Origin of the sequence: Tepidiphilus margaritifer DSM 15129 (assembly GCF_000425565.1) — a bacterium.
Lineage (GTDB): Bacteria > Pseudomonadota > Gammaproteobacteria > Burkholderiales > Rhodocyclaceae > Tepidiphilus > Tepidiphilus margaritifer.
Genome location: NZ_AUDR01000015.1, coordinates 56,333 through 113,139 on the forward strand (window position 1 = coordinate 56,333; position 56,807 = coordinate 113,139).

The 56,807-nt window shown below is 65.4% G+C and carries 50 protein-coding genes and 1 tRNA gene (2 of these 51 running past the window's edge); 11 read left to right on the plus strand and 40 right to left on the minus strand.

What is annotated here, in order from left to right; genetic code table 11:
- The 6 genes from uppS to H607_RS0104435 form a co-directional block, all read right to left on the minus strand.
- Positions 1-187: the 5' portion of a polyprenyl diphosphate synthase gene (gene uppS, locus H607_RS0104410; RefSeq protein ID WP_037989583.1), read on the minus strand. 545 nt of this gene lie to the left of the window's left edge; only the first 187 of its 732 coding nucleotides appear in the window; it begins with the start codon at positions 185-187; its stop codon lies beyond the left edge, outside the window.
- A gap of 71 nt (positions 188-258) precedes the next feature.
- The gene (gene frr / locus H607_RS0104415; RefSeq protein ID WP_028874431.1) at positions 259-819 is read right to left on the minus strand and encodes a ribosome recycling factor; all 561 of its coding nucleotides are present in this window, start codon (positions 817-819) and stop codon (positions 259-261) included.
- Between the two features lie 9 nt (positions 820-828).
- On the minus strand, positions 829-1,545 hold the full coding sequence (gene pyrH, locus H607_RS0104420) for a UMP kinase (protein ID WP_028874432.1): 717 nt from the start codon (positions 1,543-1,545) through the stop codon (positions 829-831).
- 15 nt (positions 1,546-1,560) lie between these two features.
- Positions 1,561-2,451 (minus strand): translation elongation factor Ts, encoded by an 891-nt coding sequence (gene tsf, locus H607_RS0104425; RefSeq protein ID WP_028874433.1) that lies wholly within the window; start codon positions 2,449-2,451, stop codon positions 1,561-1,563.
- A gap of 71 nt (positions 2,452-2,522) precedes the next feature.
- Positions 2,523-3,305 carry a 30S ribosomal protein S2 gene (gene rpsB / locus H607_RS0104430; protein WP_028874434.1) on the minus strand — a complete coding sequence of 261 codons (783 nt, stop codon included), beginning with the start codon at positions 3,303-3,305 and terminating at the stop codon, positions 2,523-2,525.
- A 167-nt stretch (positions 3,306-3,472) separates the two neighbouring features.
- Positions 3,473-4,711, minus strand: a complete 1,239-nt coding sequence (locus tag H607_RS0104435) for an aspartate kinase (protein WP_028874435.1) — start codon at positions 4,709-4,711, stop codon at positions 3,473-3,475.
- A gap of 248 nt (positions 4,712-4,959) precedes the next feature.
- Between H607_RS0104435 and H607_RS11710 the strand changes: the two genes are divergently transcribed.
- The 3 genes from H607_RS11710 (at position 4,960) to H607_RS11715 (ending at position 6,859) form a co-directional block, all read left to right on the plus strand.
- A complete protein-coding gene (locus tag H607_RS11710) occupies positions 4,960-5,298 on the plus strand; it encodes a helix-turn-helix domain-containing protein (RefSeq protein ID WP_051240653.1) in 339 nt (112 codons plus the stop codon).
- A 95-nt stretch (positions 5,299-5,393) separates the two neighbouring features.
- Positions 5,394-5,837: a 6-carboxytetrahydropterin synthase QueD gene (gene queD, locus H607_RS0104445; RefSeq protein ID WP_028874436.1), complete on the plus strand. Its 444-nt coding sequence runs from the start codon at positions 5,394-5,396 to the stop codon at positions 5,835-5,837.
- A gap of 62 nt (positions 5,838-5,899) precedes the next feature.
- Complete coding sequence (locus tag H607_RS11715) at positions 5,900-6,859, plus strand: HDOD domain-containing protein (RefSeq protein WP_051240654.1); 960 nt, start codon at positions 5,900-5,902, stop codon at positions 6,857-6,859.
- Between the two features lie 4 nt (positions 6,860-6,863).
- On the opposite strand, the gene H607_RS0104455 is transcribed toward H607_RS11715, so the two are convergent.
- The 8 genes from H607_RS0104455 to H607_RS0104490 form a co-directional block, all read right to left on the minus strand.
- Complete coding sequence (locus tag H607_RS0104455) at positions 6,864-8,783, minus strand: ATP-binding cassette domain-containing protein (RefSeq protein ID WP_028874437.1); 1,920 nt, start codon at positions 8,781-8,783, stop codon at positions 6,864-6,866.
- Positions 8,784-8,804: 21 nt separating this feature from the next.
- Positions 8,805-8,876, minus strand: a tRNA-Arg gene (locus H607_RS0104460).
- Positions 8,877-8,886: 10 nt separating this feature from the next.
- Complete coding sequence (rimO, locus tag H607_RS0104465) at positions 8,887-10,215, minus strand: 30S ribosomal protein S12 methylthiotransferase RimO (RefSeq protein WP_028874438.1); 1,329 nt, start codon at positions 10,213-10,215, stop codon at positions 8,887-8,889.
- Positions 10,205-10,801, minus strand: a complete 597-nt coding sequence (phaR, locus tag H607_RS0104470; protein WP_028874439.1) for a polyhydroxyalkanoate synthesis repressor PhaR — start codon at positions 10,799-10,801, stop codon at positions 10,205-10,207. Before phaR ends, rimO begins: the two co-directional genes overlap by 11 nt.
- Before the next feature lie 167 nt (positions 10,802-10,968).
- Complete coding sequence (gene phbB, locus H607_RS0104475) at positions 10,969-11,712, minus strand: acetoacetyl-CoA reductase (RefSeq protein ID WP_037989590.1); 744 nt, start codon at positions 11,710-11,712, stop codon at positions 10,969-10,971.
- Positions 11,713-11,756: 44 nt separating this feature from the next.
- Positions 11,757-13,460 (minus strand): PHA/PHB synthase family protein, encoded by a 1,704-nt coding sequence (locus H607_RS11720; RefSeq protein WP_051240655.1) that lies wholly within the window; start codon positions 13,458-13,460, stop codon positions 11,757-11,759.
- Positions 13,461-13,533: 73 nt separating this feature from the next.
- Positions 13,534-14,268, minus strand: a complete 735-nt coding sequence (gene pgeF, locus H607_RS0104485) for a peptidoglycan editing factor PgeF (protein WP_028874441.1) — start codon at positions 14,266-14,268, stop codon at positions 13,534-13,536.
- Positions 14,265-15,239, minus strand: coding sequence for an RluA family pseudouridine synthase (locus H607_RS0104490; protein ID WP_083961953.1), 975 nt, complete (start codon positions 15,237-15,239; stop codon positions 14,265-14,267). The genes pgeF and H607_RS0104490 overlap by 4 nt, the downstream gene beginning before the upstream one ends.
- Here H607_RS0104490 and H607_RS0104495 point away from each other — a divergent pair.
- From H607_RS0104495 to H607_RS0104510, 4 genes are all read left to right on the plus strand, one after another.
- Positions 15,238-16,059, plus strand: coding sequence for an outer membrane protein assembly factor BamD (locus tag H607_RS0104495; RefSeq protein ID WP_169393588.1), 822 nt, complete (start codon positions 15,238-15,240; stop codon positions 16,057-16,059). The genes H607_RS0104490 and H607_RS0104495 overlap by 2 nt on opposite strands.
- A gap of 115 nt (positions 16,060-16,174) precedes the next feature.
- Complete coding sequence (locus tag H607_RS0104500; RefSeq protein WP_028874444.1) at positions 16,175-17,095, plus strand: branched-chain amino acid transaminase; 921 nt, start codon at positions 16,175-16,177, stop codon at positions 17,093-17,095.
- Positions 17,096-17,106: 11 nt separating this feature from the next.
- Positions 17,107-17,322, plus strand: a complete 216-nt coding sequence (locus tag H607_RS0104505) for a zinc-finger domain-containing protein (RefSeq protein ID WP_051240657.1) — start codon at positions 17,107-17,109, stop codon at positions 17,320-17,322.
- 22 nt (positions 17,323-17,344) lie between these two features.
- Complete coding sequence (locus H607_RS0104510; RefSeq protein ID WP_028874446.1) at positions 17,345-18,721, plus strand: phosphomannomutase/phosphoglucomutase; 1,377 nt, start codon at positions 17,345-17,347, stop codon at positions 18,719-18,721.
- Between the two features lie 51 nt (positions 18,722-18,772).
- On the opposite strand, the gene alaS is transcribed toward H607_RS0104510, so the two are convergent.
- The 6 genes from alaS to H607_RS0104540 form a co-directional block, all read right to left on the minus strand.
- Positions 18,773-21,400 carry an alanine--tRNA ligase gene (gene alaS, locus H607_RS0104515; protein ID WP_028874447.1) on the minus strand — a complete coding sequence of 876 codons (2,628 nt, stop codon included), beginning with the start codon at positions 21,398-21,400 and terminating at the stop codon, positions 18,773-18,775.
- A 65-nt stretch (positions 21,401-21,465) separates the two neighbouring features.
- Positions 21,466-23,463 (minus strand): VC_2705 family sodium/solute symporter, encoded by a 1,998-nt coding sequence (locus H607_RS0104520; RefSeq protein WP_028874448.1) that lies wholly within the window; start codon positions 23,461-23,463, stop codon positions 21,466-21,468.
- Positions 23,464-23,476: 13 nt separating this feature from the next.
- On the minus strand, positions 23,477-25,642 hold the full coding sequence (locus H607_RS0104525; RefSeq protein ID WP_028874449.1) for a 3'-5' exonuclease: 2,166 nt from the start codon (positions 25,640-25,642) through the stop codon (positions 23,477-23,479).
- Positions 25,642-26,019: a response regulator transcription factor gene (locus H607_RS0104530; RefSeq protein ID WP_028874450.1), complete on the minus strand. Its 378-nt coding sequence runs from the start codon at positions 26,017-26,019 to the stop codon at positions 25,642-25,644. The genes H607_RS0104525 and H607_RS0104530 overlap by 1 nt, the downstream gene beginning before the upstream one ends.
- A 33-nt stretch (positions 26,020-26,052) precedes the next feature.
- Positions 26,053-27,501: a beta-barrel assembly-enhancing protease gene (locus H607_RS0104535; RefSeq protein WP_028874451.1), complete on the minus strand. Its 1,449-nt coding sequence runs from the start codon at positions 27,499-27,501 to the stop codon at positions 26,053-26,055.
- Between the two features lie 31 nt (positions 27,502-27,532).
- Positions 27,533-28,564: an NAD-dependent epimerase gene (locus H607_RS0104540; RefSeq protein WP_028874452.1), complete on the minus strand. Its 1,032-nt coding sequence runs from the start codon at positions 28,562-28,564 to the stop codon at positions 27,533-27,535.
- Positions 28,565-28,641: 77 nt separating this feature from the next.
- Between H607_RS0104540 and aat the strand changes: the two genes are divergently transcribed.
- Genes aat through H607_RS11730 form a run of 3 tightly spaced genes read left to right on the plus strand, consistent with a single transcriptional unit; the run spans position 28,642 to position 31,168 of the window.
- Positions 28,642-29,376 carry a leucyl/phenylalanyl-tRNA--protein transferase gene (gene aat / locus H607_RS11725; RefSeq protein ID WP_083961936.1) on the plus strand — a complete coding sequence of 245 codons (735 nt, stop codon included), beginning with the start codon at positions 28,642-28,644 and terminating at the stop codon, positions 29,374-29,376.
- The gene (locus tag H607_RS0104550; RefSeq protein WP_028874453.1) at positions 29,373-30,122 is read left to right on the plus strand and encodes an arginyltransferase; all 750 of its coding nucleotides are present in this window, start codon (positions 29,373-29,375) and stop codon (positions 30,120-30,122) included. The genes aat and H607_RS0104550 overlap by 4 nt, the downstream gene beginning before the upstream one ends.
- Entirely contained in the window at positions 30,119-31,168 is a 1,050-nt protein-coding gene (locus H607_RS11730) for a quinone-dependent dihydroorotate dehydrogenase (protein ID WP_245563168.1), read from the plus strand. The genes H607_RS0104550 and H607_RS11730 overlap by 4 nt, the downstream gene beginning before the upstream one ends.
- On the opposite strand, the gene motD is transcribed toward H607_RS11730, so the two are convergent.
- The 8 genes from motD to clpB all read right to left on the minus strand — a co-directional run bounded on the left by motD (position 31,110) and on the right by clpB (position 42,126).
- A complete protein-coding gene (motD, locus tag H607_RS0104560) occupies positions 31,110-31,988 on the minus strand; it encodes a flagellar motor protein MotD (protein WP_028874454.1) in 879 nt (292 codons plus the stop codon). The genes H607_RS11730 and motD overlap by 59 nt on opposite strands.
- A 13-nt stretch (positions 31,989-32,001) precedes the next feature.
- Positions 32,002-32,778 carry a flagellar motor protein gene (locus tag H607_RS11735; protein ID WP_051240659.1) on the minus strand — a complete coding sequence of 259 codons (777 nt, stop codon included), beginning with the start codon at positions 32,776-32,778 and terminating at the stop codon, positions 32,002-32,004.
- Positions 32,778-33,584, minus strand: a complete 807-nt coding sequence (locus H607_RS11740; protein WP_051240660.1) for an RNA polymerase sigma factor FliA — start codon at positions 33,582-33,584, stop codon at positions 32,778-32,780. The genes H607_RS11735 and H607_RS11740 overlap by 1 nt, the downstream gene beginning before the upstream one ends.
- Before the next feature lie 116 nt (positions 33,585-33,700).
- Positions 33,701-34,486, minus strand: a complete 786-nt coding sequence (locus tag H607_RS12855) for a MinD/ParA family ATP-binding protein (protein WP_051240661.1) — start codon at positions 34,484-34,486, stop codon at positions 33,701-33,703.
- A 13-nt stretch (positions 34,487-34,499) separates the two neighbouring features.
- Positions 34,500-35,951, minus strand: coding sequence for a flagellar biosynthesis GTPase FlhF (flhF, locus tag H607_RS0104580; protein WP_028874455.1), 1,452 nt, complete (start codon positions 35,949-35,951; stop codon positions 34,500-34,502).
- Positions 35,952-36,081: 130 nt separating this feature from the next.
- On the minus strand, positions 36,082-38,190 hold the full coding sequence (flhA, locus tag H607_RS0104585) for a flagellar biosynthesis protein FlhA (protein WP_037989591.1): 2,109 nt from the start codon (positions 38,188-38,190) through the stop codon (positions 36,082-36,084).
- Between the two features lie 30 nt (positions 38,191-38,220).
- Positions 38,221-39,384 (minus strand): flagellar biosynthesis protein FlhB, encoded by a 1,164-nt coding sequence (gene flhB, locus H607_RS0104590; protein WP_028874457.1) that lies wholly within the window; start codon positions 39,382-39,384, stop codon positions 38,221-38,223.
- Positions 39,385-39,546: 162 nt separating this feature from the next.
- Positions 39,547-42,126 carry an ATP-dependent chaperone ClpB gene (clpB, locus tag H607_RS0104595; protein ID WP_028874458.1) on the minus strand — a complete coding sequence of 860 codons (2,580 nt, stop codon included), beginning with the start codon at positions 42,124-42,126 and terminating at the stop codon, positions 39,547-39,549.
- Positions 42,127-42,339: 213 nt separating this feature from the next.
- Here clpB and H607_RS11750 point away from each other — a divergent pair, with 213 nt between their 5' ends.
- Positions 42,340-42,867, plus strand: a complete 528-nt coding sequence (locus H607_RS11750; RefSeq protein WP_051240662.1) for a phasin family protein — start codon at positions 42,340-42,342, stop codon at positions 42,865-42,867.
- Between the two features lie 29 nt (positions 42,868-42,896).
- On the opposite strand, the gene H607_RS0104605 is transcribed toward H607_RS11750, so the two are convergent.
- The 12 genes in view from H607_RS0104605 to sdhA are tightly spaced (at most 55 nt apart) and all read right to left on the minus strand, a layout consistent with a single transcriptional unit that may run on beyond the window.
- On the minus strand, positions 42,897-43,334 hold the full coding sequence (locus H607_RS0104605) for a molybdenum cofactor biosynthesis protein MoaE (protein WP_028874459.1): 438 nt from the start codon (positions 43,332-43,334) through the stop codon (positions 42,897-42,899).
- Between the two features lie 4 nt (positions 43,335-43,338).
- Positions 43,339-43,593, minus strand: a complete 255-nt coding sequence (moaD, locus tag H607_RS0104610) for a molybdopterin converting factor subunit 1 (RefSeq protein WP_028874460.1) — start codon at positions 43,591-43,593, stop codon at positions 43,339-43,341.
- Positions 43,594-43,618: 25 nt separating this feature from the next.
- Positions 43,619-44,824, minus strand: a complete 1,206-nt coding sequence (locus H607_RS0104615) for a molybdopterin molybdotransferase MoeA (protein ID WP_028874461.1) — start codon at positions 44,822-44,824, stop codon at positions 43,619-43,621.
- A gap of 22 nt (positions 44,825-44,846) precedes the next feature.
- A complete protein-coding gene (gene yoaA / locus H607_RS11755) occupies positions 44,847-46,853 on the minus strand; it encodes a DNA repair helicase YoaA (protein ID WP_051240663.1) in 2,007 nt (668 codons plus the stop codon).
- A gap of 11 nt (positions 46,854-46,864) precedes the next feature.
- Positions 46,865-48,022 (minus strand): cell division protein ZapE, encoded by a 1,158-nt coding sequence (zapE, locus tag H607_RS0104625; protein WP_028874462.1) that lies wholly within the window; start codon positions 48,020-48,022, stop codon positions 46,865-46,867.
- Positions 48,022-49,443, minus strand: coding sequence for a dihydrolipoyl dehydrogenase (gene lpdA / locus H607_RS0104630; protein WP_028874463.1), 1,422 nt, complete (start codon positions 49,441-49,443; stop codon positions 48,022-48,024). Before lpdA ends, zapE begins: the two co-directional genes overlap by 1 nt.
- 55 nt (positions 49,444-49,498) lie before the next feature.
- On the minus strand, positions 49,499-50,701 hold the full coding sequence (odhB, locus tag H607_RS0104635; RefSeq protein WP_028874464.1) for a 2-oxoglutarate dehydrogenase complex dihydrolipoyllysine-residue succinyltransferase: 1,203 nt from the start codon (positions 50,699-50,701) through the stop codon (positions 49,499-49,501).
- Positions 50,702-50,735: 34 nt separating this feature from the next.
- Positions 50,736-53,570: a 2-oxoglutarate dehydrogenase E1 component gene (locus H607_RS0104640; protein ID WP_028874465.1), complete on the minus strand. Its 2,835-nt coding sequence runs from the start codon at positions 53,568-53,570 to the stop codon at positions 50,736-50,738.
- A 48-nt stretch (positions 53,571-53,618) separates the two neighbouring features.
- Positions 53,619-54,914, minus strand: coding sequence for a citrate synthase (gene gltA, locus H607_RS0104645; RefSeq protein ID WP_028874466.1), 1,296 nt, complete (start codon positions 54,912-54,914; stop codon positions 53,619-53,621).
- Complete coding sequence (locus H607_RS11760) at positions 54,911-55,219, minus strand: FAD assembly factor SdhE (protein ID WP_083961937.1); 309 nt, start codon at positions 55,217-55,219, stop codon at positions 54,911-54,913. Before H607_RS11760 ends, gltA begins: the two co-directional genes overlap by 4 nt.
- Positions 55,216-55,923 (minus strand): succinate dehydrogenase iron-sulfur subunit, encoded by a 708-nt coding sequence (locus H607_RS0104655; protein WP_028874467.1) that lies wholly within the window; start codon positions 55,921-55,923, stop codon positions 55,216-55,218. The genes H607_RS11760 and H607_RS0104655 overlap by 4 nt, the downstream gene beginning before the upstream one ends.
- An 18-nt stretch (positions 55,924-55,941) precedes the next feature.
- Positions 55,942-56,807 carry the 3' end of a succinate dehydrogenase flavoprotein subunit gene (gene sdhA, locus H607_RS0104660; protein ID WP_028874468.1) on the minus strand. 928 nt of this gene lie beyond the right edge of the window, so 866 of the gene's 1,794 nt are visible here — the last part of the coding sequence; the start codon falls outside the window, past its right edge — the gene reads right to left on this strand; its stop codon occupies positions 55,942-55,944.

The window sequence follows — 56,807 nt, forward strand, 5'->3', positions numbered from 1 at the left end:
TGAAGGCAAAGAGGGTGAGGTGCTCCACGCCCAGCTCGGCACAATGGCGCACCACACGGCGCACCGCCTCCACGCCCTGACGGTGCCCTTCCATACGAGGCAGACCGCGCAGCTTGGCCCAGCGGCCGTTGCCGTCCATGATGATGGCAATGTGCCGCGGAATCGGGCGCACCTCGGGGATGCCCATCGTCGATGTCAGGGGAAGTTCGGCCACGGTACCTCGCGCAGCCCCGCCGGATGCTGCGACGGGGGGTCGGATCAGATCTGCAGCAGTTCCTGCTCTTTTTTCTCGACGAGTTTGTCGATCTCGCCGATGTAGCGGTCGGTGAGCTTCTGGATGTCGTCCTCGGCGCGGCGTGCCTCATCCTCGCTGATCGTTTTCTTTTTCAGGGCTTCCTTGATTTCATGGTTTACGTCGCGGCGCACGTTGCGCACCGCCACGCGTGCCTGTTCCCCTTCGTGCCGCACGAGCTTGCCCAGCTCGCGCCGGCGCTCTTCGGTGAGTGGCGGCATGGGCACGCGCAGGATCTCGCCCATGTTCGAAGGGTTGAGCCCGAGGTCACTCTCGCGGATCGCTTTCTCGATCTTGGAGAGCATGTTCTTTTCCCAGGGCTGCACGCCAATGGTACGCGCATCGATCAGGGTGACGTTGGCCACCTGAGGCACCGGCACCATGGAACCATAGTATTCCACCATGACGTGATCGAGCAGCCCCGTGTGGGCGCGGCCGGTGCGGATCTTGGCGAGATCGACCTTGAGCACCTCGATCGCTTTCGCCATGCGCTGCTCGGCGTCCTTCTTGAGTTCAGCGACGTTCATCTCGACTCCTTACGAATGCACGAGCGTGCCCTCGTCCTCGCCCATGACGACGCGGCGCAAGGCCCCCGGCTTGAAGATCGAAAACACGTTGATCGGCAGCTTGATGTCGCGACACAAAGCAAAAGCGGTGGCATCCATCACGGCGAGATTGCGCCCGATCGCCTCATCGAAGCTGATGCGATGATAGCGCTTGGCGTTCGGATCCTTTTGCGGATCGGCGGTATAGACGCCGTCGACCTTGGTCGCCTTCAACACGATCTGCGCCCCGATTTCGGCACCGCGCAGCGCCGCCGCCGTGTCGGTGGTGAAAAAAGGGTTACCCGTACCGGCAGCGAAGATGACGATGCGGCCTTCTTCGAGATGGCGGATGGCGCGGGCGCGGATATAGGGCTCGACCACCTGCTCGATGCGCAGCGCCGAGAGCACGCGCGACTCCACCTCGTGCCGGCGGAAGGCGTCCGAGAGCGCCATCGCGTTCATCACCGTGGCGAGCATGCCGATGTAATCGGCGGTCGCCCGGTCCATGCCGCTCGCCGCCCCTTGGATGCCACGAAAAATGTTGCCCCCTCCGATCACGATCCCGATCTGCACTCCCAGAGAGGCGACTTCGGCAATCTCGCTCACGATGCGTTCGACGACCTTCTCGTTGATGCCGTAAGGGTCGTCGCCCATCAGGGCCTCGCCCGAGAGCTTGAGCAGGATGCGGCGATAGGCGGGGGTAGACATGGGAAAACCTCGTCTTCAGGACTTGGCCGCGGCTGCCGCCTGCGCCGCTACTTCGGCGGCGAAGTCGGTCTGTTTCTTCTCGATGCCTTCGCCCACGACGAAGAGCGCGAAGGACGCGACCCTGGCGTTGCGCTGTTTCAGGAGCGCCTCGACGCTGACCTTGTCGTCCTTGACGAAACCTTGGCCGAGCAGGGTCACCTCTTTGAGGTACTTCTGCACTGCGCCCTCGGCGATCTTGTCGAGGATCGCCTCGGGTTTGCCCGATTCGATCGCCTTCTGCCGCGCGATGCGCCGTTCGGTTTCGATGAGCTCGGCCGGTACCTGATCGGCCGAAAGGGCCTTGGGCTTGCAGGCAGCGATGTGCATGGCCAGGTCCTTGCCCAGCGCCTCGTCGCCCCCTACGAGATCGAGGAGCACGCCGATCTTGGCGCCGCCGTGCACGTAGGAGTAGACCTTGCCCTGCGCCTCGATGCGGACGAAACGGCGGATGGTGATGTTCTCGCCGATCTTGCCCACGAGTTCGGTGCGCACCTGCTCGACCGGCTTGCCATCGAGCTCGAGCTGAGAGAGCGCCGCCACGTCGGCCGGGTTGCGCTCGGCCACCAGTTGCGCCAGGCGGTTGGCAAAGGCGATGAATTCGTCGTTTTTCGCCACGAAGTCGGTCTCGCAATTGACTTCGACCATGGCCGCGAGCTTGGCATCGGGCGACACCCAGATCGCGACGATCCCCTCGGCGGCTACGCGGCTCGCAGCTTTGCTCGCTTTGTTGCCGAGCTTGACACGCAGGATCTCTTCGGCGCGTGCCATGTCGCCGCCGGCCTCCGCGAGCGCTTTCTTGCACTCCATCATCGGCGCATCGGTGCGCTCGCGCAGCTCTTTGACCATGCTTGCGGTAATTTCAGCCATCATGCGTCCTCACGAAAGATTGTCGGGCAGGCACACCCCCGTGCGCCCACCCCATGCACACTGCCTCTGCCTTATTCAGCCGCCGGCGCTTCACCTTCCTCGGAGGCAACCTCACCTTCAGCGCCTTCGACTTCGACGAACTCGTCGGAAGCTGCAGCCACCACTTCCTGCAGCGCCATGGCCTTGCCCTCGAGCACGGCATCGGCGACCGCCCGGGCGTAGAGACGGACGGCGCGAGCCGAGTCGTCGTTGCCCGGAATCACGTAATCGATCCCGTCAGGGCTATGGTTGGTATCGACCACCGCCACGATCGGAATGCCCAGCTTGTTGGCCTCGGCCACGGCGATCTTGTGGTGGCCCACGTCGATGACGAAGAGCGCATCGGGCAAGCGTTCCATCTCCTTGATGCCGCCCAGACTGCGCTCGAGCTTGTCGAGCTCGCGCTGCAGACCCAGCGCTTCACGCTTGGGCAGCTGCTGCGCCGAACCGTCGGCAAACGCCGCTTCGAGCTCCTTGAGCCGGGCGATGGACTGGCGCACCGTCTTGAAATTGGTGAGCATGCCGCCGAGCCAGCGCTCGTTGACGAAAGGCATGCCGCAACGCTGAGCCTCCTCGGCGATGATGTCACGCGCTTGACGCTTGGTGGCGACGAAGAGGATCGTACCGCCCTTGGCCGAGAGCCGACGTACGAATTCGACCGCTTCGCGCAGCTTCGCCAGCGTCTTCTCGAGGTTGATGATGTGGATCTTGTTGCGCTCCCCATAGATGTAGGGGGCCATTTTGGGATGCCAGAAACGGGTTTGGTGCCCGAAGTGCACGCCGGCCTCGAGCATTTGACGCATCGTGACGTTCATGAAGACTCCAATGGATAAGGGTTGAACCTCCGCCCGCGACCCACCGTGCACAAACACGGACCCTCGTCGCTTGCGGGCGTGTGGAATGGCCTGCCGCGTACGGCAGGCCCGGCATTATACCGGACGGAAAGACCGTCCGTCAAAAAAGGATCAGCGCACCCGCCGGATCAGGCAATGTCCGCCTCGGACTGATCGAGCCCGAAGGCCTTGTGCAACGCGCGCACGGCGAGCTCGAGGTATTTCTCGTCGATCAGCACCGAAATCTTGATCTCGGAGGTCGAGATCATTTGAATGTTGATCCCCTCTTCGGCGAGCGTGCGGAACATCTTGGCCGCCACGCCGGGATGCGAACGCATCCCGACCCCCACTAGCGACACTTTGCACACCGACTTGTCGCCGATCACCTGACGCGCCCCGAGATCATTCTTCACCCGCTCGAGGATCTCCATCACTTTCTTGAGATCGTTCTTCGCCACGGTGAAGCTGAAGTCGGTGGTGCCGTCATACCCGACGTTTTGCACGATCATATCGACGTCGATATTAGCATCGGCCACCGGCCCCAGGATCTGGTAGGCAACCCCCGGCTTGTCGGGCACGCCGAGCAGCGTCACCTTGGCCTCGTCGCGCTGAAAGGCGATGCCGGAAATGATCGGCTGTTCCATGTTCGTTTCTTCCTCGACCGTGATCAACGTCCCTTCTCCCTCTTCCTCGAAACTGGAAAGCACCCGCAACTTGACCTTGTATTTTCCGGCGAATTCCACCGAGCGGATCTGCAGCACCTTGGAACCGAGACTGGCCATCTCGAGCATTTCTTCGAAAGTGATGCGCTCGAGCCGCCGTGCCTCGGGCACGATGCGCGGATCGGTGGTGTAGACCCCATCGACGTCGGTGTAGATCTGGCACTCATCGGCCTTCAACGCCGCCGCGAGCGCCACGGCGGTGGTATCGGAGCCGCCGCGCCCGAGCGTGGTGACGTTGCCTTCGCCATCCACGCCCTGAAAGCCGGCCACGACCACGACCTTGCCTTCGGCCAGATCGGCGAGCATCCGCTCCGGCTCGATCTCCAGGATGCGCGCCTTGGTGAAGGCGCTATCGGTATGGATGGGCACCTGCCAACCGGTATAGCTCTTGGCCGGGATGCCGAGCGACTGTAGGGCGATCGCGGTGAGCCCGATCGTCACCTGCTCGCCGGTGGCGAGCACCACGTCCACCTCGCGCGGATCGGGCGATTCGGACAGCGCCTGGGTGAGCGCCACGAGCCGGTTGGTCTCGCCGCTCATCGCCGAGACCACCACGACCACCTGATGCCCTTGCTGGCGATATTTCGCCACCCGGCGCGCGACGTTTTGGATGCGTTCCGGCGAACCCACGGAAGTTCCGCCGTATTTCTGCACGATGAGCGCCATCTTCCCCTCGGAAACGACCTGAAACTTCGAATTCTATCAACGATCGAGCGTTCACGCCATGCGACGAATACCTCACAACCTTCTGTTACGGCACGTTCGCAGCGATGATAAAGAGCGATACAAAAAATTCGTTTTCGCTATCGAAAAATGGTTGTCTTACAAGTTGCCTCGTTATATGATTATGCCTCGCTCAGGCACGACATGAGCGATGCATGATCTCCTATCCACGAGTAATGGAGCGAACCTCGATGAAAAACCTCACTGGCGGCGACATCCGCGAATTGCGCAAGAAACTCGGCCTCAACCAATCCCAATTCTGGTCCAAGCTCGGCGTCACCCAGAGCGGCGGTTCGCGCTACGAGAGCGGGCGCAACATTCCCCGTCCCGTGCAAGCGCTGCTGCGCCTGGTCCACGTCGAGCAGATCGACGTGAACAGGATCAAGCGGGAAGATTGGGAAGTCGCACAATACCTCAAGGCGACCGATGCCGAGCGCTTCAAAGAGCTCAAAAAAGAAGCGCGCGCCTGGCTGAAAAACCAGGGAAAGACCTCTGCCCCCGTCGAAGAAGTCGAAACGGTGGAAGACTGAGCCACTCGGCTCGGCCGCGATCGACGGGATCACGGCAACCGCCGCGACCTTGCGCCTCGCAAGCCGCGGCGGTTTTTTTCCGCTAGAATCCCCCCATGCAGATCACCCGCCGCTTCGAATTCGACGCCGGGCACCGCATCCCCAATCATGCTAGCCGTTGCCGCCATTTACACGGCCATCGCTATGCGCTCGAAGTCACGCTCACCGGTGAGACCATCGCCGAAGCCGGACGCAGCGACGAGGGAATGGTGCTCGATTTCTCCGCCCTCAAGACGCTCGTGCACGAGACGGTGGTCGATCCCTGGGATCACGCCTTCCTCGTGCATCGCAACGACGCCGTGGTGCGTTCGATTCTCGAGCACATTCCCGGACACCGGACGGTCGTGCTCGATGCCGTTCCCACCGCCGAAAACCTCGCTCGCATCGCGTTCATGCTCCTCGCGCCTCGCTTTCAGGCCGCCTACGGCGAGCGGCTGCGGCTGCGCCGGGTGCGCCTCTACGAGACGCCCAACTGTTGGGCGGATTATCCCGACGATTGAAGTCACTTGGCAAAGGTCCCGTCGCTGGGGATAATCGGGGCATTCCCGGCCGGAGAAAGGCGATGGAACGACTCGAACACCCGCTACCGGATGCGGCCGCCTGGATCCGCTTCTTCGCCGAGCGCGCCGACAAGGTCCCCATCCTCAGGCATACCAAGCGCCGCCTCGAGGAACTGCGCCCCACCGCGGAAACGCTCAATGCCCATGTCCTCTCTCAGGTCGTACTGCAAGACCCGCTGCTCACGCTGCGCCTGATGGTGACACTGCAAAAACGCCGCCCTCCCGACCTGCGCACGCGCGAGCTCACCACCATCGACCGCATCCTCCTCATGCTGGGCATCCGCGCCTTCTACGCCGAATGCGACCGCATGGCGCTGGTGGAAGAAGAACTCGCCGACCTGCCCGACGAGCTCACCATGCTGCTGCGGCTCATCGCCCGGCTGCGGCGCGCGGCGCGTTTCGCCCGTGAATGGGCGCTGCTGCGCCGCGACATCGAAGTCTCGGAAGTGGTGGTCGCGGCGCTGTTGCACGACATCACCGAAGTCCTGATGTGGCTCTACGCGCCCCGGCTCATGTCGCTGCTCATCCGCCTGCGCCGCACCTACCCTGCCATTCCGCTCGAGCAGCTGCAGCGCAAGGTGTTCAACGCCACCGAAGTCGAGATCCGCAACGGCCTCATCGACGCGCTGGAACTACCCGAGATCCTGAAAAAGCTGCTCGACGACCACCACCTGGAGAATCCGCGCACGCGCACGGTATGGCTCGCCACGCGGCTTGCGCGCCACCTCGCCCACGGCTGGAACGATCCGCGCATCCCGGCCGACCTCGACGCCATCCAGGAACTGGTGCACGTCAATCGCGAGATCCTGCTCAAGCAGCTCGGCGCGCCGGAAGAGGCGATGGCGCGGCTACTCTCCCCTACCGGCGAGATCGCGCCGCCTGCTCAAACGGGCAGCGAGGTGGCAGCCGGCGCTTCGGCCGCCGGATCGGCGGACATGGCCGGTCCTTCCGGCGGCGAATGAACGCTCACCCCTCGCCCGCGGCGAGCGCTTCCAGCTCCGACCAGCGTTCGAGCAAGGTTTCGATCTCTTCCTCCACCGCCGTGAGCCGCGCCTTCAGGCCGGCCACTTCCTGCGCCCGCTCGCTGTAGAGACTCGGATCGGCGAGCACCTCGGCGAGCGCCGCCTGCTCCGCTTCCAAGGCTTCGATCCTCTGCGGCAGCGCCTCCAGCTCCTGGCGTTCGCGATACGACAGCCGCCGCGGCCGGGAAGACCGGGGTTCCTCCGCTGCGGCGATCTTGGCTTTGACGGGCGCCTTGGTCGGACCCGTCGCCGCGGATGCCGACGCGGCCTCTCCCTTCAGCCGCAGCCAGTCGCTGTAGCCGCCGACGCACTCTTCCCAGCGCCCGTCACCGGTCGAGGCGATCACCTGCGTGACCACGTTGTCGAGGAAGCGCCGGTCGTGGCTCACCAGCAGCAAGGTTCCCGGATAGGCGAGAAGCCGCTCCTCCAGGAGTTCCAGCGTGTCGAGATCGAGGTCGTTGGTCGGTTCGTCGAGCACCAGCAGGTTGGCCGGCTGGGCGAAGAGGCGCGCGAGCAACAGCCGGTTGCGCTCCCCGCCCGAGAGCGTCTTCACCGGCGAACGCGCCCGCTGCGGCGAGAAGAGGAAGTCTTCGAGGTAACCGACGACGTGGCGCCGCTGGCCGGCGATCTCCACCGTATCCGAACCGGGGCTGACGACGTCGATCAGCCGCGCCTCGGGATCGAGCTGGGCGCGCATCTGATCGAAATAGGCGACGTTGCGGCGCGTGCCGTGACGCACCAGCCCCGCGTCGGGTTCGATCTCGCCCAGAATGAGTTTGAGCAAAGTCGTCTTGCCCGCGCCATTGGGACCGATGAGGCCGATGCGATCGCCCCGCAGGATGGTGGTGGAAAAATCGCGCACCACCGTCTTCTCGCCCCAGGATTTCGTCACCCCCACGAGTTCGGCCACCAGTCGTCCGCTCTGCTCCCCTGCATCGAGCTGCAGACGCACCCGCCCCAGCCGCTCGCGGCGCGCCTCGCGTTCTTCGCGCAGGCGCTCCAGCCGCCGCACCCTACCCTCGTTGCGCGTACGCCGCGCCTCCACCCCTTTGCGGATCCAGGCCTCTTCCTGGGCGTGGAACTTGTCGAAACGCGCCTGTTCCTGAGCCTCGGCCGCGAGTTGCTCGGCCTTGCGCCGTTCGTACTCGGCGAACGACCCGGGAAAGCTCGCCAGCCGCCCCCGATCGAGTTCGACGATGCGGGTGGCGACCCGATCGACCAGAGCCCGGTCGTGCGTCACCAGCACGACACTGCCGCGAAAGGTGAGCAGCATCTGCTCCAGCCGCTCGATCGCGGCGATGTCGAGGTGGTTGGTCGGCTCGTCGAGCAGCAGCACTTCCGGCTCGGCCACCAGGGCGCGGGCAAGCGCCACGCGTTTCACCCCGCCGCCCGAAAGCGCCGCGATGCGCGCCTCGGCCTCCAGCCCCAGCGCCGCGAGCGCGGCGTCGATGCGGTGCTGCCATTGCCAGCCGCCTTCCCGCTCCAGCCGATGCTGGACGGCGTCGAGTTCAGCCAGGAGTGTCGGCTCGGGTGAAGTCGCCACCAGGCGCGACAGCTCCTGGAAACGACGCAGCAGCCCGGCCGCCTCGCCCAGCCCCTCGGTGAGCACCTCGGCCACCGTGGCCTGCGGCGGGAAGTCCGCTTCCTGCGGCACGTAGGCCAGACGCAGACCCGGCTGTCGCCACACGAGCCCGTCGTCGAGCGGCTGCTCGCCCGCGAGCACGCGCAGCAGGCTGGATTTGCCCGCACCGTTGCGCCCGATCAGCACCACCCGCTCACCCTCGTCGAGCTGAAAGGACGCGGCGTCGAGTAGGGGAACGTGACCAAACGCGAGATGGGCGTCGTCGAGACGGAGCACTGGCATGACAAAAACCTTGAAAGGGAGTCCCCCCGCCAGGAATCGAACCTGGATCTAGCGCTTAGGAGGCGCTCGTTCTATCCATTGAACTACGGGGAGACGGAATGATTCAGCGCGAGGGCACTTCCGCGTAGAGGTCGTGCACGTCGCAGTCGGTGACGAGGACCTCGGCGAATTCGCCCGGCTGCAAGTCCTCGCCGTTGGGGATGATGACGAGGCCATCGATCTCGGGCGCATCGGCACTGGAGCGCGCGAGCGCCCCCTCTTCGTCGACCTCTTCCACCAGCACCGTGATCCGGCGCCCGATCCAGCGCTCCAGCCGCTGGGTGGAGATGTCCTCCTGCCACTGCAGCAGGCGCACGCGCCGCTCTTCGCGCACTTCCTCGGGTACGGCATTGGGCAGTGCATTGGCTGCTGCGCCCTCGACGGGGGAATAGGCGAAGGCGCCGACGCGGTCGAGCTGCGCTTCTTCGAGAAATTGCAGTAGCAGGTCGAAATCTTCCTCGGTTTCGCCGGGAAAGCCGGTGATGAAGGTCGAGCGGATCGTCAGGTCGGGACAGATCTCGCGCCAACGGCGGATGCGCTCGAGCACGCGTTCGGTCGCCGCCGGCCGCTGCATCGCCTTGAGGATGCGGGGGCTGGCGTGCTGGAACGGGACGTCGAGATACGGCAGGATCCTGCCCTCGGCCATGAGCGGGATGAGCTCGTCCACGCTCGGATAGGGATAGACGTAGTGCAGCCGGATCCACACACCGAGCTCTCCCAGCAGACGGGCGAGCTCGGTGAGACGCTGGCGCACCGGCCGGCCGTCGACGAAACCCGTACGGTACTTGAGATCGACCCCGTAGGCGGCGGTGTCCTGCGACACGACGAGGATTTCCTTGACGCCAGAGTCCACCAGCGCTTCGGCCTCGGCCATGATCTCGTGGATGGGACGACTGACGAGATCGCCGCGCAGAGAGGGGATGATGCAGAACGTACAGCGGTGGTTGCAGCCCTCGGAGATCTTCAGATAAGCGTAGTGCGGCGGGGTGAGCCGCAGACCCTGCGGGGGGACGAGATCGGTGAACGGATCGTGCGGCTTGGGCAGATGGCGGTGCACCAGATCGAGCACTTCGCCGTCGGCATGGGGGCCGGTGATCGCCAGCACCTGAGGGAATTCTTCGAGGATGCGCTGCGGCCGGGCGCCCAAGCAGCCGGTGACGATGACCTTGCCATTCTCCGCCAGCGCTTCACCGATCGCCTGCAGCGATTCTTCCACGGCCGCGTCGATGAAACCGCAGGTATTGACGATGACGAGATCCGCCCCCTCGTAGTCGGAGCTGAGCGCATACCCCTCGGCGCGCAGGCGGGTGAGGATGCGTTCGCTGTCGACAGTGGCCTTGGGGCAGCCCAGGCTGACCATGCCCACTCGGGGAGCAGAAAAATCACGGTTCATGGGGATTGGTCGCCGAACTTGAATCGTGTTCCGTAGCGTCCGATTGTGGGCGAAAAGTGGGGAACATGGCGCCGAACAGACCGCGCGTTTGATGCTCCGCCTGTTGCTGCATCTGGGTGAGGAGCTGGCGCGATTGTTCGAGATAGGCGTTCATCATGGACTGTAGCGCTGGCGTCTGCAAAGAGAGAAACTGCGCCATCCAGTCGGTGCCGAGCGGCGCGTTGTCGCCGTAGAGCGAGCGCAGCTGCTCTTGGAACTTGTTCTGCATCTCGACGAAGGCCGCGATGCTGTTTTCCAGATAGCGCCCCATCAGGTTTTGCGATGCCTGACCGTAGAAACGGATGATCTGCGCGAGCAGCTCCGAAGAAAAAAGGGGCTGGCCGCAGGCCTCTTCCTCTAGGATGATCTGCAGCAGCACGCTGCGCGTGAGATCTTCCCCCGTCTTCGCGTCGACGATACGGAAAGGCTCGTGCGAGAGCACGAGATTCTTCACGTCACCCATCGTAATGTAGGTGCTACTGGTGGTATCGTACAAACGGCGATTGGGGTACTTCTTGATCAGGCGGATTTGCTGCGCATCGGTCATTGCCGATCTTTCCCACAAGGAGGTGGCGATGAAGCATTATACCGTAGCAAAAGGCAGAGGTTCCCCGCGGCCGAAAAATGCAAGGTCTGCAGGGTGGCGCCAACAAGGCGTCGTCCCTGCAGACCCCAGGGTCATAGCCCCTCTTCCGATGAGAGAGACGCCGATCCTCAGTACATATGTTGTCCGCCATTGATGGCAATGTTCGCTCCCGTCATGTAGGCGGCCTCCTCGGAGGCGATGTAGGCCACCAGCCCGGCGATTTCCTCGGGCTTGCCCAGACGCCCCATGGGGATCTGCGGCAGGATCTTGGATTCCAGGATCTCTTGCGGAATGGCGAGCACCATCTTGGTACCGATGTAGCCCGGCGAGACGGTATTGACGGTGACGCCATAGCGCGCCACTTCGAGCGCCAGCGACTTGGTGAAACCGTGCATCCCGGCCTTGGCCGCGGCATAGTTGGTTTGACCGAAGGCGCCTTTCTGGCCGTTGACCGAAGAGATGTTGATGATGCGCCCCCACTTGCGCTCGACCATGCCGTCGATGACCTGCTTGGTCATATTGAAGACGCTGTCGAGGTTGGTGCGCAGCACCGCGTCCCAGTCGGCCTTGGTCATCTTGCGCAAGGTCATGTCGCGGGTGATACCGGCGTTATTGACGAGCACGTCCACCGGGCCGACTTCCTGCACGATTTTCTCGACGCACGCCTTGCAGGAGTCGAAGTCGGCGACATCCACCGGATAGGCGGCGAAGTCGAACCCCTTGGCCTTCATGTCGGCGAGCCACTGCGGCGCGTTCTTGTTGTTGAGCGAATGCGTGGTGACGACGCGATAGCCCAGCTGGGCGAGCTTGATGCAGATCGCCTCGCCGAGCCCCCCCATGCCTCCTGTGACCAATGCGATGCGAGTCGTCATTTCCCTTCTCCTCTTCTTCGATGGCGCCGCTTGCGGCGGCAGGGTTACACAACGGGTTCGCGCACGAGTGGCAACGCCGGCTCTTTCACGTAGTGGCCCGGGGCCGGCTCGATCGGGCGGTAGCGATCGTTGCCCAGGGCGGTGCGTGCCGGCACGAGCTTGCCCTTGTACGATTCCAGCCAGCGTGCCCAGTCCCGCCACCAGCTGCCGGGCTGCTCCTGCGCCGCGGACAACCACGCTTCGGGCTCCTCGGGCAGGGATTCGTTGGTCCAGTAACTGCGGCGATTCTTGCTTGCCGGGTTGATGGCGCCGGCGATGTGGCCGCTCGCCCCGAGCACGAAACGGCGCGGGCCGCCGAGCAAGTGTTGCGAGAGATAAGCGCCGCGCCAGGGCACGATGTGGTCTTCGCGTGCCGCCATCACGTAGGCCGGCATGTCGAGGCGGGTGAGGCTCACCGGCTGGCCGAGCATCGTCAATTTGTTGGGTACGCGCAGATTGTTCTCGAGATACATGTTGCGCAGGTAGTAGGTGACGAACGGCCCGGGCAGGTTGGTGCTGTCGCTGTTCCAGTAGAGTAGATCGAAGGGTTTGGGCGCCTCACCCTTGAGATAGTTGTTGACCACGTAATTCCAGACGAGGTCGTTGGCGCGCAGCGCCGAGAAGGTATTGGCCAGTTCCGAGCCCAGCATCAATCCGCCCTTGCCGATCGCCGCCTCGCGCGCGGTGACACTCGCTTCGTCCACCAGGCAGCCCAGCTCGCCACTCTCGGCAAAATCGAGCAGGGTCGTCATGAGCGTGAGACTGCGCACGGGCGTCTCGCCGCGGGCACGCGCCACCGCCAAGGCACAGGAGAGGATCGTACCGCCGACGCAAAACCCCAACGCGTTGGGATCGGACACGCCGGTGACCTCGCGCACGATCTGTAGCGCCTGCAGCGGCCCCAGTTCCAGGTAATCGTCCCAGCCGTAGTGCGCCTCGGTGAGGCCGGGATTTTTCCACGAGATCAGGAAGACGGTGTGCCCCTGCTCCAGGGCGAAACGCACGAGGGAATTTTCCGGCTGAAGGTCGAGGATGTAGAACTTGTTGATGTTGGGCGGAACGATGAGGAGCGGACGCTCGCCCACTTTCTCCGTGAGCGGCGCGTATTGGATGAGCTGCATGAGGGGATTTTCGGCGATCACCGCACCCGGCGTGACCGCGAGATTGCGCCCGACCTCGAAGGCGGACTCGTCGGTCATCGAGATGCGACCCTTGTGCAGGTCTTCGAGGAGGTTGGCGATGCCGCGGCGAATGCTCTCGCCCTGCGTTTCGAGCGCCTGGCGGATGAATTCCGGATTGGTGGCGGCGAAGTTCGACGGGGCGAGCGCATCGACGATCTGGCGCACGAGGAAACGCGCCCGCGCCTTGGTCTTGCCGTCGGGAAAGTCGCTCTCTTCCACCCAGCGGGTGAGCATCTGCGCGTTGATCCAGTAGGCCTGGCGCAGATAGTCGAAAATGGGGCTCTCCTGCCACGCGGGCGAGGAGAAACGCTTGTCGCTGCGCACCTGGGGCACCACCGGCTCGGCGGCTTCGCCCGGCTGGCGGTGCAGCAGCCGATCCCACAGCTGGGCGTGCTGGGCGAGCCACTGCTGCTGCCACTGCCGCAGCTTGTCCGGGTCACGCGCCATGAGCTGCCAAGATTGCTGCCACCATTGCAGGGGATGCCCCGGAGGTAGCGGGGCGCCGGGGGGGTTGGGGAAAGACGTCATTTTTTCTCCTCGATCGAATTCATTGTGGCACGAAAGGTTCATGACGACAATCATGCACTGCAGCATGCGTCATTTACCCTGAGGTGCGCCAGAGGCACAAAGCGAAGCGGCCGGTACTCCCTCCTTCCCGGCGGTAGGAATAGAACGCCTTTTCATGAAAAGTACATATACCACTCGACCTGACCGCGGCCGCCCCCGCGGCGAGCAGCTTCGCCCGGGCGATGCCGGCCAGATCGGCATACCAGTGCGCCACGTCGCGGCCGGGGGTGAAAAATCGGGCAAGCGACGGGGTCTGGTCGACAAAAGCTCGACGCACCTCCTCCCCTACCTCGTAGTGCGCCGCGCCGATTCCCGGTCCGATCCAGGCAACGAAACTTCGGCGCGGGAAATGCGCCGCCACCGCTTCCAGCACCCCGCCGGCGAGCCCGCGCCAGCCGGCATGCGCCACCGCCACCCGGGTACCGTCGCAAGCGGCAAAGGCCACCGGCAGGCAATCAGCCACCAGCACGGCCAGCGGCACGCAGGATTTCGTGGTGACTGCCGCATCGGCCCGTGGTGGCATTTCCTCCCTGGCTTCGCGATCGACATCGAAGACGCGCGTCCCATGCACCTGGTCGAGCCACAACGGCATGGCGGGAAGGAGGCGAGCAAGGCGCAGGCGGTTCTCCGCCACCGCCGTCGGATCGTCCCCCACGTGCGTGGCCAGGTTGAACGTGGCATACGGCTGCCGGCTCACCCCGCCCTCGCGGTCGGTGAGCCGCAGCACCACGTTGCGCGGCGCTTCCGGCCAGTGGATGAGGCGGATCATCGCTTCTCTCCCCGCAAGGTCTCGAGCAGCCGGGTCATGTCCTCGGGCAGGGGCGATTCCCAATGGCATGGCTCGCCGCTTGCGGGATGCACGAGCGAGAGGCAGCGGGCATGTAGCGCTTGGCGGGAAAAACGCGCCGCCACCGCTCGTGGGGCGTAGAGAGGGTCTCCCAAGAGAGGGAAGCCGAGATGAGCCAGATGCACTCGGATCTGGTGCGTGCGTCCGGTTTCCAAGCGGCACTCGACGAGCGTGGCATCGGCAAAGACTTCCAGCGGGCGATAATGGGTCACCGCGGGCTTGCCCTGTGGCACGACCGCCATGCGGGTGCGCGCGCGCGGATGCCGTCCGATCGGCGCGTCCACCGTGCCGGATCGCCCGAGGCGCCCCGCCACCACCGCCCAATATTCGCGGTGTACGGTGCGCGCCTGCAGCTGGCGCACCAGGGCGGTCTGCGCTTCCAGCGTGCGGGCCACCACCATGAGGCCGCTCGTGTCCTTGTCGAGCCGATGCACGATACCGGCGCGCGGCACCGCGGCCAGGCCGGAATCGAGCGCGAGTAGTCCGTTGAGCAAGGTCCCCTCGAGATTTCCCGCTCCGGGATGAACCACCAGACCCGCCGGCTTGTCAATGACGAAAATCGATTCATCGGCATGAAGGAGAGACAATGGCATCGTTTGCGCTCGTGGCGTTTCTCCGGGCACGAAAGGTGGCAGATTCAACGTCAGGCGTTCGCCCCCTGCCAACCGGCGGCGCACCGAGTCGGCGGGCATTCCGTCTACGGTCAGCCAGCCGGCCTCGATCCATGCCTGCAGACGCGAACGCGAATGCTCCGGCCACAGCACCGCGGCGACGCGATCGAGCCGCTCGCCCGCGAGCGCGACCGGCACGAAGCGCATCTCTTCTTCGACCGTGATCGCGTCATCGTCGTCCCCATCCCATTCCGCCTTATAATCGGTCACCGAGTCACTCATGCCCCGATCGTCATCTACCATGATCCTGCGTTCGCTCACCGCGCTCTTCCTCGCCCTTTCGCTCACGCTCACCGGCTGCAGCCTCATCCCCGAAAAAGAGGATGAAACCCGCGGCTGGAATGCGCAAAAGCTCTATTCCGAAGCCAAGGATGCCCTGAACGACGGAAATTATCAACGGGCCGTCGAACTCTACGAAAAACTCGAAGCGCGCTATCCCTTCGGGCGTTATGCGCAGCAGGCGCAGATCGAGACGGCCTACGCCCACTACAAGGCGGGTGAAGCCGAAGAGGCGATCGCCGCCGCCGACCGTTTCATCCGGCTGCACCCGAATCACCCCAACGTCGATTACATGTACTACCTCAAGGGGCTGGCGACCTTCAACGAAGATCTCGGCCTGCTCGGGACGATCTCCAACCAGGATCTCTCTGAACGTGATCCCAAGGGGATGCGCGAATCCTACGAGACGTTCCGCGAGCTCGTCGAGCGCTTCCCCGACAGCAAGTACGCCGACGACGCGCGCCAGCGCATGGTCTATCTCACCAACGCCATGGCCCGCTACGAAGTACACGTGGCCGACTACTATCTGCGCCGTGGCGCCTATCTCGCCGCCGCCAACCGGGCCAAGGCGGTACTCGAAGAGTTTCCCGATTCTCCCGCGCAGGAAGACGCGCTGTGGATCCTCATCCAGGCCTACGACAAGCTCGGCCTGCAGGATCTACGCGCCGACGCCGAACGGGTGATGCGCCAGAATTTCCCGCAATCGGCGTATTTCCACGGGGGCAAGAAAGGCCCGGACAAGCCTTGGTGGCAGCTGTGGTGAGTTTCCCTTACTGGGGTTTTCCCTAGGCGACGGGGCCCTACCCTGCCGGCGCTTTGCGCTACAATCTGCCGTTACACGGCGCAAGCGCCGAGCCCATCCACCCGAGGAGAACCCCATGTCGATGTCCGATCGCGACGGCTTCATCTGGTACGACGGCAAGCTCGTGCCCTGGCGTGAAGCCACCACCCACGTGCTCACCCATTCGCTGCACTATGGCCTCGCCGTGTTCGAAGGCTTGCGCGCCTATGCCACCGAGCGCGGCACGGCGATCTTTCGCCTGCGCGAGCACACCCAAAGGCTCCTCAATTCGGCCAAGATCTACATGATGCCGATTCCCTGGCCGCTCGAGGAACTCATGGAAGCGCAGAAAGAGGTGGTGCGCGCGAACAACCTCGAATCCTGCTACATCCGCCCCATCGCCTTCTACGGCTCGGAGAAGATGGGGGTCTCGCCCAAGGGCGCCAAGGTGCACGTGGCCATCGCCGCCTGGCCCTGGGGCGCCTATCTGGGCGAAGACGGCCTGGAACGCGGCATCCGCATCAAAACCGCCTCCTTCCAGCGCCAGCACGTCAACGTGACCATGCCGCGCGCCAAGCTCTCCAGCACCTACGCCAATTCCATCCTCGCCAACATGGAAGCCACCAGCCAAGGGTACGACGAGGCGCTCCTGCTCGACACCCAAGGGTTCGTCGCCGAAGGCGCCGGGGAAAACCTCTTCGTGGTCAAGGACGGAGTGTTGTACGAGCCCGAGATCGCCGCGGCGCTCACGGGCATCACCCGCGACACGGTGATCCGCATCGCCGAGGAACTCGGCATCCCCTTCGTGTCGCGCAGGCTCACGCGCGACGACATCTACATCGCCGACGAAGCCTTCTTCAGCGGCACCGCCGCCGAGATCACGCCGATCCGCGAACTCGACGACCGTGTCATCGGCGAAGGCAAGCGCGGTCCCATCACTGCCCGCATCCAGCAGCGTTTCTTCGACATCGTCTCCGGCCGCGCGCCCGAGTACGATCACTGGCTCGCCTATCTCTGAGGAGCACCCCGATGAGTACCTCCAATCCACTCGAGACCGTGCGCACGGAGCGCGAGCTCACCGTGCGTGCCGAGGATCTGCCGCTGCACTGCCCGCTTCCCGGTGAGCCGGTCAATCTGCTGCACCCGCGGGTCTTCCTTGACCCCACGGCCGAGGGTGAAGCCGTCTGCCCCTACTGCAGCCGGCGCTTCCGCTTCGAAGGCCCCTTACCCAAACACCACCACTGATCCCTTTTGCGAGCCCCCTGCGATGACGCTTCCCGACGCCAGCCTCTTCAAAGCCTACGACATCCGCGGCATCGTCGATGAGACCCTCACCGAAGACGTCGCCCGCGCCATCGGCCGAGCCATCGGCAGTGAGGCGCGCCGACGCGGCGTGGAGGCGATCGTGGTCGGGCGCGACGGGCGCTTGTCCGGCCCGCGGCTCGCCGCAGCGCTCGCCGAAGGGATTCTCGCCTCGGGGGTGGACGTCATCGACATCGGCGCCGTTCCCACCCCGGTCACCTATTTCGCCGCCGAGCATCTCGGCACGCGCTCCTGCGTCTCGGTCACCGGCAGCCACAATCCGCCCCAGTACAACGGGTTCAAGATGGTGCTCGCCGGCGAGACCCTCTACGGACCGCTCATCCAGGATCTGCGTCGGCGTCTGGCCGAAGGCGACCTGGAAAGCGGCGCTGGGCAACTGCGCCGGGCCGACGTGCGCGAAGCCTACTTCACGCGCATCACCTCCGACGTCAAACTCGCCCGCCCCATGAAGGTCGCGGTCGACTGCGGCAACGGCGTAGCCGGGGCCTTCGCCCCCGAGCTCCTCGAACGGCTCGGCTGCCGGGTCGATGCGCTCTTTTGTGAAGTCGACGGCACTTTCCCCAACCACCACCCCGATCCATCCAAACCCGAAAACCTGCGCGACCTCGTCGAGCGCGTCGCCGCCACCGACGCCGAGCTGGGGCTCGCCTTCGACGGCGACGGAGACCGGCTGGGCGTGGTCACCAAACACGGCAAGATCATCTTCCCCGATCGGCAGATGATGCTCTTTGCCGCCGACGTGCTCTCGCGCCATCCCGGCGCCCAGATCCTCTTCGATGTCAAATGCTCACGCAAACTCGCCGAAGTCATTCGGACACACGGCGGCGTGCCGCTCATGTGGAAGACTGGGCACGCCCTCATCAAGGCGAAACTGCGCGAGACGGGGGCGCCGCTCGCCGGCGAGATGAGCGGCCACGTCTTCTTCAAGGATCGCTGGTACGGCTTCGACGACGGGCTCTATGCCGCCGCGCGCCTGCTGGAGATCCTCTCGCGGCACGACGATCCGAGCGCCGTGCTCGAGGCGCTGCCCGACAGCATCGCCACGCCCGAGCTCAATGTCAAAATGAAAGAAGGCGAGCCGTTTGCCCTCATCGAACGGCTGCAAGGCTATCGCGGTTTCACCGGTGCGCGCGAGATCATTACCATCGACGGCGTGCGCGTCGAATACCCCGACGGATTCGGGCTCGCGCGCGCCTCCAACACCACCCCGGTGGTGGTGCTGCGCTTCGAGGCCGACACGCCCGCAGCGCTCGCCCGCATCCAGGAAGACTTCCGCCGCGCGCTTACGAGCGTGTGGCCGGGGATCGAGCTGCCGTTTTGAACGATCACAGCAAAGCGTCGCCGTAGCCACCGACCGGCGACGCTTCTGCGATCATCCCTGCAGCCGCTCCAGCGCCCACGCCTTGCCCTGCCCGAGCGCCTCGTCGAGCTTGGCCGGGTCGCCGCCGCCGGCTTGGGCGAGTTCGGGGCGACCGCCGCCGCGCGCACCCATCGCCTCGGCCGCGGCCTTGACCCAGTCACCGGCCTTGAGGCGGGCGCTGAGCTCCTTGCTCACCGCGGCGAGCACCACGGCCTTGCCTTCGACTACGGCCCCGAGCAACACCGCGGTCTTGGGCAGGCGGGAACGCAGCGCGTCGGCGAGTTCGCGCAGCGCCTCGGGCGAGTCGGCCTCCACCCGGCGCACGAGCAGTTTCGCCTCACCCGCGGTCTCCGCGGCGGCGGCAAGCGCTGCCGCCTCGGCCTGGGCGAGCCGCTGCACGAGCCGCGCGCGTTCGCGCGCCGCCTCGCGCGTCTGCTCGAGCAAGGCCTCCACGCGGGACGGCACTTCCTCGCGCGCCACCTTGAGCGTCTGGGCGAGCCGCTCCAGCGTACGATCCACGCCTTGCACCCAGCGCAGGGCCACTTCGCCTGCGACCGCCTCGATGCGGCGCACGCCGGCGGCGATCGCGCTCTCGGCCACGATCTTCACCAGGCCGATGTCGCCGGTGCGCGCCACGTGCGTGCCGCCGCACAGCTCCTTGGAGCTGCCGATGGTGAGCACCCGCACCGTTTCGCCGTATTTCTCGCCGAAGAGCATCACCGCCCCGCTCGCCTTGGCCGCTTCGAGGGGCATTACCTCGGCATGCGTGGGGACGTTGGCGAGCACCTCGCGATTGACGAGCCATTCGATGCGCTCGATCTCTTCCTGAGTGAGCGGCTGATGGTGCGCAAAATCGAAGCGCAGACGGTCGGCATCGACGAGCGAGCCTTTCTGCTCGACGTGCGTCCCCAGCACCTCACGCAAGGCTTTGTGCAAGAGGTGCGTGGCGGAGTGGTGCCGTGCCGTGGCGGCGCGAGCCTCGGCATCGACCTGGGCGCGCACGCGCTGCCCCAGCGTGAGCCGCCCCGTACGCACCACGCCGTAATGGCCGAACACCTCGGCCTGGATCTTCTGCGTATCCTCGACGGAGAAGATCCCGTCCGGAGCGCGCAGCTCGCCGCGATCACCCGCCTGGCCGCCCGATTCGGCGTAGAACGGCGTGCGATCGAGCACCACCACGCCCTCCTCGCCCTCGGTGAGTTCATTGACCGGCGTGCCGTTGCAATAGAGCGCCACGATCTGCCCGTCGTCTTCCAAGGTCTCGTAGCCCTCGAAGCGCGTCGTCGGCCCTTCGTATTCGAGCACCGCCTGCATCTTGAATTTGCCCGCGGCGCGCGCCATGGCCTTTTGCCGCGCCATGGCCGCGTCGAACCCGGCTACGTCTACGGTGAAGCCGCGCTCGCGCAGCACGTCGGCGGTCAGATCCAGCGGGAAACCGTAAGTGTCGTGCAGCTTGAAGGCGATTTCGCCGTCGAGCTCACTCTGGCCGTTGGCCTGCATCTGCGCGATCACCGCTTCCAGCAGCGACATGCCGTGCTCGATGGTACCGAAAAAGCGTTCCTCCTCCTGCCTCAGCGTCGCTTCGATCACCGCTTGACGCGCCACGAGCTCGGGGTAAGCCTCGCCCATCTCGGCCACCAGCGCCGGCACCAGTCGGTAGAAGAAAGGCGCGCGCACGCCGAGTTTCCAGCCGTGGCGGATGGCGCGGCGGATGATGCGGCGCAGCACGTAGCCTCGTCCCTCGTTGCCGGGAATGACCCCGTCGGCAATGAGGAAGGAAGCGGCACGGATGTGGTCGGCCAGCACCTTGAGGCTGGGCTGATCGCGGTCGGCGCAGCCCGTGAGTTCCATGGCCGCGGTGATGAGCCGCTGGAAGAGGTCGATCTCGTAGTTCGAGTGCACGCCCTGCAGCACCGCGGCGATGCGCTCCAGCCCCATGCCGGTGTCGACGCTGGGCTTGGGCAAGGGATGCATCTCGCCCTGCTCGTCGCGGTTGTACTGCATGAACACGAGGTTCCAGATCTCGATGTAGCGATCCCCGTCCTCGTCGGGCGATCCCGGCGGGCCACCCGGCACTTCGGGGCCGTGATCGTAGAAGATTTCGGTGCACGGTCCGCAGGGACCGGTGTCGCCCATCATCCAGAAATTATCGGAAGCGTAGCGCGCCCCCTTGTTGTCGCCGATGCGGACGATGCGCTCGCGCGGCACGCCGATCTCCTCGGCCCAGATGCGCCAGGCTTCGTCGTCTTCGGCATACACCGTCACCCACAGCCGCTCGGGCGGCAGCTTGAAAACCTCGGTGAGCAGCTCCCAAGCGTAGGCGATGGCCTCACGCTTGAAGTAGTCACCGAAGCTGAAATTGCCCAGCATCTCGAAGAAGGTGTGGTGCCGCGCGGTATAGCCGACGTTTTCCAGGTCGTTGTGCTTGCCCCCGGCGCGCACGCATTTCTGCGCCGTGGTGGCACGCTTGTAGGGACGCTCCTCCAGACCGAGAAAAACGTTCTTGAACTGGTTCATGCCAGCGTTGGTGAAGAGCAGCGTCGGGTCACCCTGAGGCACGAGCGAGCTGGAGGGCACGATCGTGTGCCCCTTGCTCGCGAAGAAGTCGAGGAAGGTTTTGCGGATGTCGGAAGTTTTCATGGGATGGGCGTCGAATGGGGCGAAAAAGCGAACCATTTAGTTTAGCCGAAAAGCACCCCCCTTGTTCAGGAGGGGCGGCGCAGGAAATCCACCAGGGCACGTTGCCGCGCGCTCGGTGCCGGCCCGGCGAGGCTCACCACGACGTGCGTCGCTAGCCCCACGAGCACGCCGAAAATGCCGCAGGCCACCGGCTGGATGCCGAAGAGCTGCAGGTCGGCTCTGCCACCGAAAGACTCGTGCGTAAGGAAGTAATAAGCAAGACTTGCCGCCAGCCCCGTCACCATCGCCGCCAGGGCTCCGGCAGGAGCCGCCTGGCGCCAGAAGATGCCCAGGATCAGCGTCGGAAAGAGAAGCGAGGCGGCGAGCGAAAACGCCAGGCCCACCAGCAGCAGGATGCTGTCGAAGCGCAGCGTCGCCACCCAGGCGGAAATCACGGCCACGAGCAACAGCAAGGTCTTGCTGACGATGAGCCGGCGCTGGGTGCTCGCCTGCGGCGCGAAGCGGCGATAGTAGAGATCGTGTCCCAGGGCGTTGGAGATGGTCAGGAGCAGCCCGTCGGCGGTGGAGAGCGCCGCCGCCAGACCGCCGGCGGCCACGAGCCCGACGAAGAAGGCGGGCAAGCCGCCCATCTCCGGCAGGGCCAGGACGATGCCGTCGGGATCGAGCGCGAGTTCGGCCAGCTGCAGCTTGCCGTCGCCGTTGATGTCTTCGAAGGAAACGAGGCCGACGCGATACCAGGACACGAGCCAAGCCGGCAGTTCGTCGAAAGAGCGGCCCACGACGTGCTGCAGCACCTCGATCTTGGCCAACATGGCGTAGATCGGCGCGCCCAGATAGAGGAGCGCCACGAAGAAGAGCGTCCAGGCGGTGGACTTGCGCGCCTCCGACACGGTGGGCGTGGTGTAGTAGCGCATCAGGATGTGCGGCAGCGCCGCCGTGCCGCACATCAGCACGAAGAGCAGGGCGAGGAAGTTGATCCGGGCATGCTGGCGCGCCTCGGGCGTCGCACCGTGCCAGGCCCGACTGAAATCGCGCGGTGGCCGGGCCTGGGCGAGCGCCGCATCGCGCAGATGCCGCCAATGGGCGCGTGCCGCTTCCGGCGTCGTCGGCAAGGCCTGGCGCTGGTGCTCCAGCTGATAGATACGCCGCGGATCGCCGCCCTCCTGCCGCAAGCGGGCGAGCTCACGCTCGAGTGTCTCGCGCTCCTCGGCGAGCGAGGCGGGCAGCGCGTCGATCTTGCGCTGATATTGCTCGGCCCGGGCCCGGTAGAGCGCACGGGCGAGCTGCTCGTCGGGGCGGTCTCGCCGTTCGGCCACGCCCTGCGCCACCGTCTGCACCATCTCGCCCATCGCCAGATGCGGCAGCGGCACGCCGTAGCGCTCCACCGAGAGGACGAGGATCGGCGCGAGGTAGGCGACGATGAGAATCAGATACTGCGACACCTGCGTCCACGTCACCGCGCGCATGCCGCCGAGAAAGGAGCATACGAGGATGCCGGCCATGCCGATGAGCACGCCGAGCCCGAAATCCACCCCGACGAAACGGCTGGCGATGAGCCCCACGCCGTAGATCTGCGCCACCAGATAGACGAAGGAGGCGAGCACCACCGCCGCCACGCCGGCAAGCGCCACCGCGCTGCCGTAGCGCTCGTCGAGGAACTCGGGGATGGTGAACCGCCCGAACTTGCGCAGGTAGGGACCGAGCAGGAGCCCCACCAGCACGAAGCCGCCAGTCCAGCCGGTGACGTAGGCCAGCCCCTCGAAGCCCTGATGGTAGATGATGCCGGCCAGGCCGATGAAGGAAGCCGCGCTCACCCAATCGGCGGCGGTGGCCATGCCGTTGGCGATGCCCGGCACGCCGCGGCCGGCGACGTAGAATTCGAGCAGGTCGGAGGTGCGCGCGAGTACCCCCACGCCGGCATAAAGGGCGATGGTGGCGAAGAGAAAGGTAAAACCGATCGCGCGCGCCGACATGCCGAAAAATTCGCCCAGCGCGAGCGCCGCGCAAAAAAGGGCGAACCCGATGAAATAGAAAAAGTAGAAGCGCCCTGCCGAAGGATTCATCGCCCTCCCCGACTCAATAACGCAGGCGCGCGTAATAGGTCTGCTGCGACGCCTCCCGCGCCTGGCGCAGGGTGACCACGCCTTTCTCGGCAAGGAGAGGGATCATCTTGAGAAAGATCTCCGCCGTCACCAGTGCATCGCCCAGCGCCGTATGCCGGCCGAAGACTCTCACCCCGAAATAGCGCGCCAGCGCTTCTAGCGAATGCTCCTGGTTCGGCAGAATGAAGGCGGCCAAGAGCAGCGTGTCGAGCACGGGCTGATCGAAGCGGATACCGAGCTTTTCTTCCTTGAGCTGGAGAAAACGCATGTCGAAAGCGGCGTTGTGCGCCACGAGCACGGTATCCTGGGCGAAGCGATGGAAAGCCGGCAGCACTTCCGCGATCGTCGGCTGCCCTTCCAGCATCTCCGGCGTGATGTGATGCACGGCGATGGAGGCCGGATCGAGAGGACGGCGCGGGTCGATGAGCTGCTCGAAGGATTCGTGCTTCAGCAGCCGGCCATTGACGATGCGGGTGGCACCGATCTGGATGATCTCGTCGCCCCCGGCCGGGTCGAGCCCGGTGGTCTCGGTGTCGAATACGGTATAGCTCAGTTCCGTGAGCGGGCGGTCTTCGAGCGCGGTCGCTTCGGCCGACCAGGCGAAGAGATCGAAATCGTAGAATTCCGGTCGCCCCTCCTCCTGGGTGGTCGGCACGGCGGGCGTCGCTGGCGGCGGCAGGCGCCGCACGGAGCGCTTGCGCGGCAGCGCCAGGCGCACGAACGCGCGATGGCGCGCCTTCTCGCGGTCGAACCACATGGCAGCGCCGTGGCGCTCGAGTACGTCGCGCAGTGTGAGCGGCGAACGGGTCCCACCCAGGCCCAGCGGCTCCAGTTCCCAACCGGTGACGATCTCGTTGCTGAGGCTGCCGCCCGACCACATCAAGTCGAGATAGACGAGGCGATCGTCGCCCGAGAGGCGCAGACGCAAGGTACGCACGCCGTAGTCCTCCACCAGGCGGCCGGCGAGGAAGGCGAGCGCCTGCAGCAGCGAGAAATGATCGGCGTCGAACCACAATTCCTCGTCGAGGATCTCGAGCTTGAGGGCGACGTCGAGGCGGCGCCTCAGGTACGCTTCGGCCGCGCGCACCAGGTCGGCACCGCGCATCGGCTCCAGCGGCCAGCGCGCGCGCAACGCATCGGCGAAGGCGCGCGAGGCCGCCTCCAGGCGCTCGCTCACCGCCTCCACCTCGCGGACGATGACGGCATGAAAACGCGCGCGCATCGCCTCGTCCACGTCGGGCAGGTGCAGCATCTCAGCGGCAAGCCGGATGTTGGCGATGGCGGCGCGATTGCCCTCGGTGAGTTCGAAGAGCAGCTCGTTGCGCGAAGCCTCGCGCTCGATCTGGTCGGTGACGTCTTCCAACATCAAGACGTAGCCGCTGATCTCCTCTCCCGCCGCTTCCCCGGCGATCGGCGAGACGCGCACCCGGATGAGCGCCCCGGCCGGGGTCGCCGTCACCACCTGCATACTCGGGTGCACTTCTCCTTGCCCGCGCAGGGCGTCGATCGAGTCGAAGACGTGCGCCACCAGGTCGGGGTCGAGCAGCGCGTGGATCGAGCGCCCCAGCCCGATCCAGCCGCTTGCCGCCGCCGTGGCAGGAGCGCCGAACGCCCGTTCCAGCCGGCGCGCCGCCTCGTTGTAGAGGATGATCCGCCCCTCGGCGTTGCACACGATCACCGCCTCGGCCAATTGGGCCATCAGCGCGGCCAGACGGTTGCGCTCCTCTTCGACGGCACGGCGCGCCTCGAGCACGCGCTCGTCGAGCCCCGCGAGCAGGCGGTCGCGCTCGTCGGCGATACGGTTGATCGCCTGGGCGAGCGCCACCACCTCGCGCGGCCCCTCTTCCGGCACACGAAAACCCGGGTTGGCCCGACGCAGCACGTCCAAGCCCTCGGCCATGCGCAGCAACCCCTGCACGTAGTGGCGAAAGAGGCGTGCGAGCAACGCGATGCCCAGCGCAAAGCCCGTCGCCGTGGTCAGAAGGCCCAAGGGCAGCCACTGCCCGGCAAGAAGGCGCAAAGTGGCGCGCGCCTCCCCGGAGGCGTCGGCCCAGACCATCACCCCCGTGAGCACGAAGGGGCCGGTCATCAAAGCGGCGAGCACCGCCACCGCCAGCGCGAAGCGCCAGCGCGCCTGCATCAGGCCGCCCCCGCAGTGAGCAGCCGCTCTACGTGCTCGAGCAGCTCCTTGGTGGAGAAAGGCTTGGTGAGATAACCGTCCGCCCCCAGGGCCAGGCCCTTGGCTCGGTCGATGTCGCGCCCGCGCGCCGTGAGAAAAAGGATCTTGCACTCCCCATACCGCGGATCCTGCCGCAAGCGGCGGCAGAGCTCGAATCCGTCCATTCTCGGCAAGGCCGCCTCGAGCAGGATCAGGTCGGGGGCGAATGAATCCGCCAACGCCAGAGCCTCCTCGCCATCGCGCGCCACCGCGACTTCATAGCCGGCCCGGCGCAGAAGAAAATCGAGCGCAATGACGATGTTCTCGTCACTGTCGACCACGAGAACTTTTTTCGCCATTTTCCCCCCGACATTTTTTCGATTTGCGGACTTTCAGCGCGCCAGGTTGCCTCCCTCGCGCTTGCGCTGACGCACTTCGTCCTTGAGTGCCCGGATCTTCGCGTCCAGTTCCGCTTCCCAATAGTAATCGCCCCGCCGGGCACGGCGCGCCTGTTCGAACTGATCGATGGCCGCCTCGAGCCGATCGTCGAGCACGAAGCTCTCGCCCTGGGCCCGATGCACCCAAGCCTCATCCCCCTTGGCTGCGGCCACTTTGCCCAGCGCCTGCCAATAGCGCCGTTCGCCCTTGTCGCGGTCGACGGCTTCGCGCGCCAGCCGCTCGGCCTGGTCGGTCTGCCCCAAGCGCAAAGCCACGTCGATCGCCTCGAGGCGCGGCGCCACCGCATCGGGCGCGCGCTGCATCGCCCGTTCGAGCTTCGCCAGGGCATCGGGCAGACGCCCCTCGGCGGTGAGCACCTCCGCTTCCAGCAGGTCGCGCCAATGCTCGTCGGGCCAGCCTTTGGCGTATTGATCGAAGGCCGCGCGGGCACGTTTGACGTCGTTGGCGCGCAAGGCCGCACGCACCCGGGCCATCTGTCGGTCGATCCCGGTGGCGTTACCGTCGAACACCCGGACCAGGGCCTCGGAGGGGGTGCCGTTCATCGCCATGAGTTTTGCCCGCGCTGCCGAAAAGCCGAGCGAATCGAGCCGCGGACGCAGGGAATACTTGAAAGTCGGCGAGGAGATGCGGTTTTCCAGATCAGCGATCCGGTCGGTCGTCAGCGGGTGCGTGCGCATATACACTGGAGCATTGTTCTCGTAGAGACGGCTCTCGCGCAACAGCCGGCCGAAGAAGCGCGGCGCAGCACTCGGGTCGAACCCCGCCTTGGCGAGGATGTCGAGCCCCGTGCGATCGGCGTCGTGCTCGAATTCGCGCGAAAACCCGAGCTGCTGCTGCACGGCAAACGCCTGCCCACCCGTGGCCGCCGCTTCGGCCACCTGTGAGCCGCCGGTACGCGCCGCGAGGATCGCCAGGATCATCGAGCCGAGCATCACCGCACTCGTCGTCCGCTGCTTGTCGATGAGCTGGGCGATGTGACGGTGGATCACGTGCCCCATCTCGTGGGCGAGCACCGCCGCGAGCTCCGATTCGCTCTCGGCGGTGAGAATCAGGCCGCTGTGCACGCCGATGTAACCGCCGGGCAGCGCGAAGGCGTTGATGGTCGGATCGCGCAGCACGAAGAAACGGTAGCGACGGAAAGGCTGGTCGGAGGCGTCGGCGAGCTTGCGCCCCAAGGCGTTGAGGTAATCCTCGAGTTCGGGATCGTCGATGTAGTTGGGCTCGCGCTCGCGCACCTGCACCATCACCATGCGCCCGACGTCTTCTTCTTCCTGCGTGCTGAAGGCGTCGGTGGCCACGGCACCGAGGTCGGGCAACTGGTAGGCCCACCCCTGGGCGGTGAAGGCGGCAAGCGAGAGGGAAAGAAGTAGGCGGCGCCACATGTCGCCTATGATAGCGAAAAAAGCAGGGAGTTCACTCCCGCCCATAATAGTCCAGATACCACGCTACGAATTTCCTGATGCCCTCGCGCACGCTGGTCTTGGGGCGGTAGCCCACGGCCGCCTCGAGTTCGCTCGTGTCGGCGTAGGTATCAGGTACGTCGCCGGGTTGCAGGGGCAGGTATTCGCGCTTCGCTTTCCGGCCGAGCGCCTCTTCGAGCGCCTCCACGTAGTCGATGAGCGGCACCGGACGGCTCGCGCCGATGTTGTAGATGCGCCAGGGGGCTCGGCTCGACGCCGGATCGGGCGCATCGCCCGACCAGTTCGGGTCGGGTTCGGCCGGCTTGGCGGCTAGCCGCAGCACCCCTTCGACGATGTCTTCGACGTAGGTGAAGTCGCGCGTGTGCCGTCCCTCGTTGAAGAGCGGGATGGGCTCACCCGCGAGGATCTTGCGGGTGAAGATGAAGAGCGCCATGTCCGGGCGCCCCCAGGGGCCATAGACGGTGAAGAAGCGCACCCCCGTGGTCCGAATGCCGAAGAGATGGCTGTAGGCATGCGCCATCAGTTCGTTGGCGCGCTTGGTGGCGGCATAGAATTGCAGGGGATGGTCGGCCGGCTGGTGTTCGGAAAAGGGCAAGCTGGTGTTGGCGCCATAGACGCTCGAGGTGCTCGCGTAGACGAGATGGGGGGGCGTGGCGGCGGCCCGGCAGCATTCCAGCACGTTGACGAAGGCGTCGATGTTGCTATGGACGTAAGCCCTTGGGTTCTCCAGCGAATAGCGCACGCCCGCCTGGGCGGCCAAGTGGATCACCGCGTCGAACCGGTGTGCGGCGAAGCAGGATTCGAGCACTGCGCGATCGGCGAGGTCGGCGCGATGGAAAGTGTACGGCGTGCCGGTGCGCGCGGCCGTGGCCTCGAGCTCACGCAGCCGCGCTTCCTTGAGCGCGGGGTCGTAGTAATCGTTTACGATGTCGATGCCGACGACGCCCACCCCCCGTTCGAGCAGGGTACGTGCCGTATGAAAACCGATGAATCCGGCATTGCCGGTAACGAGGTAGGTGGTCATGCGTGCGCCTTTCGTCGTTGCGATCCGGGAAATTATAAGGTACGCTCATTTCCATCCTCGCCGCTTCGTGCGATCCCATGATCCCCTGGCTCGACCCGCGCCTCCCTCCCCGATTCCCCTCGCCGCGGCAGGCGCTCGCCGAACCCAACGGCCTGCTCGCCGCAGGAGGCAGCCTTGCCCCTTCGTGGCTACTGGAAGCCTATCGGCAAGGGATCTTCCCCTGGTTTTCGGAAGGGCAACCCATCCTGTGGTGGAGCCCGGCGCCGCGCCTCGTGCTCGAGCCCCAACGGCTGCGGGTACGCCGCTCGCTGCGCAAGGTGCTGCGCCACCGCGGTTTCGTCACCACGCTGGATGTGGATTTCCCGTCCGTGATCGCCAGCTGCGCGCGGCTGCGCCCCGAGGGCACCTGGATTACGCCGGAGATGATCGACGCCTATATCCGCCTGCATGCACTCGGCCACGCCCACAGCGTCGAGACCTGGTACGAAGATCGCCTCGTGGGCGGCCTCTACGGCGTGGCCCTGGGTGGGGTTTTCTTCGGCGAGTCGATGTTCCATCTCGAGCCGGACGCATCCAAGGTGGCGCTGGTGCGACTGTGCGCCGAATGCCACGCGCGCGGCATCGCCCTCATCGACTGCCAGATGAGCACGCCGCATCTGCGCTCGCTCGGCGCCGAGGAGATCTCACGTGAAGACTTCCTCGATCGGCTTGCCCGGCTCGTGCCCGGGCAGCCTGTGCCGCAGCGCTGGCAGGGAAAGATGCCGGCCGCCGCGCTCGCGGACGGGAACCCCTTGACGGAGCCTGCTCCATGAGACATGCCGCCCCGCCCGAGATACTGCGTTTCTATCCTTCCCAACCCTACCCTTGCCCTTATCTTCCCGATCGTACGGCGCGTTCCTGCGTGGCCACGCCGGCGCACCTCGTCGATGCCGCCACCTATGGCCGGCTGGTGCGCGAAGGATTCCGGCGCAGCGGTTATTTCTCCTATGGCATGATCTGCGGCCAGTGCGAAGCCTGCGTGTCGGTGCGCGTACCGACGGCACAGTTCCGTCCCGACCGTTCGCAGCGCCGTACCTGGCAGCGCTGGGCCGGCAAGCTCAGCGCCACCGAGCAGCCCCTCGTCTTCATTCCCGAACACTTTCGCCTCTACCGCCGCTACGTCATGGCGCGCCACGACGAAGCCGACGAGGACGCCTCGCCCGAGAATTACGAGCGATTCCTCCTCGCCTCGCACGTCGACACGCGCCTCATCGAATTCCGCGACCCCGATGGACGCGTGGTGATCGTGAGCCTCGTCGACGTGCTCGACGATGGGCTTTCCTGCGTCTACACGTTCTATGATCCGGAAGACCCCCGGGCGGGTTTCGGGACCTGGTCGATCCTGTGGCACATCGCCCAAGCCCAGGCAAACGGTATGCCCTACGTCTACCTCGGTTACTGGATTGCCCGCTCGCGCAAAATGGCGTATAAAGCGCGCTTTCGCCCGCTCGAGGGCTACTGGCGGGGCCGCTGGCTGCCCTTCGAGCGCATCGAACCGCTCTTCCGGAACGTACCATGATCCCCTATTGCCTTGCCCGTCCGGCGCTCTTCGCGCTCGATCCGGAGACCGCCCACGACCTGACGATCCGCGCCTTCGCCACCCTGGGGCGGCTGCTGCCCCCGCCCGAGCCGCCACGACGCGCTCCCATCACCCTCATGGGCCTGGAATTTCCCAACCGCGTCGGGCTTGCCGCCGGGCTGGACAAGAACGGCGAGGCGATCGACGGCCTGGCGCGGCTAGGATTCGGTTTCATCGAGGTAGGCACCGTCACGCCACGGCCGCAGCCGGGCAATCCCAAGCCGCGGCTCTTCCGCCTGCCCGAAGCGCGTGCACTCATCAACCGCATGGGATTCAACAACGACGGCGTGGACGCGCTGGTCGCACGGGCACGCGCTCGCCGTTGGCGAGGGATTCTCGGCATCAACCTCGGCAAGAACGCCGACACGCCCCTCGAGCGAGCGCTCGACGACTACGTCGCCGGCTTGCGCCGCGTGTGGACCACGGCCGACTACGTGACGATCAACGTCTCCTCACCCAACACGCGCGCCCTGCGCGAACTGCAGCGCGGCGACTCGCTCGAGGCGCTGCTCGCGGGGCTGCGCGAAGAGGCCGAACGGCTCGCGGCGAGCCACGGCAAGCGCACGCCGCTCGTGCTCAAGATCGCCCCCGACCTGGAAGAATCCGAGCTCGATCTCATCGCCGAAAAAGTGCTCGAATACCGCATCGACGGCCTGATCGCCACCAACACCACCATTTCGCGCGAAGGCGTGGCGCACCTGCCGCACGGCCAGGAAACGGGGGGTTTATCGGGCGAACCGCTGCGCGAGCGCGCTACCGCCGTACTCGCGGCACTCGCCCAACGTCTGCAAGGGCGGGTGCCGCTCATCGCCGCCGGCGGCATTCTCTCGGGCGAAGATGCACGCGCCAAGCTGCGCGCCGGCGCTTCCCTCGTGCAGATCTACACCGGGCTCATCTATCGCGGCCCAGTGCTGGTGGAGGAATGCCTCAAGGCGACGGAGGAAGAATGCTGCCGATCGCCCCGCTCGCCGGGACAGCCTGGTTAGCCGGTGCAGCCGCATTCGCACCGCTCACGGGGATGCGCGACTCCAGGCGGATGGTGACACGCCGGTTCTTCTGTCTTCCCTCTTCGGTGGAATTATCCGCAATGGGGCGCTGGTCGGCGTAGCCCACGGCCGCCAGGCGCGAAGGGGCCACGCCCTCCTGAATGAAGAGCTGCACCACCGCCGCGGCGCGCGCCGCCGAGAGCTCCCAGTTGGAGGCGTAGCGCGCGCCGGGGCGCAGGGGAACGTTGTCCGTGTGCCCCTCCACCCAGATGGGCGCATCGCCCGTAAAGGCGAGCACGCGCGCCATCTGCCGTAGCGCGGCGATCGCCATCGGCCCGAGCGTGGCCTCTCCACTAGGGAAAAGGATACCGGCATCCATTTCCACCGTCACCCCGAAGGCGCCATCGTTGATGGACACCCGTCCGGCGTCGATGAGCGGAGCAAGGGCCGAGCGCAGGGCAGACGCCGTCTGTGCCGTGGTCTGGAGCACCTGACGCACCTGTTCCTCCCCTTCGCGCGGCCCCCCTTCTCCCTCGCTCTTGCGCTCCGGCGGGGCGCGACGCTGCACCGCCAAAGGTAACCCCTGCACCACCGAAGGAACGACGGTATCTTTTCCCTCCTGTACCTGGGGGGTGACCAGACCGGCGCGGAACGCCTGGCTCAAAGATTCGGAAATGACGCGGTATTTGCCCTCATTTGCGGAAGTCAGGGCGTACATGACCACGAAGAAGGCAAAGAGCAGCGTAATGAAGTCGGCGTAGCTCACCAGCCAGCGCTCCAGATTCTCGTGCTCTTCTTCCTTTTTGCCGCGCCGCGCCATGCCCCATTCTCCTTCAGGATTTTCCCTCGGGCGACGATTCCTCGCCGCTTTCGGCGAGATAAGACTGCATGCGACTCTCGATCAGGCGCGGGTTGTCCCCCTGGGCCACGCCAACGAGACCGTCGACCAGCATCTGCCGCTGGATGACGATGGAGCGGATGTAAGTGGTGAGTTTCTTCGAGATAGGGATGAAGATAAGGTTGGCCGAACCCACACCGTAGATGGTGGCGACGAAGGCCACAGCGATCCCCGCCCCGAGGCGGGCGGGATCGGCGAGGTTCTCCATGACGTGGATGAGCCCCATCACGGCCCCCAGAATGCCGATCGTCGGCGAATAGCCCCCCGCTGACTCCCACACTTTCGCCCGCAGCTTCATCTGTTCCTCGCTCATGTCGATCTCGGTCTCGAGCACCTCCCGCATCCGCGTCGGTTCGATCCCGTCGACGAGCAGCTGCAGCCCTTTTTGCACGAAGGGATCGGCTTCGGCGGCGATGCGCGCTTCCAGCGCGAGCAGGCCGTCGCGCCGGGCGGTGCGACCCCAATCGACCACCTTGCCGATCAGTTCCCTGGGATCCAAAGCCGGAGGGCGAAAAATCCACGCCAACATCTTCACCGCGCCGATGAAGATGCGCAGAGGCGTTTGCAACAGCACCGCCCCCGTCGTCCCCCCGATGACGATCAAAAAGGCTGTGGGCTGCAGCAGCGAGGAGAGGCTTCCCCCTTCGAGGAACTGCCCGACGACGATGGCCGACAGGCCGAGGGCGAGGCCGATGAGACTAGTGACATCCATCAGCAACCCATTTCAGGAGGAGACGGCTCGCCGTGGACCCGCTCGCCTTTGGGCGGACGGCCTCGCCGTCCACGGGGAAGATGGCTTTCGTCTCCGTCGAACAGGCGCGCCCGCAGCCGCAAGATGGCCTGGGTATGCAGCTGGGAGACGCGCGATTCGCTCACGCCGAGGACGGCGCCGATTTCCTTGAAGTTGAGCTCGTGTTCGTAGTAGAGCGAAAGCACCAGTTTTTCTTTCTCCGGCAGACCCTCGATGGTGCGCACGAGCTGGATACGCAGCTCGGCCGACTCGGTGAGATCCTGCGGCCCGGGCTCGTCGTCGCCCAGATGCCGTTCGAGAAAATCCTCGCCGTCTTCCGGCTCTCGCATCAGATCGTCGAAGTAGAGAATCTGGTGCCCCTTGGCCTGGGAAAGCAGCCGTTGATAGGCCTCCAGTTCTAGGCCGAGCGCTTCGGCCACTTCCCCTTCCGTGGGAGAACGCCCGAGGGCTTGCTCGAGGGCCGCGATGGCCTCCTCGACGCGGCGCATTTCCTTGCGCACCTGGCGCGGCACCCAATCGGTGTCGCGCAGGGAATCGATCATTGCTCCGCGAATGCGGGCGAGCGCGTACGTTTCGAATTCGGCGCGATCGTCGTCGTGGTAGCGTTCGATCGCCTCGATCAGGCCCATCATGCCACACTGGACGAGATCGTCGAGCTCGACGTTTGGCGGCAGGCGGTTCACCAGGCGCAAAGCGAGGCGCTTCACCATGGGCGCATACGCCTGGACCAATGCCGCCACGTCCGGTTTTCCCATTTCGTCTACCATCCACGCGATCCTAGGTTTCGACGAATTGCGCGCCGACGTGCCGCGCACCAGCCCCGCCCATAAAGGGGATTTTCCCTCAGCCCGGATTTTTTTGCCAGGGGGAGAAACGACGGCAGTCACCATGATCGTGTCCCCGCTTGCGCGTGGCCCAGCCGAGTCGGTGGCCAGCCCTTGGGCAAGGCCATTCCTCCATCGTCCCCCGTCATCGCCTGCCAAGCCGCGGCATCGAGCGCTTCGAGCCGACACCACCCGGCCAAACGTAGGGACACTTTGCGCCACCATACGCCCTGCAGTTCACGCACGAAGGTCTCCGCCTCCTGCGCATCGCGTCCGCCCACCGTCACCACCCCGAGGCGCGAACGCCCCTGTAGCGCGGCATCCTGCGCCCGGGCCACCGCTTCACGCACCCCTTCGGCCGACAGTTCGGCCAACACCACGGCGCTCGGGGCGCTCGTGAGAAAAGGCGAGGCATCGGCTGCCTCTCCTCGCCCGGCATGCACCAACACCGTCTCGAAAGGACGCAGTAAAGTCTGAAACAGGCGTAGGAGACGTTCACGTCGCATCTCGTCGAGCAGCGGCAAGGCGAGCGCCGCCGCCTTCACGTTGAGATAACTCACGCCGCCGGGCAAAGCCACGATGAGGCGGATCGCGCGTTCGGTCGACCCCAGGGCACTCAGCAAATCGGCCGTGCGCCCAGCTCCGGCCGCCTCGGGCAAGGTGGGGCTGGAGACCGCCTCATCGACGACGAGCACCGGGCCGCTCGCACGCGCGAGCCGCCGCGCGAGCCGCATCGTGTGATCCGCCCAGCCTTCGCCGGTAGAAAATACGGTGCATACCGCAGGCGGACGCTGCCGGAACAGACGCCGCAAGGTTCCTGCCTGATCTCCAAGCATCTCGCGCATGATGTTCTCCCCGTCAGGCCCCGACCGCCGCCGCCAACCACAAGGCCGCCTCGTCGGCAGCCATCGTCACCCGTTCCGCCCCCGCGCCGCGAAACGCCCGCTGCAGCAGCCAAGCGCGGTTGGGCAAGTGCAGATCCTCCGGCACGCGCTGCCCATTGGCAACGTAGTGCACGCGCAGTCGATGCCGGATGGCCACATCCAGCGCCGCGGCGATGGTGGCGGCCTCGTCGACCTTGGTGAAGATGCAGCCGGCGAGCCCCTCGCCGCCAAACGCTCGGGCGACGTCGTCGAGCGTATCGCCCCGGCTCGTGGCGTTGAGGCACACGAGCCGGCGCACCGGCCCCGCACCCATGAGCATCGCCACCTGCTCGGTCACCGCCTTGTCGCGCTGGCTCATGCCGATGGTGTCGATGAGCACCATGTGCCGGCCACGCAACTCGCTGAGCGTGGCGCGCAAATCGTTCGCGTCGCGCGCGGCGAACACGGGCACCCCCAAGATACGCCCATAGATGCGCAGCTGTTCATGCGCGCCGATGCGGTAGCCGTCGGTGGTGATGAGCGCCACGCGCGCCGCCCCGTGGCGCACCACGCAGCGGGCGGCGATCTTGGCGGTGGTGGTCGTCTTGCCCACGCCCGTCGGGCCGACGATGGCATAGACGCCGCCGCGGTCGATCAGGTCGTCGTCGCTGCCGACCACCTCCAGCCGTGCCCCCAGCCGCGCCATGGCCGCTTCGCGCGCCGCGTCCCAATCCTCGGTCGCCTCGATACGGTCGCACACCTCGCGCGCGAGCGCCGGAGAAAATCCCGCCTCCAGCATCTCGCCGAGCAACCTCGCACGGGCCGGCGCCTTGCGCACGGCTTCGTTCCAGGCGAATCCGGCGAGTTGCCGCTCGATCATCTCCTGGATCTTGCCCAGTTGCCGCGCGAGCAGGGTGTTTTGTTCCTGCAGCGCCTCGATGCGCGCTTCCACCGCCGGCACGGATGACGGCTCCGCGCCCGCCGCGCCGAACCACCCCGGTTCACGCAGAGGCTCCGGTGCAGGCGGCTCCTTGCGCGCCGCCTCCATCGCCCGACGGATACGCTCGGCCTCTTCTTCTTCCTTGCGCACGACGTATTCCGGCGTTTCCATGCGCGGTGGCGCAAACGGCTTGATCTCGGGGGCGCTGCGCCGCTGGGGGCCGCGGGAAGAAAGCGTCACCACCGGCTCCTCCGTCGGAGCCGCTGCCTGGGCATAAGCGGCTGCCGCGCTACGATTGCGCCCTCCCGACGATTCCGGAGGACGGTTGGACGACGCCGCGCCCGATCCGCCGGGCAGCGCCCCCACCGCCTCGGCAGGCAGCGCCAGGATCTCGACCCCTCCTTCGACGGGGCGGTTTGCCAGAACGATCGCATCCGCTCCCAGCTCCTGCTTGAGTTGGCGCAATGCTTCCCGTGCCGTCGGTGCGAAATACCGTTTGACGTCCATCTGCCTGCTCCCCGATCCGCGGGCCGTCCGGTTGGCCCCTCCCTTCCATTATCGGTGCCTGCCCACCAGAGCCGTCGCACAAAAAAAGCGGGGTAAACCCCGCTTTTCTCCTCCTGTCACGGTCAGGGTCTCACGCACCGGGCGAGCCGATCATCTCCACGATCTCGATCGAACGCTCTTCCGGCATCTCGCTGGTGGCGATCACGCGCAAGTTGGGCACGGCGCGGCGCAGGAAACGCGCGAGCAGCCAGCGCAGCTGCGGCGGAACGAGCAGGATGGGCGCCTGTCCCCGTTGTTCCAGACGCTGCGCCGCCGCCCCCGTTTGGCGCAACAAAGTATCGGCCAGACCGGGTTCGATCGCTCCCGGCTTGCCGCCCCCTGCCCCCACGGCCTGCATCAGGATGCGCTCGAGCGCCGGATCCAGCATCAGGACCGGAACCTTGCCGCTGCCGGGGGCGAGCGACTGCACGATGGCGCGTCCCAGGGCTTCGCGTACCCGGCTGGTGAGCTCGATCGGATCCTGCGTTTTGGGCGCCCATTCGGCCAGCGTCTCGAGGATGGTACGCATGTCGCGGATCGCCACCCCCTCTTCCAGCAGATATTGCAGCACCTTCTGCACCGTGGTCACCGGCACCACCGTGGGCACCAGGTCCTCGACGAGTTTGGGGGATTCTTTCTTGATGCGATCGAGCAGCGCCTGGGTTTCCTCGCGTCCCAGCAACTCGGCTGCATGCTCGACGAGTACCTGGTTGAGGTGGGTGGCAATGACGGTCGCGGCATCGACCACCGTGTAGCCCAGAGCATGCGCACGCTCGCGTTGCGCCGCATCGATCCACAACGCCGGCAGGCCGAAAGCAGGATCTTTGCCGGGACGCCCCTCGATGGTGCCAAGAACCTGCCCCGGATTGATCGCCAGATATTGCCCCGGATAGACCTCCCCGCTGCCGATCTCCACCCCCTTGAGCAAAATGCGGTACGCGTTGGGCCGCAACTCGAGGTTGTCGCGGATGTGTACCGGCGCCGGCAAAAATCCCACTTCCTGGGCGAAACGCTTGCGCAATCCCCGGATCCGCTTGAGCAGCTCTCCGCCCTGCGATTGATCGACGAGCGGAATCAAGCGATAGCCGACCTCCAGGCCCAGGACGTCCACCGGCTGCACGTCGTCCCAGCTCGCCTCCACCGCTTCTTCCTTCGGCGGCGGAGGCGCCGCTTCGGCCGCCGCCGGCGCCGCCGCTTCCTCCTGCTCCCGGCTCCAGCGCTTCCAGGCAAGCCACCCCAATCCGCCGCCGATGAGCAGGAAGACGAAGTTCGGCATCCCCGGGATCATGCCCAGCAGCACGAGGATGCCCGAGGAGAGCGCCAGCACCCGCGGGTTGGTGAAGACCTGCTGGATCATGAGATCGCCCAGGTCCATCGACTCCTCACCCACCCGCGCCACCACCATGCCCGAGGCGATCGACACCATCAGCGCCGGGATCTGCGCCACCAGACCGTCGCCGATCGTCAGGATCACGTAGGAGTCGATCGCGCGCGACAGATCCATGCCGTGCCCAGCCACACCGACGATGAGCCCGCCGATGATGTTGATGAACAGGATCAGGATGCCAGCCACCGCATCGCCGCGCACGAATTTCGACGCACCATCCATCGCACCATAGAAGTCCGCTTCCTGCGCGATCTCCTTGCGCCGACGCCGCGCCTCCGCCTCGTCGATGAGGCCGGCGTTCAAATCCGCGTCGATCGCCATCTGCTTGCCGGGCATGGCATCGAGCGTGAAGCGTGCGCTCACCTCGGCGATGCGCCCCGCGCCCTTGGTGATCACCACGAAGTTGATGATCACCAAGATGACGAACACCACGATGCCGATGGCCATGTTGCCACCGACGAGGAAATGCCCGAAGGATTCGATCACCCGCCCGGCCGCATCCGGCCCCGTGTGGCCGTGCAACAGCACCACCCGGGTGGAGGCCACGTTCAGCGACAGGCGCAGCAAGGTGGTGACCAAGAGCACCGTCGGGAAGACCGAAAAATCCAGCGGCCGCACGGTGTACATCGCCACCAGCAGCACCACCACCGACATGGCGATGTTGAAGGTAAAAAAGAGATCGAGCGCGAAAGGCGGCAGCGGCAACACCATCATCGCCAGCACGATGAAGATGAACACCGGTGCGGCCAGCAGCCGCAGCTTCGCCGGCACGAACCACGTCCGCCAATCGATCAGGGCCCGTTCGCCTGCCATCGCCTCACTCCGTCACTGTGCCTGTCATGCTCATGTTTCTTCACCTTCGCCCGCTGCCGCCACCTCGCCCGGGTCGAGCTCCGGCGGCACCGGCACTTCTTGGGGTGGCTGAGGTTTGGGTCCGCCCACGGCCATCCAACGATCCAATTGGAACACATAAGCGAGAATCTCGGCCACCGCCGCGAAGAGCGTGGGCGGAATCGTCTGGCCGATGTCGACGTGCGCATAGAGCGCCCGCGCCAAGGGTGGCGCCTCCACCCGCGGCACCTCGGCCTCATCGGCAAGCTCACGGATCTTCTGTGCGATCACCCCCCGCCCCTTGGCCACCACTACGGGTGCGGCCATCGTTTTTTGATCGTACTTCAAGGCCACGGCGAAGTGCGTCGGGTTGGTGACCACCACGTCGGCCTTGGGCACCTCTTCCATCATGCGCTTACGCGCCATCTCGCGCTGCATCGAACGGATGCGCGCCTTGAGGTGCGGATCGCCCTCCTGTTCCTTGTACTCTTGCTTGACCTCTTCCTTGGTCATGCGCAGGTTCTTGTAGTATTGCCACAGCTGGAACGGAACATCCACCGCCGCGATCAAGGCGAGCCCGGCGACGATCAGCACCGCCCCGAAAACCATCTCGTGCAGGAAACTCGCCGCCGCGTCGTTCAAAGGCAACGCCGAGAGCGAGAGCACCGTATCGCGCTCCCGCCGAAAAGTCACCCAAACCATCCCCGCCACCGCTGCCACTTTCAGCAGCGACTTCACCACCTCCATCGCCCCTTGCAGCGAAAACATGCGGCGCAGTCCGTTCATCGGATCGAGCCGCTCCAAGCGGAAACTCAGAACCTTGGGGGAAAACACCAGGCCGCCGAGCAGGAGCGGACCGGCCACCGCCGCCACCAGCAAGACGAGGAAGATCGGAGCAAAGGTGAGCAGCGACTCGACGAACACCCGGCGCAGCAGCCATAGCACGCGAACCGGATCGAAGGCCGTATCGTGCTCGAACGCGAACCCGTCGGCAAGCACCCGCACCCAACGTCGCCCCATCCATTCCCCGGCGAGCAAGAGCGTCATCACGCCGGCGAAGAGCACGAGAAACGTCCCAAGTTCGCGCGAATGCGGGACCTGCCCCTCCTCGCGCGCCTGCTCGAGCCGCCGCGCCGAAGGCTGTTCGGTCTTTTCGAGATCGCTCTCTTCGGCCACGCCGTGGCCCTCCCTTTACCCGACCCTCTCATGATCGCAGCCGCGGCGGCAAGGTCAACGGCGGAAAAGCGTCCCCGAGGAACGGCATTTCCCCTGTTTGGACGTAAAAAAAGCGGGAATCGGCCCGTTTGCCGGTTCCCGCCATGCTCCAAACAAGAGCGATCAGACTTTGTCGAAACGGAAGATGCCGTTCTCCACCGTGACGCGAATCGTATCCTTCGGTCCAAAACGACCTTCGAGGATCGCCTTGGCGAGCGGATTCTCGATCAGGTCCTGGATCGCCCGCTTCAAAGGCCGCGCGCCGTAGACCGGGTCGTAGCCCGCCTTGGCGAGTTCGCGCAGGGCCTCTTCCGTCACCTCGAGGGCCATGTCCATACGCGCGAGCCGCGCCTCGAGCCGGCGCAACTGGATGCGCGCCACCCCGGCGATGTGCTCCTCGGCGAGCGGATGGAACACCACCACCTCGTCGATGCGGTTGAGGAACTCGGGCCGGAAGAACCCACGCACCTCGGCGAGCACGGCCAGTTTGATGACTTGATAATCATCCCCGGCCATCTGCATGATGCGCTGGCTGCCGAGGTTGGAAGTCATCACGATCACGGTATTGCGGAAATCCACCGTGCGCCCTTGCCCGTCGGTGAGCCGACCGTCGTCGAGCACCTGCAGCAGCACGTTGAACACGTCCGGGTGCGCTTTCTCCACCTCGTCGAAGAGGATCACGCTATAAGGCTTGCGCCGCACCTGCTCGGTGAGATACCCCCCTTCCTCGTAGCCGACGTAGCCCGGAGGCGCACCGATGAGCCGCGCCACGGAGTGTTTCTCCATGTACTCGCTCATGTCGACGCGGATCAGGTGATCCTCGGAATCGAAGAGAAAGTCGGCGAGCGCCTTGCACAGCTCCGTCTTCCCGACCCCCGTGGGCCCGAGGAAGAGGAAGGAGCCGATGGGACGATTCTCGTCGCCCAGACCCGCGCGCGAGCGCCGGATGGCATCGGAGACGAGCCGTACCGCTTCGTCCTGCCCCACTACCCGCTGATGCAGATGTTCTTCCATCTTGAGGAGCTTTTCACGCTCGCTCTGCATCATCTTGCTCACGGGAATGCCCGTCATGCGCGAAACCACCTCGGCGATCTCCTCGGCGCCGACCTGGGTGCGCAAGAGCTTGAACGGCGCGCCGGATTTCTCCGCCTCCTCGGCCTTCTTCAGCTCGGCCTCGAGCTGGGGCAACCGTCCATATTGGATCTCGGCCACCTTGTCGAGCAGCCCCTTGCGCTGATACTCCAGCATCTGCGCGCGCAGGCGGTCGATCTCTTCCTTGAGGTGTTTGGTGCCCTGGATGCGCGCCTTCTCAGCCTTCCATACCTCTTCGAGCTCGCTGTATTCACGCTGCAGCCGCTCGAGCTCCTCCTCGATGAGTTTCAGACGCCGCTGCGAGGCTTCGTCCTTCTCCTTCTTCACCGCCTCGCGCTCGATCTTGAGCTGGATGATGCGCCGCTCGAGCTTGTCGAGCGCCTCCGGCTTCGAGTCGATCTCCATCTTGATGCGTGCGGCCGCCTCGTCGATGAGGTCGATCGCCTTGTCCGGCAGGAAACGGTCGGTGATGTAGCGGTGTGAGAGCTCGGCCGCAGCAACGATGGCCGGGTCGGTGATCTCCACCCCGTGGTGGATCTCGTACTTCTCCTGCAGCCCGCGCAAGATGGCGATGGTCTGCTCGACGGTGGGCTCCTCGACCATCACTTTCTGGAAACGGCGCTCGAGCGCGGCATCCTTCTCGATGTACTTGCGATACTCGTCGAGCGTGGTCGCACCGATGCAGTGCAGCTCGCCGCGCGCGAGCGCAGGCTTCAGCATGTTGCCCGCATCGAGCGCCCCTTCGGCCTTGCCCGCGCCCACCACGGTGTGGATCTCGTCGATGAAGAGGATGATGCGCCCTTCTTCCTTGGTGATCTCGGTGAGGATGGCTTTCAGGCGTTCCTCGAACTCGCCGCGGTACTTGGCCCCGGCGATCAAGGCCGCCATGTCGAGCGCCAGGATGCGCTTGTCGCGCAGGCTCTCGGGAACCTCGCCATTGACGATGCGCTGCGCGAGCCCCTCGACGATGGCCGTCTTGCCCACGCCGGGCTCACCGATGAGTACGGGGTTGTTCTTGGTGCGCCGCTGCAGGATCTGGATGGTACGCCGGATCTCGTCGTCGCGCCCGATCACCGGATCGAGCTTGCCGCGGCGCGCCCGCTCGGTGAGATCGATGGTGTACTTCTCCAGCACTCCGCGCATCGCCTCGGCCTCGGGCGTCTCCACCTTCTGCCCGCCGCGCATCTGCTCGATGGCCGCCTCCAGCGCCTTGCGCGTCAAGCCGTGCTCGCGCGCGATACGCCCCGTCTCGCCCTTGTCTTCGGTGAGTGCGAGCAGGAACATCTCGGTGGCGATGTAGGGGTCGCCGCGCTTCTGCGCCTCGCGGTCGGTGAGGTTCAGGAGATTGGCCAGATCGCGCCCGATCTGCACCTCCCCACCCGTGCCCTGCACCTGCGGCAGCGCATCGATCGCCTGGTGCAAGGCCGCCTTGAGTCCGGCCACATTGACGCCGGCGCGCTGCAGCAGGCTCACGCTCGAGCCGTCTTCCTGCTCGAGCAGCGCCAGCAGCAGATGCTGCGGCTCGATGAACTGGTTGTCGTGCCCCACCGCGATGCTCTGCGCCTCTTGCAGCGCCTGCTGGAACTTGGTGGTGAGTTTGTCGAATCTCATGGAAAAACTCCGTCGAAGGAAAGTAATCGCTGCCTTGTATATAGATGCCCGCAAGGGGAAATTCAAGGCCAACGAGGCAAAAAATGCCATTAGACTCGGACGACGGCATTGTGCGACGCATCATTTTTTTCTTGCATCCTGCCGCTAAACAATGCTATAGTAAAAAGAAAACCTTTCTTTCGACGTCGTTACGTCCTACTGTGGGAGCCGAGCATGAAAAATCCGACCAATTTCGCGCAATTGCAGCAAAAACAGCTGGAAAACGCGATGAAATTCACCCAGATGGCCATCGACAATACCCAGCGCCTGCTCGCGCTGCAGATCGAAACCGCCAAGGCGCTCTTCGAAGAAGGTGCGCGCAGCACCCAAGCCCTGCTCGCCGCCCAGGCCCCCGAAGAGCAGCTCAAGCTGCGTCAGGAATTCGCGCAGAAATCGGCCGAGAAAATCATGGGCTGCATCAACGAGATCGCCCAGCTCACCGTCAAGGCCCAAGCCGAACTCAACCGTCTCGTCTCGGAAGCGATCACCACGGGTTCCCAGGAATGGACCCAGGCCATGCAATCGCTCGGCACCAACCTGCCGAAAATGGGCGGTGAAGATCCGATGAAAGCCGTGCAAAGCGCGATCGACCAGTCCCGCGCCGTGCTCGAGCAGATGTCGAAGATGACCACCGAAGCCTGGCAGAGCATGATCTCCGGCGCCCAGCAGCAAACGCAAGGTTCGAGCAGCGCCAAGAAGTAAAAAAACGCCGCCTCAGTAGGGTACGCCGATCACCAACGGCGTGCCCGTGCTTCGTCTCCCTCTTTCGCCTCGACCCAACGGGTCGAATCGTTGGTTTCTTCTTTTTTCCAGAACGGCGCCTCGGTCTTGAGGCGGTCGATCAAGAACTCGCACGCCGCGAACGCTTCGCTGCGATGGCGGCTCGCCACCCCCACGAACACGATGCGCTCGCCCGGCATCAATCGCCCCACGCGATGGATCACCGTCGCAGCGACCAAGGACCAGCGGCGACGCGCCTCCTCGACCAGCGCTTCGAGCGACTTCTCGGTCATGCCCGGATAATGCTCCAGCGTCATCGCCCGCACTTCGCCGCCGCGCACGGTGCCAACGAAGCTCACCACGGCGCCCACTTCCGGCGAAACCCGTTGCAGCCGCTCCCCCTCGGCCCCTGCATCGAAGTCTTCGACCTGCACCCGGACGGTCCACATCGCCTCACCCCCCTGTGACCGGTGGGAAAAACGCCACCTCGTCGCCGTCCCGCACCGGCTCGTCCCAGGCGCAGAGGGTCTGGTTGCGGGCACAGCGCAACGTCTTCCACGTCACGAGCGGCGCCCACGCCTCCCCCCTGGCGCCGAGCCAGGCGCGCAGCGCCGCCATCGTCTCGACCCCCGCCGGCAGCGACACCGCTTCCTCGGCCAACGGCAAGGCATCGCGCAGCGCCGCAAAATAGAGCACTCTCACCGCCATCTCTGCTTCTCCTTCGTCTCGATCCTCATCCCAGCAACCGCGCAAAAGGACGATAGCGGACCAGGTCCCCTTCGCGGATGGGAGTGGCCGGCGGCACCTCGACCAGGCCGTCGGCCCAGACGAGGGAAGCGAGCATCGCCGATCCCTGATCGGGATGGAGCACCGCCCGACCCCGGGCATCGAGCCGGGCCCGCAGGAATTCCCGCCGTGGATCGGCCTTCAGGCGGGTGAAGCCCGCCTCCACCCACAGGGGCGGATCCAGCACTTCCCGCACCCCTTGCAGGCGCAACAGGAACGGACGGACGAAGAGGACGAAGGTGACGAAAGCGGAGACCGGATTCCCCGGCAGCCCCAGGAAGTGCGCCGCCCCGAGGCGCCCGTAGGCAAGCGGCTTGCCCGGCTTGATCGCCAGTTTCCACAGGTCCAGCCGCCCTTCCTGCCGCACGGCGGCCACGACGTGATCCTCCTCCCCTACAGAGACCCCGCCACTCGTCAGGACGACGTCCGCCCCGTCGGCCGCCCGCCGCAGCGCCGCCCGGGTTTCTTCGAAACGATCCGGCACCACGCCGTAATCCTCGACCAGGCAGCCGAGCTCTTTGAGCAAGGCGCGCAGCAGATAGCGGTTCGAATTGTAGATCTGGCCTGGACCGAGCGGCTGTCCCGGCATCACCAGCTCGTCGCCCGTCGAAAAGAGCGCCACGCGGACGCGGCGGCGCACCGGCAGGGTAGCATACCCCACGGCGGCCGCAAGGCCCAGCGCCTGCGGACTCAGGCGGGTGCCCGCCGTCAGGATCTCGCTTCCCAGGGCGATTTCACTGCCCGCCCGCCGCACCGATTCCCACGGCTGCGGAACGTGGTGGAAGATGACTTCTTCCCCTTCCACCTCCACCCGTTCCTGCATCACGACCGCATCGGCCCCCTCGGGCAAGGGCGCACCGGTAAAGATGCGCGCGGCGCTGCCTGGCTCGAGCGGCACGCCGACCGAGCCTGCCGGAATCCGCTGGCGCACCGGCAGCCGAACGCCAAGGAGGGCGACGTCGGCACAGCGCACGGCGTAGCCATCCATCGCCGCCGTGTCCTGGCGGGGCAAGGCGATCGGCGAGTAGAGGGTCTCCGACAAGACGCGCCGCTCCGCCTCCAGCGTCTCGATCAGTTCTTCTTCGAGCACCGGCTCCGCGGCCGCAAGCAAGCGGGACAAACCCTCTTCGAACGACATCAGGCTTTGCGCCATTTCTTTTTCCTCTCTTGGGGATTCATTGCGTCTCGCCTCCCGCCGCGTCCAGCGGCGGAGCCGATCCTCCGCCGGCCTCGCGGGCAAGCGCCGCCAGGAAGGTCTCTGCCCGCGCCACTTCGCGCAGCCGCGCCATGGGCGGCAGGCTGGACCACAGAATCTTACCGTAACCGCGGGTAGCCATGCGCGGATCGCAGATACACAGCACGCCGCGGTCGCGCTCGCTGCGGATGAGCCGTCCCGCGCCCTGTTTGAGCTGGATGGTGGCGCGCGGCAGCTGCAGCAGGGCGAAAGGGGATTCGCCCTGCGCCGCGAGCCGGGCCATGCGCGCGGCGAGCACGGGATCGTCGGGCGGAGCGAACGGCAGCTTGTCGATGATGACGAGCGAGAGCGCCTCACCGGCGACGTCCACCCCTTCCCAGAAACTCTGGCTGCCGACGAGCACGGCGTGCGGCGTGGTGCGAAAGCGTTCGAGCAAGGCATGACGCGATCCTTCGCCCTGCACCAGCACCGTATACCCGGCCCCCAGGCGCGCGCGCAAGCCCTCACCCAGGCGCTGCATCGCCTTGAGCGAGGTGCACAGCACGAACGCCCGCCCTTCGGCGGCACGGATCAGCCGCTCGGCGACTTCCTCCACCGCCGGCAGATGCTGCGGCGAACCCGGCTCCGGCATCCCTTGGGGCACCAGTAACAAAGCCTGGCGGCGATAGTCGAACGGACTCGCCCAGATCCCCTCCTGCACCGGCAGCTCCTCGTCGAACAGCCCCAGGTCGCGGCGAAAATGCGCGAACGACCCAGCCACCGCGAGCGTGGCCGAAGTCATCACCCAGGCCCGCTCCCCGCCGGCAAGGAGCCGGGAAAACGCCGGCCCCGCTTCGATCGGCGTACGGTGCAAGGTGAAGCGCGTGCCCACCGCCTCCACCCAATGCACGAAACGCTCCTCCCCCTCGCCCCACTGGGCGAGCAGGTGCTCCAGCGCTTCGGCCCGAGTCGCGAGCCGCGGCAGGTTCTCGCTGCGTTCCTGCTGGCTTGCCAGCGCTTCGCGCAAGGCCGCCGCGCTCGCCGACAAGGTCTGCAGGGCCGAGGCGAACCCGGCGGCCTGCTCCAGCGCCTGCTGCCGCGGCCAGCGCAGCGTCTCGGCCGGCAGGCTCAGCCGCAGGTCCTTCACCGCCTTGTCGAAGGCGTCGATCGCCTCGCGCAAGGGCCGGAAATCCGGTGCCGCCACCAGCGCCTCCACCCGGGCATCGCGCACGAGCTCGAAGCACTGGCTCGACGCCAGGCTCTCGCCGAAGAACACCGCCGCGAGCTCGGGCAGCTGGTGCGCCTCGTCGAACACCACCAGGTCCGCATCCGGCAAGAGGCCGCCCACCCCCTCGTCGCGCAGCACCAGATCGGAGAAAAAGAGGTGGTGGTTCACCACCACGCACTCGGCCTCCTGCGCCGCGCGCCGCGCCTTCATGAGGAAGCACTCCTGCCAGTGAGGGCAATCCTGGCCGAGGCAGTTGTCACGCGAGGAGGTGGCGAACGTCCAGGCGAAGGCATCCTCGGGCACTTCGGAGCATTCGGCCTTGTCCCCTGAAGCCGTGTGCTGGGCAAAGCGCGCGATGAGCCGCAAGAGCGCGGCGTCCTCGGCGGTGGCGAAGCGGCCGTGGGCGAGATTGCGTTCAAGGTGATAGTGGCAGACGTAGTTCTGGCGCCCCTTGAGGAGCGCCGTGCGCACCGGAATCTTCAACGCCTCCTTCAGGCGCGGCAGGTCGCGGTGAAAGAGCTGATCCTGCAAGGTCTTGGTGCCCGTCGACACGATCACCTTGCGCCCGGAGAGCAAGGCCGGCAGCAGATAGGCGAAGGTCTTGCCGGTGCCGGTACCGGCTTCGGCCAGCAACACCGCCTTCTCCTCGATGGCGCGGGCCACCGCGAGCGCCATCTCGTGCTGCTGCGGCCGATGGACGAACCCGGGAATCGCCGCGGCGAGCCGCCCGCCCGGGCCGAGCTCCTCTTCGATGCGCGCCGCGAGCGTCTCCCCGTCCATCTCCCCTTCCGTCAGTCGGGCCGGTGCGCTTCGGCGAGGTACTCGCGCGTGCGCATCTCGATCAGGCGGCTCGCGGTGCGGGCGAACTCGTGCGCGTTCAAGCCCTCGCGATAGAGCTCCTGCGGCTCGGCCTCGGCGGTGGCGATCAGTTTCACCCGATGATCGTAGAGCACGTCGATGAGCCAGGTGAAGCGCCGCGCCTGCGAGGCCTGCGCCGGCCCCATGCGGGGAATGCCGCTCAGGAGCACCGTGTCGTGCTCGCGCGCGATCTCGAGATAGTCGTTCTGCGAGCGCGGCCCGTCGCACAGCGCCGCGAAGGTGAACCAGACCACGTCCAGGTGCCGGCCGAGATAGGGAATCTCGCGGTCGAAGAGCTCGAGCATGCCGGGCATGGGATCTTGGCCCGTCAGACGCCGGAAGTCCTCCCGCAATTTCGCCTCGTTCTCCGGCGAAGGCGGCACGAGGTAGAGCTCGACGTTCTCCAGGGTACGCAGGCGGTAGTCCGTGCCGGAATCGACCTCCAGCACGTCGAAGGTGCGTTCGATGAGCGCGATGGTAGGCAGAAAATTCACCCGCATGAGCCCGTTGGGATAGAGCCCGTGCGGCGGATAGTTGGAGGTGAATACGAAGACCACGCCGCGTGCGAGCAAGGCTTCCAGGAGCCGCCCCAGAATCATGGCATCGGCGATGTCCGAGACGTGGAATTCGTCGAAACACAGCAGCCGCACCTCGGCGGCGATGTCCTCGGCCACCTTGGCCAAAGGATCGGGCACTTCCCGATGCCGCCGCAAGTCTTCATGCACGCGCTGCATGAAGGCGTGGAAATGCACCCGGCGCTTGGCGGGAAAAGGACAGGCGGCAAAGAACACGTCCATCACGAAGCTCTTGCCGCGCCCCACTCCGCCCCAGAGATAGACGCTGCGCACCGCCGGCTCGGCGGGCATCGCCTCCTTCGGCGCGAAGACGCGGCGCAGAAAGCCCAGCGTCGAGCGCGGCGATCCCACGGGACGCGGCGCTCTGCGCCCGGTGCGGCAGAGTTCTTCACACAGCCGCTGGAGGCGCTCGACGGCGCGGCGCTGCGCCGGATCGGGACGATAACCCCGCTCGGCGAGCGCCGCCTCATAGGCCGCAACGATGTCACCCGCCGCGGCCGCGACCTGCTCGGCCATCAGAAATGCAGCGCCCGGCGATCGACCGCCAGCGCCGCTTCGTGCATCACTTCGGACAGCGTCGGGTGGGCATGGCAAATGCGCGCGATGTCCTCGGACGCCGCACCGAACTCCAGCGCCACCACCGCCTCGGCGATGAGCTCGGAGGCGTTCGCCCCGATGATGTGCACGCCCAGGATGCGATCGGTCTTGGCGCAGGCGATCATCTTGACGAAACCCTGCGGCGCCCCCATACCCAGTGCCCGGCCGTTGGCAAGGAAAGGAACCTTGCCGACGCGATACGCCACGCCCTCGGCCTTGAGCTGATTCTCGGTCTTGCCCACCCAGGCGATCTCGGGTGCGGTGTAGATCACCCAGGGGATGGCGTCGTAATTCACGTGCCCCGCCTGACCGGCGATGCGCTCGGCCACCATCACCCCTTCTTCCATCGCCTTGTGCGCGAGCATGGGGCCGCGCACCACGTCGCCCACGGCCCACACGTTGGGCAGGTTCGTGCGGCAATGATCGTCGACCACGAGCTGGCCCCGTTCATTGACCTGCAACCCGATCACTTCGGCGCCGAGCCCGTCGGTGTTGGGCACGCGCCCCACCGAAACGATGACCCGGTCGGCCTCCAGCGTCTGCTCCTTGCCTTCCTGATCGCGGTAGCGCAAGATCGCCCCGTCACCTTTCACCTCGGCGCCCTCGATGGTGACGCCGAACTGGAACTTGAACCCCTGCTTGGTGAAGAGCGACAGCGCCTCCTTGGCCACGTCCGGATCGGCCGCGGCGAGAAAGTCGGGCAGCGCTTCGAGGATGGTCACTTCCGACCCCAGACGACGCCACACCGACCCCATCTCGAGCCCGATGACACCGGCCCCGACGATGACGAGCCGCTTGGGCACCGATTGCAATTCGAGCGCGCCGACGTTGTCGCACACGATGCGGTTATCCACCGGCAGGTTCGGCAGATGGCGCGCCTTGGAGCCCGTCGCCACGATCACGTGCTTGGCGAGCACTGTCTCCTCGCCCACGCGCACCTGCCAGCTCTCCCCTTCGCGACCGAGAAACTGCCCATGACCGGGCAGCAAGGTCACCTTGTTCTTGCGAAAGAGCCCCTTGATCCCCTGGGTGAGCTGGGTGACGATGCCGGCCTTGCGCTGCATCATCGCCGGCACGTCGATCGCCAGCCCCTGCACACGGATGCCCTGACCCGCAAAGGCGTGGGCCGCCTCCTCATAGAGGTGCGAAGTGTGCAGCAGAGCCTTCGAGGGAATACAGCCCACATTGAGGCAGGTTCCGCCAAGGCGAGGTTCACCCTTGGGGTCGGCATAAGGGTTGGATTCACAGCAGGCAGTTTTGAACCCGAGCTGCGCCGCGCGAATCGCCGCGACGTACCCTCCCGGACCACCGCCGATCACCAAGACGTCGAAACTTTGCATCGATCCTTCCTCCTCATGACGAAAAAGGGGCGGCATGTACCGCCCCCCGCGGCAATCACACTCCAAAGAGCAGGCGCGCCGGATCTTCCAGAGCTTCCTTGATCGTCACGAGTCCCAGCACCGCCTCGCGCCCATCGATGATGCGGTGATCGTAAGACAGGGCGAGGTAGTTGATCGGACGGATCACGATCTGGCCATTTTCGACCACCGGACGGTCTTTGGTGGCATGGATGCCGAGGATGGCCGACTGCGGCGGGTTGATGATCGGCGTGGAGAGCATGGAGCCGAACACCCCGCCGTTGGAGATGGAGAAGGTTCCCCCGGTCAATTCTTCGAGCGACAGACGCCCGTCCTTGGCTTTTTCGGCGAACTCGTTGATCTTTTTCTCGATCTCGGCCATGGAGAGCTGGTCGGCATCACGCAGGATGGGCACCACCAGACCGCGCGGCGAACCGACGGCGATACCGATGTCGATGTAGCCATGATAGATGATGTCGTCGCCATCGACCGAAGCGTTGAGAATGGGGAATTTCTTCAGGGCGGCGCAAGCGGCCTTGACAAAGAAACTCATGAACCCCAGTCGCACGCCGTGTTCCTTCTCGAACTTCTCGCCGTACTTCTTGCGCAGCTCGATGACGGCGGCCATGTTGACCTCGTTGAAGGTGGTCAGCATGGCGTTTTCGTTCTTCGACTTGAGCAGGCGCTCGGCGATGCGCTTGCGCAGCTTGGTCATGGGCACGCGCTGCTCGGGACGCTCCCCGCTCACGGCGACGGGCGGCACGGCGGGCGCAGCGGCCACGGCCGGCTTGGCAGCCGCCGGCTGAGCCGCGAGCGCGTCTTCCTTGGTGATGCGTCCGCCGCGCCCGCTACCGGCGACGCTCTCGGGCGCCACCCCTTTCTCTTCCAGGATCTTGCGCGCGGCGGGGCTCGCCACCGCAGCCGCCGGTGCGGCTTGAGCCGCAGGCTGGGCCGTCGGTGCGGAGGCAGGAGTCGTTGCCGCTTCACCGGCAGCCGGCTTGGCCTCGGTATCGATCTGGGCGATCACCTCGCCGGAGGTCACGGGAGCGCCGTCCCCCTTGAGGATCTTCACCAGCACCCCGTCGGCGGGGGCGGGCGTTTCCAGGACCACTTTGTCGGTCTCGATATCGACGAGGTTCTCGTCGCGGCGGACGAACTCCCCTTCCTTCTTGTGCCAGGCCACCAGCGAGGCTTCGGCCACCGATTCGGACAGCTGCGGCACTTTCACTTCGATCAACATGTCATTCTCCTGACGGTCTGGTGCGACGGCGTGCTCAATCGGCCAGGATCGGGCCAAATGCCCCTTCGATCACGGCTTTTTGTTGCGCCACGTGCTTGGCGAGGTAACCCACGGCAGGGGAAGAACTGGCCGGACGCGCGACGAGCAGCAGCCGGCGGCCGCGCCCGAGCTCGTTCTTCAGGTGCTGGCGCGACAGCAGCCAGTACCACACGCCCTGGTTGCGCGGTTCTTCCTGCACCCAGACGAGTTCCTTGGCCTGGGCGAAAGGCTTGAGGGCGGCGTTGAGCGCCTCGGCCGGGAAGGGATAGAGTTGCTCCAGCCGGATGATGGCCGTATCGTCGATCCCCTTCTCGCGCCGGTAAGCGAGCAACTCGTAATAGATCTTGCCCTGGCACAACAGTACGCGTTTGACCTTTTTCGGCGCGAGCTCTTCGACTTCGCCGATCACGGTCCGATAGCCGCCGCGCAGGAAGTCTTCCATCGGGGAAGCAGCTTCTTTCAGGCGCAACAGCGATTTGGGCGTGAACACCACGAGGGGCTTGCGCACGCGCCGCAGCATCTGGCGGCGCAGCAGATGGAAGATCTGCGCCGCATTGGTGGGCACACACACCTGCCAGTTGCGCTCGGCCGACAGCTGCAAGTAGCGCTCGATGCGCGCCGAAGAGTGCTCCGGCCCTTGTCCTTCATAGCCGTGCGGCAGCAGCAAGGTGAGCCCGCACAAGCGCCCCCATTTGGCTTCGCCGGAGGCGATGAACTGGTCGATCACCACCTGTGCGCCGTTGGCGAAGTCGCCGAACTGGGCCTCCCAGATGGTGAGCTGATTCGGCTCGGTGATGGCGTAGCCATAATCGAAGCCCAACGTCCCTTCTTCCGAGAGGGTGGAGTCATAGACGTAGAACGGCGCCTGCCCTTCCTGGATGTTCTGCAGCGGAACGTAAGTACCTTCGTCGCGTCGCTCGCGGTTCTGGTCGTGCAGCACCGCGTGGCGATGGAAGAAGGTACCGCGCCCCACGTCTTCGCCCGACAGGCGCACGCCGAACCCCTGAGCCACGAGGGAAGCATAGGCGAGGTTCTCGCCGAACCCCCAGTCGGCCGGGAGCTCGCCGCGCCCCATCGCCCGCCGGTCCTCGATGATCTTCTGCACCCGCGGATGCAAGGCGAAGCCCTCGGGGATCGTGGTGAGCCGTTCGGCCAGGCGTCGATATTCGGCCGCGGGAATGGACGTGTCACACTCGTCGGTATAGGGTTGACCGATGAAAGGCGTCCAGTCGATCGCGTGCTTGCGCACCACGTTGGCCACGACGGGGTTATAGAGGAGTTCGCCCCGGTCGAGATGTTCGCGGTATTCCTGGATGTAGCGCTCGGGGTCGTCCGGGGCGATCACCCCGCTCTGCACGAGGTAATCGGCATAGAGCTTGCGCGTGCCCGGATGCTGCCGGATACGGCGATACATCAGCGGCTGGGTCACGGCCGGCTCGTCCTGCTCGTTGTGTCCGAGCTTGCGGAAACACACGACGTCGACCACCACGTCTTTCTTGAACTCCTTGCGGAATTCCATGGCGAGCTGCATCACGAAGGCCACCGCCTCGGGGTCGTCGCCGTTGACGTGGAAGATGGGCGCCTCCGCCATCTTGAAGATGTCGGTGCAGTAGGTGGAGGAGCGCAGGTCGCGCGGATCGGACGTGGTAAAGCCGATCTGGTTGTTGATGACGATGTGCACCGCGCCGCCCACGCCATAGCCGCGCGTCTGGGCGAAATTGAGCACCTCCTGGTTTACCCCTTGCCCCGCCACCGCCGCGTCGCCGTGGATGATGATCGGCACGACCTGATCCCTGGCTTCGGCCGGGTCGCGGCGCTGCTGGCGGGCGTAAGTCGAGCCGAGCACGACGGGGTTGACGATCTCGAGATGCGAGGGGTTGAACATGAGCGAGAGGTGCACCGGCCCGCCCGGGGTGAGCACGTCGCTCGAAAAACCCATGTGGTACTTCACGTCGCCGGCGGTGAGCTCCTCGGCTTTCTTGCCTTCGAATTCGGCAAAGAGCATGGCCGGCGGTTTGCCCAGGACATTGACCAGCACGTTGAGACGCCCGCGGTGCGCCATGCCGATGACGACTTCCTGCGCGCCATGCCGGCCGGCCACGCGGATCGCCTCGTCGAGCGCCACGAGGGCCGACTCACCCCCTTCGAGCGAGAAACGCTTCTGGCCGACGTAGCGGGTGTGCAGATAACGCTCCAGGGTTTCGGCCGCGGTGAGCCGCTCGAGGATGCGCTTCTGCTGATCGGCCGTGAGTTTCGCCTTGCCATGCACCGGCTCGAAGCGCGCCTGCAGCCAGCGCTTCTGGGCCGTGTCGGTGATGTACATGTATTCGACGCCCACGGTGCGGCAATACGTCTGACGCAGCGCATCGAGGATCTCGCGCAGCGTGGCCGTCTGCTTCTCGAGCCCGCGGAAAGAGCCGACGTTGAACTCGCGATTGAGGTCGGCTTCCGTGAGCCCGTAGGTAGCCGGCTCGAGTTCCTCGACGCGCGGTTTCTCGTGCATCTTCAGGGGATCGATGTCGGCGACGCGGTGCCCGAGGAAACGGTGCGCGTTGATGAGCTGCAGCACGCCCACCTGGCGCTGGCCATCGTCGGTACCTGCTTTGAGGTAACGCACCGGCCCCATCTTGGCCATTTGCTCGAACGCGGCGCGGATCGGAGCGTGCGGCACTTCCTGCTCCGGACCCGGCCCCTGACGCAGGGCGTCGAAATAGCGCCGCCACTCTTCGGGGACCGACTGCGGATCGACGAGATAGTGCTCGTAGAGCTCCTCGATGAAAGGGGCGTTGGCCCCGAAAAGGACGGTCGTGTCCTGGAATTCCTTGTACATGGGGATCTCCCTTTCAGGCCTGGGCCTGGGTTCCTGTCATACGGCGGCTCATCCCCGAGCGTCGAGCGGTACGACGTTGCGACGCGACGCACCGACATAGAGCTGACGCGGACGACCGATCTTGTATTCGGGATCGGTGATCATTTCTTCCCACTGCGTGAACCACCCCACCGTGCGCGCCAGCGCGAAGATGCAGGTGAACATCGAGGTCGGGATGCCGATGGCGCGTTGCACGATGCCGGAGTAGAAGTCCACGTTGGGATAGAGTTTCTTCTCGACGAAATATTCGTCTTCCAATGCGATTTTTTCGAGGGCGAGCGCGAGCTTGAAGAGACGATCGTTCTCCAGGCCCAGCTCCTGCAGCACCTCGTAGCAGATCTTGCGCATGAGCTTGGCGCGAGGGTCGTAGTTTTTGTAGACGCGGTGACCGAAGCCCATGAGCTTGAAGGGATCGTTCTTGTCCTTGGCACGCTTGATGTATTCGCCCACGCGAGAGACGTCGCCGATCTCCTCGAGCATGCGCAGACAGGCTTCGTTGGCGCCGCCGTGCGCCGGCCCCCACAGGCAGGCGATGCCGGCGGAAATACAGGCGAAGGGGTTCGCTCCCGACGAACCAGCCAGGCGCACCGTGGAGGTGGAGGCGTTCTGCTCGTGGTCGGCGTGCAGCGTGAAAATGACGTCCATCGCCCGCACGAGCACCGGATTGGGCTCGTACTTCTCGCAGGGTGTACCGAACATCATGTGCAGGAAGTTGGCGGCGTAAGGCAAGTCGTTGCGCGGGTACATGAAGGGTTGTCCCACGTTGTACTTGTAGGCCATCGCCACGATGGTGGGCATCTTGGCCACCAGGCGGATGAAAGAGATCATGCGATGCTCGGCGTCATTGAAGTCGAGCACGTCGTGATAGAAGGCCGAGAGCGCGCCGACCACCCCGACCATCACCGCCATGGGGTGTGCATCCCGGCGAAAGCCGGTGAAGAAACGGTGCATCTGGTCATGCAGCATGCTGTGACGCCGCACGCGGGTGTCGAAATCTTCCAACTGGGCCTTGGTGGGCAGCTCGCCGTTGCGCAGCAGATAGGCGACTTCGATGAAGGAGCACTGTTCGGCCAGTTGCTCGATGGGATAGCCGCGATAGAGGAGTTCGCCCTTGTCGCCATCGATGTAGGTGATGGAAGAACGGCAGCTCGCGGTCGAGAGAAAACCGGGGTCGTAGGTGAAATGCCCGGTCTCGCTGCCGAGCTTGCGGATGTCGATCACGTCGTTGCCGAGCGTGCCCGAGAGAATGGGATAGTGATATTCCTTGCCGTCGATGACGAGCGTCGCTTTGCGTTCCGTGCTCATACTTTTTCTCCTTGGTTTTCGTGGGTTCCGGGCCCATTCTCACCCAACAGGCGCGTGCGCCGATGCACCCTCACGCCGCGCAGTTTTTCGACCATCGCACGCCAGCGCGGCTGCGGGATGGGACGAGTACCATTGACGAGGGCCCACAGTTCGTGGTCTTCCAGTGCCAGCAGCTCTTCGAGAATCGCGAGTTCTTCGTCGCCGAGCCGGTCGAACTCGACCGCCAGGAAATCCTGGAAGATGAGGTCGAGTTCGAGCAGGGCCCGCCGACAATGCCAGCGGATCCGTCCCTTGGGGCTCGTCATACCGCACGCGAGACCATCAGCTCCTTGATCTTGCCGATGGCCTTGGTGGGGTTGAGATGCTTGGGACAGACGTCGACGCAGTTCATGATCGTATGGCAGCGGAAGAGCCGATACGGATCGTTGAGATCGTCGAGCCGCTGGTTGGTGGCCGTGTCGCGCGTATCGGCGATGAAGCGATAGGCGTTCAACAACCCGGCCGGGCCGACGAACTTGTCCGGATTCCACCAGAACGATGGACAAGAGGTCGAGCAGCACGCGCACAGGATGCATTCATAGACGCCGTTCAGCTCCTCGCGCTCCTCGGGCGTTTGCAAGCGCTCGCGCTCGGGCGGAGGATCGTCGTTGATGAGATACGGCGTGATCGAATGGTACTGCTTGAAGAACTGCGTCATGTCGACGATGAGATCTCGGATCACCGGCAGGCCCGGCAACGGACGCAGCACGATGGGTTGCGCCAGGCTGTCGATGTCGGTGAGGCAGGCCAGACCGTTCTTGCCGTTGATGTTCATCGCATCCGACCCGCACACCCCTTCGCGACAGGAGCGGCGGAAAGAGAGCGAATCGTCCTTGGCCTTGACGCGCACGAGCGCCTGCAGCAGCTTCTTGTCGGTCGGTTCGAGCTCGACCGAAATGTCTTGCATGTAGGGTTTCTGATCCTTGTCGGGATCGTAGCGATAGATGCGGAATTGCACCACTCGGGTCATGGTCGATTCTCCCGCCGGTCAGTACGTGCGCTTGGCGAGCGCGATGGGTTGGGTGTCGGGGTTGAGCGGCTTGAGATTGACCGGCTTGTACTCGAGCCGGTTGCCGTCGCGGAACCACAGGGTGTGTTTGAGCCACTCTTTGTCGTTGCGCCCGTTGGGAAATTCGGGCGTATCGGGACAATCGTCGCGCACGTGCGCTCCGCGGGATTCCTTGCGCGCCGCGGCCGAGATCATCGTCGCCTTGGCCACCTCGATGAGGTTCTCGAGCTCGAGCGCCTCCATGCGCGCCGTGTTCCATACTTTGGAATGGTCGCGGATGGCCGTACGACGTACCCGTTCCTCGACCGCGAGGATCTTCTGCACCCCTTCCTCGAGCATGTCTTTGAAGCGGAAGACGCCCGCATGTTTCTGCATCGTGCGCTGCAGCTCGAGCAGCACGTCGGCCACCGGCTCGCCTTCTTTCTGGTTCTCGAGGCGCGCCAGACGCGCGAGGCTCACCTCGGCCGCATCCTTGGGCAGCTCGCGCAAAGTCAGGTTACCGCTCTTGATGTCGGCCACGGCGGTTTCGGCCGACGCCTTGCCGAAGACGAGCAGGTCGAGCAGCGAGTTGGTCCCCAGGCGGTTGGCGCCATGCACCGAAGCACAGGCGCACTCGCCGGCGGCATAGAATCCGGGCACCGGCACGTTGGGGTCACCGTCTTTGGGCACCACCACCTGACCACGATAATTGGTCGGAATACCGCCCATCATGTAATGGCAAGTGGGCACCACCGGGATCGGCTCCTTGATCGGATCGACGCCGGCGAACTGGATGGCGATCTCGCGGATGCCCGGCAGCCGCTTCATGATGATCTCGGGCGAGAGGTGCGTGATGTCGAGCAGGA

Excerpts from the sequence above, each read along its gene's own strand:
- H607_RS0104495 (WP_169393588.1), top strand. The coding sequence starts at position 15,238 with ATGCCCCGATCGTCATCTACCATGATCCTGCGTTCGCTCACCGCGCTC.
- H607_RS0104640 (WP_028874465.1), bottom strand. The coding sequence starts at position 53,570 with ATGTACAAGGAATTCCAGGACACGACCGTCCTTTTCGGGGCCAACGCC.
- H607_RS11715 (WP_051240654.1), top strand. The coding sequence starts at position 5,900 with ATGGAACGACTCGAACACCCGCTACCGGATGCGGCCGCCTGGATCCGC.
- H607_RS11710 (WP_051240653.1), top strand. The coding sequence starts at position 4,960 with ATGAAAAACCTCACTGGCGGCGACATCCGCGAATTGCGCAAGAAACTC.
- alaS (WP_028874447.1), bottom strand. The coding sequence starts at position 21,400 with ATGAAAACTTCCGACATCCGCAAAACCTTCCTCGACTTCTTCGCGAGC.
- aat (WP_083961936.1), top strand. The coding sequence starts at position 28,642 with ATGATCCCCTGGCTCGACCCGCGCCTCCCTCCCCGATTCCCCTCGCCG.
- odhB (WP_028874464.1), bottom strand. The coding sequence starts at position 50,701 with ATGTTGATCGAAGTGAAAGTGCCGCAGCTGTCCGAATCGGTGGCCGAA.
- pyrH (WP_028874432.1), bottom strand. The coding sequence starts at position 1,545 with ATGTCTACCCCCGCCTATCGCCGCATCCTGCTCAAGCTCTCGGGCGAG.
- clpB (WP_028874458.1), bottom strand. The coding sequence starts at position 42,126 with ATGAGATTCGACAAACTCACCACCAAGTTCCAGCAGGCGCTGCAAGAG.
- H607_RS11730 (WP_245563168.1), top strand. The coding sequence starts at position 30,119 with ATGATCCCCTATTGCCTTGCCCGTCCGGCGCTCTTCGCGCTCGATCCG.
- tsf (WP_028874433.1), bottom strand. The coding sequence starts at position 2,451 with ATGGCTGAAATTACCGCAAGCATGGTCAAAGAGCTGCGCGAGCGCACC.
- H607_RS0104510 (WP_028874446.1), top strand. The coding sequence starts at position 17,345 with ATGACGCTTCCCGACGCCAGCCTCTTCAAAGCCTACGACATCCGCGGC.
- H607_RS0104455 (WP_028874437.1), bottom strand. The coding sequence starts at position 8,783 with ATGCCAGTGCTCCGTCTCGACGACGCCCATCTCGCGTTTGGTCACGTT.
- phaR (WP_028874439.1), bottom strand. The coding sequence starts at position 10,801 with ATGACCGATGCGCAGCAAATCCGCCTGATCAAGAAGTACCCCAATCGC.
- lpdA (WP_028874463.1), bottom strand. The coding sequence starts at position 49,443 with ATGCAAAGTTTCGACGTCTTGGTGATCGGCGGTGGTCCGGGAGGGTAC.
- H607_RS0104535 (WP_028874451.1), bottom strand. The coding sequence starts at position 27,501 with ATGTGGCGCCGCCTACTTCTTTCCCTCTCGCTTGCCGCCTTCACCGCC.
- H607_RS0104655 (WP_028874467.1), bottom strand. The coding sequence starts at position 55,923 with ATGACCCGAGTGGTGCAATTCCGCATCTATCGCTACGATCCCGACAAG.
- H607_RS11720 (WP_051240655.1), bottom strand. The coding sequence starts at position 13,460 with ATGACGTCTTTCCCCAACCCCCCCGGCGCCCCGCTACCTCCGGGGCAT.
- queD (WP_028874436.1), top strand. The coding sequence starts at position 5,394 with ATGCAGATCACCCGCCGCTTCGAATTCGACGCCGGGCACCGCATCCCC.
- H607_RS0104505 (WP_051240657.1), top strand. The coding sequence starts at position 17,107 with ATGAGTACCTCCAATCCACTCGAGACCGTGCGCACGGAGCGCGAGCTC.
- H607_RS0104605 (WP_028874459.1), bottom strand. The coding sequence starts at position 43,334 with ATGTGGACCGTCCGGGTGCAGGTCGAAGACTTCGATGCAGGGGCCGAG.
- rimO (WP_028874438.1), bottom strand. The coding sequence starts at position 10,215 with ATGAACCGTGATTTTTCTGCTCCCCGAGTGGGCATGGTCAGCCTGGGC.
- frr (WP_028874431.1), bottom strand. The coding sequence starts at position 819 with ATGAACGTCGCTGAACTCAAGAAGGACGCCGAGCAGCGCATGGCGAAA.
- moaD (WP_028874460.1), bottom strand. The coding sequence starts at position 43,593 with ATGGCGGTGAGAGTGCTCTATTTTGCGGCGCTGCGCGATGCCTTGCCG.
- H607_RS0104530 (WP_028874450.1), bottom strand. The coding sequence starts at position 26,019 with ATGGCGAAAAAAGTTCTCGTGGTCGACAGTGACGAGAACATCGTCATT.
- H607_RS0104520 (WP_028874448.1), bottom strand. The coding sequence starts at position 23,463 with ATGAATCCTTCGGCAGGGCGCTTCTACTTTTTCTATTTCATCGGGTTC.
- rpsB (WP_028874434.1), bottom strand. The coding sequence starts at position 3,305 with ATGAACGTCACGATGCGTCAAATGCTCGAGGCCGGCGTGCACTTCGGG.
- gltA (WP_028874466.1), bottom strand. The coding sequence starts at position 54,914 with ATGAGCACGGAACGCAAAGCGACGCTCGTCATCGACGGCAAGGAATAT.
- motD (WP_028874454.1), bottom strand. The coding sequence starts at position 31,988 with ATGGCGCGGCGCGGCAAAAAGGAAGAAGAGCACGAGAATCTGGAGCGC.
- yoaA (WP_051240663.1), bottom strand. The coding sequence starts at position 46,853 with ATGGACGGGGAGACGCTCGCGGCGCGCATCGAAGAGGAGCTCGGCCCG.
- flhA (WP_037989591.1), bottom strand. The coding sequence starts at position 38,190 with ATGGCAGGCGAACGGGCCCTGATCGATTGGCGGACGTGGTTCGTGCCG.
- H607_RS0104435 (WP_028874435.1), bottom strand. The coding sequence starts at position 4,711 with ATGGCGCTCATCGTGCAGAAATACGGCGGAACTTCCGTGGGTTCGCCG.
- H607_RS0104500 (WP_028874444.1), top strand. The coding sequence starts at position 16,175 with ATGTCGATGTCCGATCGCGACGGCTTCATCTGGTACGACGGCAAGCTC.
- phbB (WP_037989590.1), bottom strand. The coding sequence starts at position 11,712 with ATGACGACTCGCATCGCATTGGTCACAGGAGGCATGGGGGGGCTCGGC.
- H607_RS11740 (WP_051240660.1), bottom strand. The coding sequence starts at position 33,584 with ATGGTAGACGAAATGGGAAAACCGGACGTGGCGGCATTGGTCCAGGCG.
- H607_RS11750 (WP_051240662.1), top strand. The coding sequence starts at position 42,340 with ATGAAAAATCCGACCAATTTCGCGCAATTGCAGCAAAAACAGCTGGAA.
- H607_RS0104550 (WP_028874453.1), top strand. The coding sequence starts at position 29,373 with ATGAGACATGCCGCCCCGCCCGAGATACTGCGTTTCTATCCTTCCCAA.
- H607_RS0104615 (WP_028874461.1), bottom strand. The coding sequence starts at position 44,824 with ATGGCGCAAAGCCTGATGTCGTTCGAAGAGGGTTTGTCCCGCTTGCTT.
- flhF (WP_028874455.1), bottom strand. The coding sequence starts at position 35,951 with ATGGACGTCAAACGGTATTTCGCACCGACGGCACGGGAAGCATTGCGC.
- zapE (WP_028874462.1), bottom strand. The coding sequence starts at position 48,022 with ATGGCCGAGCAGGTCGCGGCCGCGGCGGGTGACATCGTTGCGGCCTAT.
- pgeF (WP_028874441.1), bottom strand. The coding sequence starts at position 14,268 with ATGATCCGCCTCATCCACTGGCCGGAAGCGCCGCGCAACGTGGTGCTG.
- H607_RS12855 (WP_051240661.1), bottom strand. The coding sequence starts at position 34,486 with ATGCGCGAGATGCTTGGAGATCAGGCAGGAACCTTGCGGCGTCTGTTC.
- H607_RS0104525 (WP_028874449.1), bottom strand. The coding sequence starts at position 25,642 with ATGCAGGCGCGCTGGCGCTTCGCGCTGGCGGTGGCGGTGCTCGCCGCT.
- H607_RS0104490 (WP_083961953.1), bottom strand. The coding sequence starts at position 15,239 with ATGAGTGACTCGGTGACCGATTATAAGGCGGAATGGGATGGGGACGAC.
- H607_RS11735 (WP_051240659.1), bottom strand. The coding sequence starts at position 32,778 with ATGGATGTCACTAGTCTCATCGGCCTCGCCCTCGGCCTGTCGGCCATC.
- H607_RS11760 (WP_083961937.1), bottom strand. The coding sequence starts at position 55,219 with ATGACGAGCCCCAAGGGACGGATCCGCTGGCATTGTCGGCGGGCCCTG.
- H607_RS0104540 (WP_028874452.1), bottom strand. The coding sequence starts at position 28,564 with ATGACCACCTACCTCGTTACCGGCAATGCCGGATTCATCGGTTTTCAT.